This window comes from Mycobacterium pseudokansasii, assembly GCF_900566075.1.
GTDB classification, from domain to species: domain Bacteria; phylum Actinomycetota; class Actinomycetes; order Mycobacteriales; family Mycobacteriaceae; genus Mycobacterium; species Mycobacterium pseudokansasii.
In genome coordinates this window covers 2,419,922-2,477,592 of the sequence record NZ_UPHU01000001.1, presented here as the reverse complement: position 1 = coordinate 2,477,592, position 57,671 = coordinate 2,419,922, and the positions used below count along the sequence as shown (strand labels likewise).

Below are 57,671 nucleotides of genomic sequence, written 5' to 3'. Positions count from 1 at the left end.
GCAGGTGTCGATAACGGTGACGGGCTATATGGGCGCCCCGGTGCCTGTCGCAAAGGAGGTGTCCGAACCGCTTCAGCAGCACCTGACCGCGCGCGGCATCACCTTCATGGGAAAGCGGACGGTCAGCCGGCTGAATCCCGAACATAAGTTCGCCGAATTCGCCGAGGGCGAAGGACTTTCGTACGACCTTTTCATCGGTATCCCCGTGCATCGGGTGCCGGGGGTCGTCGCCGATTCCGGGCTGGCGCCGGATGGATGGATTTCAGTGGAAAAAGCGAACTTAGCTACCCGGTTTCCTGGCGTGTACGCGATCGGTGACGTGGCGGCCGCCTATACCGCCAAGGCGGGCATGTTCGCCGAGCGTGCCGCACGGTTCGTCGCCGATGACATCGTCGCCAAGCTGCGGAACGCACCGTCGCCACCGCCCTACGACGGGGCTGGCGACTGCTACGTGGAGTTCGGGCGCGGTGAGGTCGCCAAGGTGCACGCCGACTTCCTCAGCGGCCCGAATCCGGCAGGTTCCCTGGTCGGTCCGTCTGTCGAATTAGCTGAGGAAAAAGCCGAGTTCGCCCTTAGTCGCAAGAAGCGCTGGTTCGGCGCCGTGTGACGGCTGAGGGTTAGAGTTAGAAGCCCAGCGGAACCCTTATCGACGACATCATCGCCGCCGGCGCGTCGAATGTCCTTCAAGCATGCAAGGATTCGACAGGCTGACCCCCTCGATGCGCCGGACAACTGCTGGCACCTGTCACCGACCGAAAGAATTCGTCGGTGCCTCTTGGCTTAGTTTGTGTAGCGACCAAGGCGTTCGAAATCGCGTTTTCGGCAAGAACCGCTACCGGCTCACAGGAGAGGGCTGCGGTTTGCGCTCTTCTACACCAAGCTCCACGACTGGCTGACAACGCAGCCCCGCAAGCGTTGCGAGTGTGCCGGCATTCACGCCGACGGGAATGCCTTGGCAGAGAGGGCTACGAGTATTACGACGTTCGACGTCGCCACGGCTCAGACAGGTTGCTGGCGCCCGTCGAGTACCAGAAATCGCGACCATCCGACGGGGGCCGCGCAAGGGAAGCCCTCACTTATTCAGGGGAAGCCCACTTGCTAACTTCCGTGAGGATTTTTCATTCGCTCTATCTCCTCGTCCCAGACCGAGTGCCCGCCGGCATCACTCACTCGGTAGATCTGAATCATTGACGAGATCCCAACGACGAGAACCACAATCCCTACCGCTATCTGGATGATCATTCGGGGATTGTCGGATCGGTGTTCCATCACGCGCAGCACTACGAGTCCGATCGCGACCACCAGTAGAGCTACCGAGAAGTAGATCATTGTGCTGCCACGGGCGGCATGTTCGCGCAAAAGGGGACTGGGATCGGCCGTCAGTTCGTAGAGCCAAAGGCCAGCGTTTGCGGTGATGGGCGTCAATACCATCGTGACGCTCGCCAGTATCAGCGTGAGCCACAACAGCTGGCCGCGCCGGGCCTCCCGCCAAAATCCGCACACGATCTCCAGCAAGGCCGTCAACGGCACGAGCACCATTACAAAGTGCAGCAGTACAACATGAACAGGCAGGCCGTTGACGATGGTCATCGAACTCCTCGGCTGGTGGGCGGTGAGCTGCGTCGACGTCGGTTTCGGTTGTCGGCACCCCCGATCGGCCATGCTTTGCCGCGGACCTAGCGGTCTGTACTCGTAACGATAGCGTCGCCATGCCCGATTCGCTGCCAGGCGCGCGCATAATCGGACTGGGCCACGGAGCATCGATTGGCCCAGACGATCAGCGCCAAGGCCAATAACGTTGGCGTCACACAAAAGGAACCCAGATTTGTGATCAAGTCTTCGCCGGAAGAGCCGGTCACATACCGACGTCTATCCGACAGGCGGGAATCGCACCCCCGGCTCTTGCAGAACCGTACGTGACAGTCTCCCGTCATACGGCTCCCGCCGGCCGGCCTCGGGTGGGCGGGAGAAGATGCCAGTGGGCGAAGAGCCGGGGCTGGTGCTGTCGAACCGCGTCCAGCCAGGCCCAAGCCTTGGCAGCTTTCCCGCGCAGTCGTTTGAATTTCTGCATGGCCCAGCGAACGAGATGCTCGTCGATGTGCCGTGCGAGGGAGTACAGCTCGGAGCGGTAGAAGGCCCCGTAGTAGCCGATCCAGCCGCGCGCCTGAGGGTCGATCTCCTCGGCGAGGCCGGACAGATCCGTCCCACTGCGACGATTGAGGTGCCGTGCCCGGACCTTCTGGCCGATCGCCTTCCTCGCCGTGCCACTGATGGCCGGGGCGAAGCTCACGAAATAGCCTCTCCGGCCTTTGGCCAGGCGCCCCCGGAAGGTGTAGCCGAGGAAGTCGAAGCTGGTGTGCTCGGCTTCCCCCGCCCGGTTCGCGTCCTGGCAGAACACGACCTTCGTCTTCTCGGGGTGCAGCTCGAGGCCGGATGGATCCGTATACCGCGCCGGTGGCGACGTCGAGCGCGGCGAACAAGGTGATTATGCCGTGTCGGACGTAGTCGTGGGTGCGCCCGCTCGGGCATGCCCGGCATCATCGGCAGCACCGGCGCGGAGCGGTCGAGGGCCTGGATCTGGGATTTCTCGTCGGCGCACAGCACGAGCGCGTTCTGCACGCGGGTCCAGGTAGAGCCCGACCACGTCGCGAACCTTGTCCATGAACAACGGGTCGTTGCTGATGTTGACCGTCTCGACCAGGTGCGGTTGGAGCCGAAACGCCTTCCAGATCCGCCCGACGGTGGACTTACTCAGCCCGCTCTCGGCGGCCATCGACGCCCGCGACAGTGCGTCGCGTTCTTGGGTTGGCGCTCCAGCGTGGCGATAACCACCTAAGCCGCGCATGCACGACGCGCTGCGCGCCGCATTGGCGCTGGCAGCTGCTCCGAACGGATTCATCCGTCGCCGAGTTCACCGCCAAGGTGCAAGCTCTCACCGAGCACGACCACACGAGCTACACCGTCCGCCAGGCGGCCTACGACTGCGCAAACTACGTGGCAGCAACTCCTCTACAAGCCCGGCCGCGCCCGCCGCTACCACATCGGGGCGACCGCGGCACGCACGATCGCTGCCCTGCTCACCCTGCACGACAAGGTCATCGCCCCGATCCTCGCCGGGGTGGGCAGCCCCGCATGGCACGCAAACCCGCGCACTGGACACACGTCGACCGTGATTACGAACGAATCCGCGTCGACATGCAAACGCTCTTCAACGACCTCGCCATCGAAACACTTTTAACCGCTTGAGGATTCGGAACAACCCAGGCATTCCACATCACCAATAAATTGTCTGATTCTCAAGCGGCTAGACCTGCGAGCACCCGTTTAATTCGCTGCTAGCTCGACCACCGTGCCGTTGCCGTTGTCGGCGACAAATACTTTCTTTCCGGCCGCGTCCACCGCCACCCCCACGGGGTGGCCCCCGGTGAACGGCAGCACTGTCGGAGTGCTCGACCCGGGATCCATCTTCACCACCTTGCCGGTTTCGTGGTCTGCGACGTAGATGGCGCCAGCGGTGTCCACCGCGATAGCCGAGGGCACAGCCAGACCCGTAAAGGGCAGCGGGATCGGGGTGTTCGACCCGGGATTCAACTTCAGCACCCTGTCGTTGTCGGAGTCGGCGACGTAGACGGTGCCAGAGGCGTCCACCGCCACACCGTCTGGATGATTGAGGCCGGTGAACGCCAGATCAGTCTGCGTGTTCGACCTAGCGTCCAGCTTCACCACTCTGTCATTGCCCCGGTCGGCGACATATACGTTGCCGGCGGCATCCACCGCTACCCCCTGCGGGTAATTGAGGCCGGTAAACGGCAGCGCAGTCTGGGTGTTCGACCCGCCCGCCAGCTTTACCACCCTGTTGTTGAAGTCGGCGACGTACACGGTGCCGTTGGCGTCCACCGCCAGCCCCTGCGGCTGGTAAAGGCCGGTGAACGGCAGCACTGTAGGGATACCCGACCCGGGAGCCAACTTGACCACCCGGCCGTAAATACCCTGGCTGGTGACGTACACGCTGCCGGCGTCATCCAGTGCCACCCCGCCTGGGGAGAAGAAGTCAAGCCCAGTGAACGGCAGCACGGTCTGCCCGGATGCCGGCATCGATGGGTGCGACCTGCGCGTTACCAGGTATCCGGCGACACCGATGGCGACGATCACTAGCAGTGCGGCGGCGCCGACGAGGATCCGCCTGCGATTCTGGTGAGGCCCTGCTCCTGGGAGGAGCGACCGACTAAAATTCGGTTCGCTCGCGGGGCTAACGGAGACCGGGGTGCTCTGTCGGCTGCGCCAGCTGCCGGTGCTGGTGGGCGGCGCGGACCATCCGGGCTGGGCGGCGGGTGCTCTCGACATCCGTGACCATGCCCTGGCCTGGGTCACGGCGTCGGCGCCGGCGAGTCCGGTATCTGCGGCATCGGTCGTCAGGGCGGCTTTTTCGCCGTGCTGCAGAGCCATGACCACGTGGTCCTGGTCGGCTGCGGTCAGTGCATCGTGGGCGGCTCTGGCCAGTTCAACGGCGCTGCGATAGCGTTCTTCGGGGTTTTTCGCCATGCCTCTGGCGATCACCTGATCTAAAGCCACCGGAACCTTCCCGGGTCTCAGCCGGCTGGGCTGCGGGGCGCGCTCCGTCAGATGCGCGCCGACCACCCGTTCGATGCTGTCCGCGCGATACGGAGGTGACCCGGTCAAACACTCGGCCAACACACACGCCAGCGAATAGATGTCGGCGAGGTAGGTGACCTCGTCGCCGGTGAACCGCTCCGGGGCCATGTAGTTGTAGGTGCCCACCGCCGTCCCCGTATGAGTCAGTCCTGGATCGGCTGCGGCGCGGGCGATACCGAAATCGACGAGATAGGCGAAGTCGTCGGCGGTGACCAGGATGTTTTCCGGTTTGACATCGCGGTGCGTCACGCCGCTGGCGTGCGCGGCATCCAACGCGGCGGCGACCTGTCGTACGATGGCCACCGCCCGTGCCGGCGTCAGCGGGCCAGATGCCGTCAACATGCTGCGCAGAGATACGCCGTCGATCAGCCGCATGTCCAAATACAGCTGCCCGTCGATCTCGCCGTAATCATGGATCGGCACCGCATGCGGCTCGGTCAGCCGTCCCGCGGAGTCGGCCTCGCGTTGCATCCGCTCGCGAAATACCGGGTTGGCAGAGAATTGCTCCGAGATCAGCTTCAGCGCCACCACCCGGTGTTTACGGGTGTCCTCGGCCTCATAGACCTCGCCCATCCCACCACGACCCAGAAGCCGAATCAGCCGATAGGGCCCAAAAAACGACCCAACCCGCGAACTCGGCTCACCCACGCTTGCCATCGCACTCCTTCAAGTGATCATGAGATAGCGTTCACTGCCGTGGCTAGCCGCGACTGGAGCCAGCTCGGCGGCGGAATGGAGCCATGCTGCGCCAAGCCGTCTTGGCCCGGACCGATTATCGCCTGCATAAACGCTCTTACCGCAGTGCCCGTCGCGGAATTCGGATACTTGGAGCAGACGATCTCATAAGTCGGCTCCACGATCGGGTACGCACCCGGCTGCGTCGGCCTGTAGAACGATGAGGTGTCCAACACCAGGTCATTGCCCTGCCCCGTGATCTTGGCCACGGCAATCGTTTGTCCGACCGACTCTGTAGTGATCGACACCGGATCCGGACCTGCTGATGTGATGATCTGGGCCATGTTCAACTGTTTGCCCAACGCGAACGACCACGCGGTGTATGTGATCGATCCGTCGGTGGTCTGTAAAGTCGCCGTCACGCCATTGTCCCCTTCGGCGCCGACACCGACGCCCCCCTGGAACGTCTCGCCGTCGCCTTTACTCCAGGCACCGTTGGATGCGGCATCAAGGTATTGCTGGAAGTTGGCTGAGTTAGCGGATTGGTCGCTGCGGAAGATGACATGAATGGGCGTTGAGGGCAGGTTGGTGCCTACATTGAGCGACTTGACCGCCGGGTCATCCCACCTGGTGATGGTGCCGTTGAAGATCTTCGCCATCGTGGGCGCGTCCAGCTTGAGCGAACTCACGCCGCTGAGGTGGTAGGTGACCGCGATCGGTTCAAAAACCGCCGGCAGCTCCCACACCGGGGACCCACATCGTGCCGCCGCCTTGTTGGGCTCACCCGTCGACGGGTCCAACGGCACACCGGAACCCGCCAGATCTGTCTCGTTCTTGATGAACTGCTCCACCCCGGCACCGGAGCCATTTGCCTCGTAGTCCAGCGTGTAACCGGGGCACACATGGGCATAGACGTAGGCGAATTTTTGTATCGCGTTCTGTTGTGCGGTCGCGCCACCGGCGTTGAGTTCCTTCTTGCCGCCGCAGTCCACTTTCACCGACGGTCGCGAGGGAGTGTTCGTATTGCCACCGCACCCCGATATCATCAGGGCGCTAGCCACTAGCAGGCTCAATACGCCAGTTCGGGTGAATCCCACAGAACTCCTTTGAAGAGTAAAGGTGACGAATACACCTACTTTGCCACTGCCTCGCCGTACCGTGTGGTGAAAGTCGCAGGCTATCGCTGGCCAGTCGGACCGCCCTGGCCTGGTGTTCTCGTCGTACCTGATCGACATCGCGCCTTCCCAACAAAAGAACTGCGCAGGAGACCGGGGTGGCTCATAGCGTGTTGTCACGATATTGGCAACCGGGCATGTAGTGCGCAGTGCTTAGCTCATCAGCGATCGCGGGAGCAGTTCCCACACGCCACCGGCTGCGATGCCGAGCGCCAGGCTCAGGCCCGCGGCGAGGACTGCGGTGCACGCGGGCCAATTCTTGGCCGCGAAGACGTCGCCGATCGGTTCTGTTGTGGGCCGCTGGAAGGACGGGATGATCCAGCGCAGGTAGTAGAACAGGCTGGCGAGCGAGTTGCCGAATGCGACGACGGCCAGCCATGCCTGGCCACCATCCCAGGCCGCCGTCGCGGTGATGAGCTTGCCGACGAACACTGCCGTCGGCGGGGTTCCGACCAGGCCGAGCAACGCGACGAGCAGCGCAGCGCCCAGCCAGGGTCGGGTGCGCGCCAGACCGCGGTAGGAGTCCAGGTGACGCCGGTCGGGCAGGGCCGCGCTGACGGCGAACGCCGCGCTATTGGTGGCGGTGTAGCCGGCGAGATAGAACAGCAACGACGGCAACGCGAATTCGCTGCGGCCGGCCACGGCGATCGGGACGAGCAGAAACCCGACCTGGCTGACCGTGGACCAGCCCAGCAGTCGCCTCGGGTCGCGTTGCCAGTAGGCGGCGAGGTTGCCCAGGCTCATGCTGGCGACGGCGATCAGCGCGATCACCAACGGCCACGCCACCGTTGCGGGAAACACTGCGACCAGGCGGTAAACCGCGATCAGGGCTCCGACTTTGGGCACTGTCGTTACGAACATGGCGGTAGTGCCGTTGGCCGCTTGTGCCGCGTCGGGAATCCAATAATGCCCGGGCACACCGCCGGCTTCGAACATCAGGCCCGCAAGAACGCCAAGCAGGCCTGCGGCCACGGCTGCGGTCGGCGCGCTGGCGAGGCTGGAAGCAAGCTCGTCGTATCGGGTACCGCCAGTCACGCCGTAGAGGGTGGTCACACCGAGGAGCAAGATGACGCCGAACAACGCACCCATCAGGTAGGCCTTCATCGCCGCCTCGGCGCCTGTTGCGGAGTGGGCCAGCCCGATCAGGCCGTAGAGCGGAATCCCGGCCAGCAGATAGCCGGTTACCAGCACGAGCAGATCTTCGGCTCCGGCCAGCACCAGGATCCCGCTGACGGAGAACAGCAGCAGAGCATACGTCTCGCTTTCGCGGACTGAGCCGGCGATGTCGCCTCCAGCCACCGCAAGCACCAGCAGCAGCCCAACTATGACCACAATCCGGGCGATCCCGGTGGTGCTGTCGACGGCGAAGCTGCCCTCGAAAGCAGTCCGGGCCGGGGCGGTCATCAAGACGGCGGCGACCGCAAGCGCACCGCACAGCACGATGGCGGCGATGGTCCGCGTCCACCACTGCCGATAGCGGGGCAAAAACGATCCGCTGATCAGCACCACCAGCCCACCAGCGAACACCAGCATCTCAGGTGTCATCGCCACCACCCGCATTCCGCTTTCCGTGTTCACCGGCGCTACCGTCCGACCCAACCGACGAGCGCGCGAGCGGCCGGTTCGATCAACTCCAGCAACGGGCGCGGGAACACGCCGATTACCACCGACAGCGCGAGCAGTATTCCAACGGACCATGTTTCGGAAAGGCTAAGGTCCGCAAATCCCGCCGAGCGGCCACGCGTGGGGCCGGTGAACAGGCGCTGCAGCGCCACCAGAAACAGCGCCGCAACGATCAGAATGCCGGGCAGCGCGACGGCGGTGACCGGTGCCGCGGCGATGCTGCCGGTGAAGATCTGGAATTCAGCGATGAAGCCGGAGAAACCCGGCAGCCCCAGAGAGGCGAACGCGCCGATAGCGAAGAGCCAGGCCATTTTTGGAGCCGGGCCGGCAAGCCCTCCGTAGGCGTGCATGTCATAGGTTCGCGCACGCTCGTAAAACACGCCGGCGATCAGGAACAGCGCACCAGTGATCAAACCGTGGCTGACCATCTGGGTGACTGCACCGGTAACCGCGACTCCGCGAGCGACAGCGGCACCGCTGGTGACTAGTCCGGCGGTGCCGACGGCGAGCACGATGTAGCCCATATGGTTGACCGAAGTGTAGGCGACCATGCGCTTGAAATCGTTCTGGGCCAACGCAACCAGCGCGCCGTAGAGCACCGACACGACCCCGACAACGATGATCACCCACGCCCAGGCGCGCCAGGCCTGCGGCAGCATTGGCATCGCGATCCGCACGAACCCGTAGGTCCCCATCTTCAGCAGCACCCCGGCCAGCACCGCCGAGCCGACCGCGGGTGCGTCGGTGTGCGCCGGCGGCAGCCAGGTATGGAACGGGAAGGTCGGGGTCTTGACGGCCAGTCCGAGCAGAATCGCGGCAAGCACCAGTCCCCCGGCGAGGGGCCTGCCGGACAGCGGTGTGGTCGCGGCCAGCTTGACCATGTCGAAGGTGTGGGGACGAGCCGCGATGGAGAGGCCGATGAAGCCGACCAGCAGCGCGAGCGAACCCAGGAAGGTGTAGAGGAAAAACTTCAGCGCCGACCGGCCGGCGTTGCCGTGACCCCAGCCGGCTATGACGAAATACATTGCCACGATCGACAAGTCGAAGAAGACGAAGAACAGGATAAGGTCGGCGGCCACGAACAGGCCCAGGCTCACTGTTTGCAGGAACAAGAACAAGGCGGCCAGCGGTTTGGGCCTGTCACGGGCGCGCAGCCCGTAGACCGCACACGCGAAAAAGATCACCGCCGTCATGACGATCAGCGGCAGTGACAGCCCGTCGACGCCGAGGTGGTAACTGCTGTTGACTCCAGGGATCCATCGAGCTTTTTCCTCGAGCGCCAGAGTCCCGGGCGCAGGCGTCCGATACCGCGCCCATGCCACCGCGGTCAGCGCCAAATCCACTGCTGTGACCCCGACCCACGTCCATCGCGCGGGCGTATCGGCTAGGCGCGGCAGGCCCAGCAGAACCACAGCCCCGACCAGCGGCAGGAAAACGATCACACTGAGCACGCTCACCTCACCACAATCAGGAGCAGGAAACCCAACACCGTCACCACCACCGCCGCCAGGAGGTACTGGTGCACCAGACCGGTCTGCGGTGTACGGGCCAACGTACCGAGCCGGCGCATCCCGCCCGCCACCGCGTCCACGGCCCCATCGACCAGCCGAATGTCGTTGCGCGCCAAACGGCGCGCTGCGCGTAGTGACTGATTGGCGGTCACGTCGACAAGCCGGTCGAGCACGGCGTCGTCGAATTGGGCCAGGATGCGCCCGAGGCCCAATGTGGGCCGGACGACCACGACATGCGCGGCCCGCTCCAGACCGAGCCAGGCCTCGGCCCACCGCGGCTCGGGCGGCCGCCACCGGGTCACCGCCACGACGACGACGATGGCCAATGCCGCCGAGCCGACAAGCTCCAACACGGTCGGCGGCGTCGGGCCGCGGCCCAAAGCCCGGCTAAGAGCAGGCGCGATCGGCGGCACTGCCAGCACTCCCGCCACCGCCGCGCCGACGGCCAAGACGACGACCGACGCCTGTTGAAAACCGTTGGGGCCAGGGTTTTCTCGTGCTTGGTCCGGGTTGTCGGCCGCGGATCTGTTGCGCCACATCACCATCAGAATCTTTCCCGCGTAGGCGGCCGAGAGCGCCGACGCGGCCAATCCCGCCGCGTAGAGGCCAGCAGAGTAATGCAGGGCCGCGGCCAGCACGGCGTCTTTGGTGACCCATAGTGATAGCGGGGCAACTCCGGCCAGGGCGAGGGCGCCGACGCTGGCCGACCAGCCCAGGACACGCCAGCGTCGTGCGACTCCCCCAAGCTCGTCGAGCCTCTTGGTCCCCACAACCGACAGCCAGGCCCCCGCCGCGAGAAACAACCCGGCTTTGGTGAATGCGTGAGCAATCAATTGCGCGACGCCGCCGCCGATCGCCCCCAAACCCGCGGCCGCCACCACGAACCCGAGCTGGGCTGCCGTCGAGGCCGCCAGCAGCTGTTTGAGGTCGCGCTGGGCCACCGCGACGGCACCCAAGAGCACCGCGGTCCCGATGCCGACCCACATCGCCACCGCAGCGGCCCACCCCGTGACCGCGAGCAGCGGTCCGACCCGCAACAGCAGGTAGGCGCCCATCGCCACCATCGCCGCCGAGTGCAGCAGCGCACTGACCGCACTGGGACCCGCCATGGCCCGGGACAGCCAGAACGAGAACGGCAGCTGAGCGGCCTTGCCGAGGGCCGCTACCAGCACCCCGAACGCGACGACGTGCCGCCAGCCGCCGCTTGCGTCGGGAAGGTCGGCCAGCGCCAGCCCCGCACCGCCGGCCAGCGCGGCAGCTGCGGACAGGTAGAGCCCAAGGTCCGCGCTGCGGGTGGTCAAGAAGGCGGTAAGCCCGGCTACGACGCGGGATTCGTCGCGCCACCAGAATCCGATCAGCGCATAGGACGTCGCCCCCATCACTTCCCAGGCCATTAGCAGGGTCGGCAACGTCGTCGCGGTCGCGGTCACGATCACGGCCGAGGCGAACAACAGCATCAGGCCGTGGAAACGGGCCCGCCCATCGAGAATGTCTCCGGTGGCGAAGATCAGCACCAACAGGGTCACCGCGGACACCGCGGGCACGACGATGGCGGCCAGGGCGTCCACCCGCAATGCGAAGTCGGTGCCGGCCAGGAATGCCACCGCCACGTGCGGACGGACAAGGCTGGTGACGATCGACAGCAGCAACACCAGCGTCGACGTGGCCACCGCGATCGCCGCGGCCAGCCGATCAATGCCGCGGGCGAGCAGCAACGTAGCGCCGGCCACCGCCGGCGCGAGCACCAGCAACCACAGGGCAAGCTCCGCCAGTGTGCGCATCTCCGCGGTCAGCCCGACAGCTCTGCGGCCATGTCGGTCATATCGGTGCGGCGCTCGCGATGCAGCAGCGTGGCAACCGCGAATCCCATCGCCATCTCCACCGTCATCATGGCGATAATCACCAGGAGCAGCACCTGACCGGTTGGGGCTGGTGCCAGAAACCACCAAAAGCCGCTCGCCGCAAGGATGACCGCGTTGATCATCAACTCCAGGCCCATCATCACCATCACCACGACCTGCTGCGACAGCGCACCGTAGAGCCCAACGGCAAACAGCGCCGCCGCCACCAACAGCACCGTGTCGAGGGTCATCACCCAACACCTCCCGGCTGCGGGTCGCGGGCCGGTCGAGCCGTGAGATCGTCGCCGAAGCGGTCATAACGGCTGCGCTTGGCCGCCAACACAATTCCGGCCACGATGGTGGCAACCATCACCGGGCTGATTACGGCCATGGCCAGCATCTTGGGTCCCATCAACTGCTCACCCAGCGCCGCGGTGACATCGGGCGGTGGTGCACCGCGCCGAGCCGGCCAATCGACCAACAGGATCCCCGACGCCAGAAGAATGAAGATGCCGGTGGCCGCAGCCAAGGCGCGGCGTTTGTCGTGGACCATGCTCATCGGCATCAGGGCCGGATTCATGCCCATGAACATGACCATGTAGACGGCCATCACCGCCATCTCCATCACCATCATCAAGATGGTCACCACGCCGATGTAGTTCTGCTGCAGCAGCAACACGATGACACCCACCGCAACGAACGATACCGCCAGCGCATAGGTGGCGCGCGCCATCGAATTAACGCGGAAGACCGCCGCGCCGGCCAGCACGGAGATCACCGCAGCAATCCAATACACGATGTGCACAATCATGAGTCAGCTCCTCCACACTGCGATGACAGCCACGATGAGGTCTTGGACCAGGACGGCCGGCAGCAGCACCACCCAAGCGACCTCCATGAACTTCTCGGGCCGAAACGCCGGAATCTGTCGTCGCAGCCACACCAAAATCGTCAGCAGCGCAACGGTTTTGGCAAGAACCCACAGCCACCCCGGCAACCAGGGCCCGGCCCCGCCGCCGAGAAAAACCGGCACGGCGAACGCGGCCCCGGCGGCCAGCAGCGCATACCGGCCGGCCAAGAACACCAACCGGTCCACACCCGACAGCTCAGCCGTCACACCACCGACGATGTCGGCGCCCAGCGCCGGCGCAAACGGCCCCCACAACGAAAACGCCACCACCCCAAGGCTGTAGACGACAAACGCAACCGGCATCCACACCGCATACCACAATCCGCTCTGCGCGGCGGCCACGTCGCCGACCCGCAGGCTTCCAGCCGCGACAGCCGGCGCCACGACCGCAAACATCAGCAGCAATTCGTAACCTAGACCGTGGGCCAGAAATCGGTAGCCGCCGACCAGTGCATACGCGGAGTTGGCGCCCCACCCCGCCAGCCACACCAGCCCCCACACCATTACGTCCATCGCGTTGAACCACGCGACGCCGACATCAAGGTCGAACAGCGTCCACCGCCCCAATGGCACCACGGTAACCATCAGCAACGCCACGACGATCAGTCCGGCGCCGCCTATTCGCCACAGCAGCCTGTCCGCCGCGACAAGGGTGCGCCTACGCTGCCGCATCAGCCGCGCGACCTCCACCAGCGGTATGGCCGCCGAGCCCCTACGCGCACCATCGCCGCCGGTCAGCACACCGTCGAGGCAGGCGGCATAGAGAGCCAATACCGCCAGCAACCCCGCCGCCCCGACGGCCCACACGCCGGGCACCGTGACGGTCGGCTCAACCATGAGCGCCGCTCTCGCCGCTGGCCCCGCTGTCGATGCCCAGGCTGGCGATGACCAGCCGCGCGCTGGCGATGTCCAAACCACGCACCAGATGTGGCAGCATATCGCTGATACGCGTCAAGTCGGACCGAAATATGTTGGCCGACAAGGGTTCACTGAGCAGCTCGCGCGTCTGGCCGATTCGGGTGAGCAGCCGATCATAGGTGTCACCCGAAAGCGCTACGGGCAGCTGACGACGGTTCAGATCCTCAGCAGTCAACGGCCCGAGATTGCGCAATGACCAGCGCAGCAATCTGGACCGGCGAACGACACGGTCGAGCTTGTCGAGCTGCGCCTGCGCTTGGCCGGCATCCGAGCCGCCCAGCAACAGGTCCCGCGTTTGTCGTGCCGTGCCCGCCGCCCGCGACCACCCGGCCAGTGCCAACAGGTCCTCGATGTGATCGCATTGCCGGGCCGCGCATTCGCGGTCCTGAACCGGGTTCACCGCACAGCCGTGACGATGCTCGCTGTCGACCCACCATGGTTCCGCGTCGACGATGACGTCGCCCTGCAACGAGCACCGCAACACCAAACCCGCCGGCCAGTGCGCCAGCACCGGGCCCAAACGTAGATGCAGCACATCCATCTCGAGCCCGTCACGGTCTTCACCACCTTCGGCCAAAGCAATGCCGGCCGGTGCCATGTCCATGTCGCCGTGGCCCATATGGTCGTGCATGCCGCCGTGGTCCATGTCGTGGTGCATGGCGCCGTGGTCAGCCTCGTGCTGATCGGCAACCTTATTGGGCTTAGTGGGCGAGGCCGCGCGGTTACGGGCATCTTCTCGTTGCCGGCCGCAATCGAGTAACGCCGCGGCCGCGCGCCGCAATGCCGCATCGACCTCGTGCATGTCACCGACATCGATACGCGCGCGCGGACCGGGCAGCTGGTCCCAGATCAGATCGACGACGTCAGCCAACTGCGCCCCCGGCACACCGCACACCGCCAACACATCGGCGTCAGCCGGCGACACCGCGGCGCACCAGCCCCGGTGAGCAAGACCTTGCTCCACCGCTGCGCGCAGCACCCATTCTCCGGGCACCTCCACGGTCAGGACATGCACGCGGCGCAGGGCATACCGCGACAACGCCTCGGTCATGCCCATCGCAGCACACCCTCCCGCCACGCCCACGCGACCGCGACCAACAGCGCAGCCAGGAATGCGAACATCTCGATGACCGCGGTAACGCCCATCCGCGCAACTACCACCGCCCACGGGTACATAAAGAGCATCTCGACGTCGAAAGCCAGAAAGACCAGCGTCGCCAGATACCAGCGCACGTGATACCGCGACAGTGCATGTTCCTCGGGCCACCACCCCGACTGGAAGGGAAGCGATGTCAAGGCGTTCGAGCTGACGGCCACCAGCCGGTGCAGGCCGTAGAGGCCCACGATGCCTGCCACGGCGACCAGTAGCGTCCAGGCAACCCCTGCAAACATAGCCGCGCTCCTCTCCATGGCCGCCAGACTATCCGCGGATTCAACACCGAACTCGCATCGCCTAAAGGGCGCCACCAACGGTGGTCCTACGCGGCAATGATCTCTCTCTCACTCGCCAGGTGTTCGGTTTTCCGCTTGACCTTGCCGTACCCTGATGGGCCCACCACAAAACACCTGTGGATTCGCGGCCTGATCGGCGGTCAGGACGCCCTTGCCCTATCCGCCGATCGGTGAGCGTGGCATTACCGTGGGACGCATATCGAAGCGAGGGGTGGCGCCGGCAGTGCTGCCCTCGTTTCGCCCGGCCACCGTGGCCAGCGGAGCACCAAACAGGCCGCCCGGCCCATCCGCGCCCGCTGCCGAGAGGGCCCCCTGGCCGAGGCCTTGCCCAGCCGAAGCGGCCGGGCTTACAACTTCGGTCGCCGTGGCCCAGCTCTGCGGCACCGACAGCGCCCCGATCGTGCCTGCTCGGCCCACGGCCGCGGACGCCTCGCCGGCTCCCACGAGGCTGAGACCCGTCGGAGCCGCAAGGTTAGCCCCGGAACCAAGACCGGTCGCCAGGGCCGGCAGTTCACTGCTGACGGCGCTGGCCGTTGTGGGAACCAGAGACTTGAGCTGGTTGGCATTCGATAGGCCCGCACTCATAATCCACCCGACTGAACTGACAAACGACATCGCCGGATTCAGTGAACTCATCGTGGACGTGGCCGACGTCAACGGCGAGGACGCCCCCGACGCGAGGCCTTGCAGCGCTTGCGGTACGGCGGCGGTCAGCTGCGTCAGCACGACCTGGGTATCGCTGGCACCCGACGCGGCGGCGGCTTGGGCGACGGCGGCGGCCTGGCCGACTTGCCCAGCGGGGTTTGCCGTCTGCGGAGGCGGGCTAAACGGCACCAGGGCCGTCGCGGCCGCCGAGCCGCCGGCGTAGCCATACATGGCGGCCGCATCCTGTGCCCACATCTCGTCGTAGAGGGCCTCGGTGGCCGCGATCGCGGGGGTGTTCTGCCCGAAGATGTTGGTCGCGATCAGCGCCATCAGCAGGCTGCGATTGGCAGCGATCAGCGGCGGTGGCACCGTCATCGCAAAGGCGGCCTCGAAGGCGGCCGCGGCAGCCCGAGCCTGGTTGGCGGTCTGCTCAGCCAGGCTGGCGGTGGTTGTCATCCAGACCACATAGGGTGCCACCGCGGCCGCCATCGACGCCGACGCTGGACCCAGCCACGGTCCGCTGGTCAGCCCCGAGACCACCGACGAGTAGGAGGCCGACGCCGAATACAACTGTTCGGCCAGCCCATCCCAGGTTGCTGCGGCAACCAACATCGGCGCCGAGCCCGGGCCTGCATACATCCTCGTCGAGTTGACCTCGGGCGGCAGCATCGCGAAATCCATCGCCATCACCTCCCATTTACTTAGCCGGCCGCGGCCGCGTTGGCGGCCTCGGTGGCCGCATACGAACCGGCGCTGATACTGAGGGTGGCTACGAAGCTGTCGTGAATCGCCGCGGCTTGACCGCTGACGACCTGATACAACTGGGCGTGCGCGGCAAATTGTGCCGCCGTCAACGCCGATACCTCGTCGGCGGCGGCGGGGGCCAGCCCGGTCGTAGCGGCAGCCCCAACCGCATTCGCTGCGCTCACCGCAGAACCGATCCCCCGCAAATCGCTCGCCGCGGCCGCCAATGCCTCCGGCTGCGTGGTCACAAACGACATGACCTGCTCCTAACTACTCCTCACCAGACTTCTTTTAGCGGAAGACAATTCAGCCCCCGCACGAGAAGATACGGGCGGCCGGGGGCGGCCGGGGTCGAGATGGTTCAGGGCCAGAGCGGCGATAATGCCGACGAGTATCAGTGCTGCCCAAAGGAGTTCACCGGCGCCCATGCGGTGCGTCGCATCGAATAACGCTCCGGTCGCTAGGTTGCCGATGAGGATTCCGACCCCGACGATGGTGTTGTAGAACCCGTAGTGGGTGGCGACCAGCCGGTCGCTGGCCAACGTGACGACGGTGTCCATCTCGAACGGGAACACCGCGGCCGAACCGACCGCAAGTAGGGCCGCCGAGACCAGCAGCGCCCCCACTGCAGCCGGCGTTCCCAGACGCTGGCCGTCCGGCACCATGATCAGTGGCACAAACGACACCGCGAGAATGGTCAGCCCGACCGCCAGACTGCGTCGGGGACCCCACCTCGCGGCGAACCACCGGGTGATGCGCAGTTGTCCGGCGACCGCGACCACGCCTGTCACCACAAACACCGCTGCCACAAGCCAGCTTTGCAAGCGCGGTGTCAGCATCGACGCCTGCAAAGGTAGCGCCAGATAGACCTGGAAGGTCAGCACATAGGAGCCGATCATCGCCGCCGCGAACAACAGGAACGACCGATTTCCGAGGACAACCCGCCAGTTGTCCAGAATCGACGCCTTGTCGGTGACCGGGACCGCCGCGTGCTGTGGTAACGCAATCAATTGCGCCACGGTCAGCATCGCGAACACGAGCGCGGCGCCTGCTGCGGTTACCCGAAAGTCGATGGCAGCCAAGGCAAGTCCCACCACAGGCCCTAACAAGATCCCGGCCTGATAAAAGATGTTGAACATGGCAAACGCCTCGACGCGACGTGGACCGGCGTCGGCGGCCAGGTAGGCGCGCACCGCCGGGTTGAACAACGCGCCGGCGAACCCGGTGGCCGCCGCGGCAATCATCATGGCCGGCAAGGACTGGGCCAGCGCCAGCAGCGTGAATCCGCCCGTGCGCAGCAGGCAGCCGGCCACGATCAAGGGCTTATAGCCCAGGCGGTCGGCCAGCGTGCCGCCCACGATGAACATGCCCTGCTGGGAGAAGTTGCGCACCCCCAGCACCAGCCCGACCGCCCAGGTCGCCAGCCCGAGCGGGCCAGCCAGGTAGCCCGCCAGATATGGCATCAGCATGTAAAAGCCCATGTTGATACCGAACTGGTTGACCATCAGCACCTGGCTGGGCCCGTCGAAACCGCGGAAGCGCGCGACGAAATCCGTCATCGCAGCACCAACGCCGGGTTGACGACGGTGGTGCACCGCGTCCAGGACTCCACCACCTTCTCGCCGGGGTGGGCGATGACGGCCGGTTCCAGCGTGGGTTGCCAGTCCAGTAGGCGGTGCTGGCGGCAGTAGTCGTCGTTGTAGATGGTGTCGAAGTAACGCTGGGGCCCGTCAGGAAATATCGCGGCGATGGTGGTATGGCGCGGGAAGTTGCGGGCAGCCCAGCCGGCGACCAGCGCCACCGCCCCCACGCTCCATCCGCCGCTGGTGAAGTGGGTGGCTGCCAGGGTGCGGCACGCCCACACGGCCTCGGCGGGAGCTACCCAATGCACCTCATCGAACGCGTCGTAGTCGATGTTGCCCGGGTAGATGCTCGAGCCCAGCCCGCGCATCAACCTGCTGGCGGCGGGCTGACCGAAGATCGTAGACCCGATGGTGTCGACCCCGATCAGTTTCAGCTGCGGGTTGAACTGGCGCAACACTCGAGCCACCCCCGCCGAATGCCCACCGGTGCCCACCGAGCACACCAGCACATCGATGTCGCCGAGCTGGTCGCGCAGCTCCAACGCCAGCGATTGGTAACCGGCAACGTTGTCAGGGTTGTTGTACTGATCGGGATTCCACGCATCGGGCTCGGCGGCCAACAACTGCGCGACCCGGTCTTTGCGGGCCTGCTGCCACCCGCCGACCGGGTGCGGTTCGGTGACCAGGTCCACGTCGGCGCCGTAGGCGGCCAGCAGCTGCCGCACGATCGGTTCCATGCCGGTATCGGTGACAACCGTGACCGGATGCTTATACGCCTGGCCCGCTAGCGCCAGCCCCAATCCCAGGCTGCCGCTGGTGGACTCCACGATCCGGCCCCCTGGCGGCAATGCACCGCGGGCCCGAGCCATCTCGACCATATGCATGGCGGGACGGTCTTTCATGCTGCCGCCGGGGTTGTGGCCTTCCAGCTTGGCCCAGAAACCCCGATCGGTAGGGCCAAACGGTGCTGAAACCCGTAGCAGCGGAGTGTGACCCACCAAGGCGCCTGGCCGCCGATACCTACCGGCGGACCTGCATGGTCCACCGTCGCGCGGTTGAAAAGTCTTGAGGGCAAGAAGGTGGTGGAAGTCGTTCTCAATGGATACAACGTCAGTCATGTGATCGTCGCTTTCATGTGCGCCGCGAACGCGGCAATTGACATGGGTCAGCGGTCACCGGCCGTCGGCACAGGGCACAACGACCTGACGCTGACCAGTCAGCGACGAGACAAGCAAAAACGCGTCAGAAGTTCTTGACCGGCGAAACCCACACCGGCCGACGTGGGCGGCCCCCGCCCTGCCAGCACCACACGGGGGATCAGCCAACCCGCAGCCGCCACCAGTGCCGCCATCACACCGAGTGCCACCAAGGTGCTCGCCGACCGCGGCAACACGGCTGTCATGAATTGCTCATGGTGTGCCGTCGACGAGCCCTTGCCGACGTGCGGATGATCGACGTTGACGGCATATTCAGCACCCACCGTGCTGATCAATGCATGCGGTGGATGAGATGCGGGCGGCTCTGAATGCAACAACCCGCCATGTGCGCTGTTATGCGCGCCGATGATAACCACCCACAGCGCCATCCACACCGCAGCGGCCGCGGCAACCGCGTACTTCGGCCGCGACAGTCCCGCCGCGCCGACTAGGCTCATGACGCCCCCGATAGACGCCGGTGCGGGCGCAGGCCGCGCGGGCGGTGGCGGACTTCTGCGGGATGCGTCCAACGCTTGCTCAGCCCATCGGAGCGAGAAAAGTCGCAGCTCACCGCGCTCGCTACCCAGAGCTGATGTGCTATGTGTCGGACCCGCACAGTGAAAGTATATACCCTATCCCCGTATGAGTAAACGGGCAGGTTTGTGGTCATCGATCCAACCCCTCCGCCACATGGGCCCATGCGGATCTATCACCGGACTCACCCACGTCGGGCCGGCGTGCAGCGATGTAGTGCAGCCGGGACACCTCCCCGGAACTGGTGATGGAGAACCCGGCGTCGGTAACCAAATCACCGAGCTGACCGATAACCTCCCGTTCTTTGGCGTGAGCGCTGAACACCGAAACGATTCGATGCAAAGCCCCACCGGCGGAAGGACGAAGATCGGCGACAAACAGCCGCCCGCCTGGTCGCAGCACCCTAAACATCTCAAACACCGCATCGGCACGCCGCTCAACAGGAAAGTGATGAAACGACAAACTAGACACCACCAAATCGAACGACTGGTCGGGCAAGGGCAAATCTTCGGCGCCGGCGGCCACAAACGTGCAATTGGCCGGCGCGTGGCGCCTGGCATAATCCAGCATCGACTGCGACGGGTCGATCCCCACCACCGACCCTCCCGACCCCACCGCCCCAGCGATCCGCCGAGCGAAATATCCTGTGCCACAACCGACGTCGAGCACACGCTCACCGGCCGCAGCGCCCGATAATCCCACAAGCCGATCCCAGACGCGGGCACGCCGGCCCCGGAACCAGAATTCGGCCACCAGTTCATAGGTGTACGGGTAGCTGAGCACCCACCCCATGCTGCGTCTGTGCTGATGACCAGTCGGCATCCTGCCGGTCAGTCCCATCGCAAGCCCCCTAGCTCTCAGTATCTTCTCCAATACCGCCCCGACCGCTTGCGCCAACATACCCCCTACAGGTAAAGACTAAACTTTACCCAGCGGGGGTATGCCCCTCAGCACCTCCGCCGCAATGCCGAATATGGCTAGCGCACGAAGCAACGGGTTCTCAAGAAGGGCACTACCAACCCACGAACTGAATGGAGCACCGATGGCCCGAGCAAGCCTTGACCGGAACCGGCTGAGCAGACGAGAGTTCATGGCCGCCAGCGTCGCTGGCGGATTGGCGCTGACCGCCTGCGCCCGGCGTGCGGCCCCACCTCGTAGTAGTAACACAGCGTTGGCGGCCGCAATCGCTGGCGTCGAGGCGGCCCGGCCCCGCAGCGGGCGCACCGTGGCCGCGTCGTTGACACCACAGCCCACCACCGTCGATCTGGGTGGCATCACCGCCCGCACGCAGGCTTATGGCAATACCATCCCGGCCCCACCCATCCGCGCCAACGTCGGCGACGAGCTCGCGGTGACAGTCGCCAACCGGCTCAATGGCCCTACTTCGGTCCATTGGCACGGCGTCGCCCTGCGCAACGACATGGACGGCGTCGAACCCGCCACCCCCAACATCGAGCCCGGCCGCGAGTTCACCTACCGCTTTTCCGTACCCTATTCGGGCACCTATTGGGCACATCCCCACGTCGGCCTGGACGCCGACTACGGCCTGTACCTGCCGGTCATCATCGATGACCCTCGTGAGCCGGCGCGTTACGACGCGGAATGGATCGTGGTGCTCGACGACTGGACCGATGGCATCGGCAAGACGCCGAGCCAGCTTTACGAGGACCTGACCCGCCAGCCCAGACCCGGCATGACCAGCACGCCCGGCATGGGCGACATGCCCGGCATGCAGATGGGCGGCGTCGGAACCAGCGACCTGCTCGGCGGCGACGCCGGCGACATCTCCTACCCGTACTACCTGGTGAATGGGCGCATTCCCGCCGCTCCCACCACGTTTGACGCCAAACCGGGACAACGAATCCGGATTCGGTTCATCAACGCCGGCTCCGACACGGCGTTTCGCGTCGCGCTGGCCGGGCATGCGATGACGGTGACGCATACCGACGGCTATCCGATCGTTCCCACTGAGGTCGACGCCCTGCTGATCGGCATGGCCGAACGCTACGACGTCATCGTCACCGCAGCCGACGGAATCTTTCCTCTGGTAGCACTCGCTGAAGGCAAAAACGCGCTGGCACGCGCACTTCTTTCTACCGGCACCGGCAGCGCACCCGAGCCCAGTTTTCAGCCGGCCGAACTCAACAAACGCGTCGGCACCGTCGAAACATTCACCGCCGCAGCCGAAGTCGACTTGGGTCCGGTCAAGGCCGACGTCAATCTCCCAGTCGTGCTCAACGGCGACATGAAAAAATACGACTGGATGATCAACGGTCAGCCGTACAGCAAAACCAACCCGCTGGGCATACGCCAAGGCCAATGGGCCATGCTGACATTCGACAACACCACGATGATGTGGCATCCAATGCACCTGCACGGACACACTTTTCAGGTGATCAAAACCGACGGCACCCCAGGCCCGCGCAAAGACACCCTGGCCGTCTTGCCTCACCAGAAATTGACCGCCATCCTGGCCGCAGACAACCCCGGAATCTGGGTGCTGCACTGCCACAACACCTACCACCAAGAAGCGGGCATGATGACCACACTCAACTACACGACCTAAACCTAAACCTGAAGCGCCAGAACGTGACAATATCCGGGCAGCTCTACACCCGAGAGTTCGTGAGCCTCCATCCGGCGCCCAGCACTGATCCCATCCCGTCCACCTTGATGTGAATCGCGGTGGTCGGTGTAGAAATTCCGCTCGCCGAATAGTGCGCTTCTGCAGCAATGACCGCCACAACGCTGGTGAGCGCGCCGACTACCAGTCGACTGCGCCGGCCCCGATTCGTAGCCCGACCACATCGTCGTTCCCAAAATACGTGGCACACACTTCGCTCGCTGGATGTTGGCCGCGGTGGAACAGCTGCACATAGAACCAGACCGCTGCGGCCAATGTGGCCACCGAATCGAACAATGTCCTCGCGACATCCGGCGGGTACCGCACTGAGCGCTGGCCCAAAGACGTGCGGCCGTCTATCCGGCAACGGGCTGGCGCCCGCCCCACCGAGCGCATTCTGACCCAACTATTTCGGTCTCGAGTGGATCTACCCGACGATTACTGATGTCAAGTGGCTCGCGACTCGCCTGTGCCCGACCGGGAACAATGACGAATGCGCACACGTTGGTGGTTTCCGAGAATAGTGTCACGAGGCAGCCAATTAGGCTAAGACTCGATTCCAGGAACAGATGCCGGGAGGGCTAGGTGACAGCACCACCATATGGGTACGTTGCACACAAGGACAGCTACGCCAAGCGGCTGCGCCGAATTGAAGGGCAAGTCCGCGGCATCGCCAAGATGATCGACGAGGACAAGTACTGCACCGACATCCTCACCCAGATCAGCGCTGTCAGCAGTGCCTTAAGGTCAGTGGCGTTAAACCTGCTCGACGAACACCTTGGCTACTGCGTGAGCGGCGCGATCGCCGAGGGCGGTGACGAGGCCAAGGAACGGCTCGCCGAAGCCTCCGCCGCAATCGCGCGACTCGTGCGCTCGTAGCGGTGGCCGCAATGGCAGCAGCCTTGTTCAACTGTCTGGTTTACCCCCCCGGGTAATAGTCATGCGTCCGCGAACCAACAGGGGCTGGCCAAGGGGAACGTAGGGCGATCCGAAAATAGGGCCCTTTTGCCCTACCCCCGTAGGGTACTCTGTGGCATTATCCCGGACATGCCGCAAGAATCGGAACCCGGAACCGAACCGACCACCGTTACTGGGCCGCCTACAAACGACGATCGGTCTGATCGACCTCATCGGCTGGATCAGCTATTGCTTGCGTTGGGCATCATCGCGGGTGTCGTGTTCGTCATTGCCTCGGTCTTCTTCTCGGGACTCTTCGTGGGCTGGTCCACACGCAGTCACTATGGCGAGCAACGGATTTCCAGCGACGGCGCTAACAACATCTGCCCGATGATGAGACACGGCGACGAAATGATGGGTCCCGAAGGAATGTGTCCGGGGCAACCGATGGGTCCGCAACCTGCTATGACGACGGCGCCGACCATGCCGCACCCGTAGCACTGCGCATCGTCAGGCCGAGCCGCAAGCGGCGCCGACCGAGTAAGCCTTCGACGCACCCACTTCATACCTCAACTCGGCATCGATGATCGCAAAACCGTAGAAAGGGATCAGAAATGATAACCAAACCCCGACACAAGATCGCGCTTGCAATCGCCACCCTGGGAGCTGCCGCTGGCATAGGCGTCGTGCTGACTCCGCTGCTTCCTCAGGTCGATGCAAACCTCGACAAAGATGTGTTATCTGAAATGGGCATGATACCCGAGATGCCTATCCCCCCGGTTATCCACTATGGTGCGATCGCGTATTCGCCGACCGGCGCCTCGGGCAAATCCTGGGGGCACCCAACCAAGCAACGAGCGCAGCAAGCCGCGTTGGAAAAGTGCGGCCTCGAAAGCTGCGAAGTGCTCACCACCTTCAATCTCTGCGGTGCGGTCGCCTATAATGGCGCCAATTACCATGGAGGAAGCGGTTATTCGCGCCGCATGGCAGAAGAAGACGCCATGAACAATCTTGGCGGCGGGTGGATCGTCAACTGGGTGTGCCACTAGGCGTCCTTATCAGATGAAGGTCGGTCAGCCGATTGTCACTACAGCCGGTGGTACATCGGTGCGTCTCGTCAGCGAACACCGGATCGAAGTGGTGACCAGGTCCATTGAAAAGATCCGAAAGAACCGTTGCGCGAATACCGTTCGAGGAGCCGATTCCTGCCGCGATACGCAAAGCTCCCGGCTGGCCCGGTTGCTCACTGACAACGCTATGGTCGCAGGCACGAGCCATCGACGTCATCGTTTAGGTCAGCCACTGTCACCGGAAAGACCGACAAGAAGGCGCCATTGCATGTGTTGCGCCATGCGTGACTGTTCGAGCGCACCCGCATTCACACACACGATTGACCGTGTAGTAAGCCTGCTCCGCCTGAACCACCCGATAGGTCTCAACCGGTTCTGTCCGGAGGTGAAATGAGTCGGCGCCTGGGCCGCAGTGGCCGCGTAGATATCCGTGCCCCATTCGTCGACAAACAGTCGATGACTAACGTCGCATACCGACCATGAACGCTCCTCGGGTTGTCCTCGGAGGTGACATAGTGGGTCGCGCAACAGCGGATCCTGATCGGGTGGAGTCGCGGTGGGCCGGCGTTGCGCTGTTGCGCCCCGGTGTCTTCGCGTTCCGCGGCACCATTGGTCCGACCGGTAGGCATGCCCATCACGCGGTGCAGGTGCTGCTCGCCGATACCGAGTTGACGGTGGTCGATGATGGAGGAGTCGAGCACCGGGCAGCGCGAATGGTGCTGCCCGCCAACACCGGTCATCGCATCGTGGCAGGCGCCGCGATGGGGGTGGTTGTCTTCCTGGGTCCGGAGAGTCCGGCCGGGACGGCAGCCGATCGGCTCGGGCGGAAGGCGTGGGAGCAGCCTACGGTGGCTGCCGATGCGGATCTGGCCACCGAATTCAGTGTTTTGACCGACCGCGTGATCGCGGCGCTCGGACCGATCGGCTCATCGGCGCCGCGCCATCCGGCCGTGGTCGCTGCTGCGGCACACGCCCAGGCGATGCTGGGCGACGGACCGGTGCGGACTCGGGATCTGGCAGCTCGGGTGGGTTTGTCTGCGGGTCGGCTGACTCACTTGTTCACTGCGCAGACCGGGTTGCCGATGCGTCGCTATGTGTTGTGGCTGCGGCTGATCACCGCGCTGCGGGCCGTGGCCGCCGGTAATGACTTGACCGCCGCGGCCCATTCCGCCGGCTTCGCCGACAGCGCGCATCTGAGCCGCACCTGCCGCGCGATGTTCGGGCTTGCGCCGTCGACGTTGCACCGCAGCGTCGAAGTGAGTATCGACGATCGATAGCCGAAACGTTCAAGCGCCCCGGGGTGTTGGTCGGTCACCGTTGACCCATGACCACAACCACGCCTGCCAACTTCACCCCACTGAACACCGCGGCGCAGACGGTAGTGCGCTACGGCTACCCGCCGTTCATGCTGATCGGTCTCAACGGCGCTGCGATCGCGCTAGCGGACATTGGGTCGCCGAAGTGGTCGCTGCTGCTGGTGCTGGCGGCCGCGATCGGCACATCGTTTGTCGCCGAGCGGCTGCTTCCCTACCACCAGCAGTGGAACCAGGACCGCGACGACAGTTACCGCGACCGCCTCCATGCCTTCGTCAACGAGACGCTGATCCTGCTCAGTGTCGCTGCGATCCCGTTACTGGCTGCGGTCGTACCGGCGCCCGGGATTTGGCCGTCAGGCTTGCCATTCGTGGTGCAGGTCCTCATCGCGATTTTGGCAGCCGACCTGGGCATCACCCTCGTGCATCTGGCCAGCCATAAGATTGGCTACCTGTGGCGATTCCATGCGGTGCATCACAGTGTCACCCGGTTCTACGGCCTCAATGGGCTGATGAAACATCCGCTGCACCAGACCGTCGAGATGACCGCCGGGGTGGCACCGTTGATCCTCGTTGGTCTGCCGGTCGATGTCGCCGCCGCCCTGGCCACCGCAACCACTATCCAGCTGCTGCTGCAACATTCCAACGCCGATTACCGCGTCGGTCCAGCCAAATACATCCTGGCCCTCAACGAAGGACACCGCTTCCACCACCTCAAATGGGCCGGTATCGGCGACGTCAACTTCGGCCTGTTCACGTTGATCTGGGACCACATGCTGCGGACTTTCTCCTTCGATCCTGATCGCCGATTCGACAGCACTCAACTCGGCATGGCCGCCAAACCCAACTACCCGACTGGCTACCGTGCCCAGTTGACCTATCCGTTCACTCGGCACGGCGGCTGCCAGTTCGAAACCTCCCATGACCCTGCTCCCGACACCGGCCGCTGAAGATGCCCACCTAACCACCCGCCCCCGAAGGTGGATGGCCGGCCCGCGCGCGGCGATGTCGTTGGCGGCCAACGGGTTTCGCGACATTGGCTACTCGCGCCGTACGTTGAGGACCAAAGTCACCAACGGGTCGGCTCACGCGCGGCTGGGCTGGCGACGGCCTACAAGCTCATTGAGGCCGGGCACACCCGCTGGCGCGACGTCGACACCCCGAAATCGTTGCTTTGGTCCGGGCAGGCGCAGTGTTCCACCATGTGCTAGGCCTGGCTCAAGCTGTGCACCGGCAACGGCGCGATCGCCGCACGCCCTCCCAGCGCCGTGAGTTCGACGACCACGGCCACCCCGGTCACGTTCGCGCCGGTGCGTCCCAGCAATCGCGTTGCCGCGCTGAGGGTTCCGCCCGTGGCCAGCACGTCGTCGATGATCACGACGTTGCGGGCACGCAACTCCAGGCTGTCGGCGGGAATCTCCATGCTGGCCGCGCCGTATTCCCGGTCGTACTCCTCGGTCAGCACCGGCGGCGGCAGCTTGCCGCTCTTGCGGATCGACAGCACGCCGGTACCCAGCCGCGCGGCGAGGGCCGCCGCGACCAAAGAACCACGCGATTCGATGCCGGCGACCAAATCCGCACCGGAGGCCACGTCAGCCAGCGCGTCGATCACCGCGGCCATCGCCTCGCGGTCCGCGAACAGCGCGGTGAGGTCTTTGAACTGGATTCCGGGCGTCGGGAAATCCGCGACATCGCGGGTCAGCGACGCAATCACGTCGGCGACGGGGGCGCTCCCCCTGACAGTCATCACTGCATCAACGCCCATCGGTCCATATTCCAGCCCGCACCCCAGCGGGTCGGATTTCTGCTCACGGCATACATCTTTTTCGACATCAACAACGTGCGCTGCTGCCTGCACAACGGCAACGTTGGAATCTCATTCCAGAGTACCGGTGCCGCCTCGGCGAGCAACCTGACACGCTCGGCGGGGTCGGCGGAAACCGCCAGCGCCCCGATGATGTTGTCGATCTGGGGATTGGCGTAGCCCGACAGGTTGTTTCCGTTGCCGCTGTGCAGGTCATAGGCGTCCATCGCCGACGATCCGGTGGACCCGCTGCCGGTTGCCCCACCCGTGCTGGCCAGCAGCACATCGATTTTCCCGTCCCGCAGGGCCTGTGGACCCGACGTGTCCAACGTCACATCAGCAACGGCGATCCCGGCCGGCGCGCAGGACTTGGCGATCGCCCCGACGACGGCCGCCAACCGCGCATTAGGCCCGCGGTAACCGATCCGCACCGACAGTGGCAAGCCCCCCAGCGCGTCGCGGGCGGCGGCGGGATCACCCTTGATGAACTGACTAGCCTCGGCCGCGCCGTCGGCCTCGGCGACGGCATCCTCGGTGGCCGGGGACAGACGCGAGTTGGCGATCGCAACCCCGGCATCCCGGGCGATCGCCTCGCGCGGCGTACACAGGGCGACGGCGCGGCGCGCGCGGACGTCGGCCAGCGGCCCCCGCGGCGCGAAGATCAGCTGTTCTATCCCGTCGGACGGCGAATCGATGCGCTGATAGTTGTCCGGAGTGGCCAGTGCCCCTGACGATCCGGCCGCCACGTCCACCACGTCGACGTTGCGGCTGTTGACCCGATCCTGGATATCGGCTCCCTGCGGCCAGACGGTGACCCGCTTGGTGATCGCCTTGGCGCCCCACCAACGGTCATTGGTGACAAGCACCACCGCGCCACCATCGAGGACGGATTCGATCTTGTACGGGCCTGATGACGGGAAGTGCTTCGAAATCTCGTCGGGTTTGAGGCCACGCTTGAGGTCCCACGTCGTATTCCACAGTCGCGCAATCTGTTCCACCACCGGCACCTTGTTGGTGAGCAGCGCCGCGGTGACATCGACGTTGAGCTGCTCGGCGATCACGTGCGACGGCATCAGCGATGTCGCGCCGAACAGCTGGGCGTAGTCGACGACCCCGCGATCCGGGATGAACGACACCCGGGCCTTCTTTTGTCCCGGCGTGCACTCGATATTGGCGATGTCGATATAGCCGGCCTGCGTGGCAGCGTCGAAGCCGGGAAAGCGCCCGGATTGGGCGGCCCAGCTCAGTACCAGGTCGTCGCAGGTCACCGGCTTACCGTCGGAATAGACGGCGTTGTCGGCGATCTGATAGTCGAGCACCAGCGGCGAGCCGCCCACCACCGAGATGGTGCCGAAGTCGTGGTCGGCGACCACCTGACCGTCGGGCCCGTGATAGCCGAAGCCGGTGAGCACCCGGGCAAACGCCTGCGCCCCGGCCGAGCCGGCGCCGATGACGGTGTTGGTGTTGTAAGTCGGCAGCGCCCCGTCGACGACGTAATCGATCTGACCGGCGGCACTCCCCGAACAGGCGGTCAGTGTGGCGGCCACCGCCACCGTCGCAGCGGTGCCGGCTACCATCCCGACGGCGTTGCCGCGCAAAGGTTTCCGCAATCCGGACCACTGGCCGAAATTGCCTCCGCCGCGGCGGCGCCAGGTGGCCATGACTCCTACCGCCGACCGGCGTTTCGCTTGCCGGTCGGACGTTGCTTGGTGGCGGTGGGCCGCACCGGCCGGGCGCCCGGTGCCGGCTTGGTCGATGCCGCCGGCTTGCTGTCCGCCTTCTGTGGATGGTCGGATGTCTGTGGCGACGCCTCGGCAGCGGTGGATTCCGTCAGTTCTGCGGCGGCGTCCTCGCCTTGCTCGGCAGCCGCCGGCGAGGCGGCACCGCGGCGTTTGAGCACCCGGCGCGTATGGGTGCGTACCAGGTCGGTGCGTTCCCGCAAGGTGACCAGCAGCGGCGTTGCGAAGAAGATCGACGAGTAGGTCCCGACGACGATGCCGATCAGCTGTACCAGTGCCAGGTCCTTCAGCGTGCCTACACCGAGCAGCCACACCGCCACCACCATGAGCGCCACCACCGGCAACACCGAGATCAGGCTGGTGTTGATCGAGCGCATGAAGGTCTGGTTGACCGCCAGGTTGGCCTGCTCGGCGAAGGTGCGCCGGGTGGTGTGCTGGAAGCCGTTGGTGTTTTCTTCGACCTTGTCGAACACGATGACGGTGTCATAGATCGAGAACCCGAGAATCGTCAGCAGCCCGATGACGGTCGCCGGGGTGACTTCGAAGCCCACCAGCGCATAGACGCCGGCGGTGACGGTCAGGTCGAAGACCATGGCCGCAATGGCGGAGATGGTCATGTACCGCTCGTAGCGCACGGTGATGTAGATGGCGACCAGCACCAGGAACACCACCAGCGCAATCACCGCCTTCTTGGTGATCTGGTCGCCCCAGGTCTCCGATACCGCCGCATCGCTGATGGCCTTCTTGCTGGGTTTGCCGTCGGCGCCTTGGGGGTGGAAGGCGTCGAACAGGGCGTCGCGCAGCTTTTCCGTCTGGGCGTTGGACAATGTCTTGGAGCGGATCTGTACCGTCGCCGAGGCTCCCTTGCCGACGGTCACCACCGATTCGGGATCGCTGCCCAAGGTCTTGTGGAACACCTCTTCGACCTCGGTCACTTTCACGTCGCCGCGGGGGAACGACACCGTCGTGCCGCCCTTGAAATCGATCCCGAAAGTGAACCCGCGCACGATGATGCTCAGGATCGCGATCGCGACAATCGCACCGCTGACGCCATACCAGAGCTTGCGGCGTCCCACCACCTCGAACGCACCCGTGCCGGTGTAGAGCCGGGACAAAAAGCTGTGCTGCACCCCGCCGGTGGCCCGGCCGGGGTCGGAGCCGCTGAGCTCTACCGCACCTTGGGCCGCGTCGCCGGTGTCGGTTTCGGTTTTGGTCTTGGTCTTGGTCTTGGACGTCATGGCGTTATCCCCGTCCCGTCTTGGCGGCACCCGCTTGAGCCCGGCGCTCGCGCGCGACCTGCTGCACCGCTCCCAGTCCGTTGTATGCCGGCTTGGCCAGCGTCGAAGACTTGGAGGCCAGGTACACCAGCGGCCAGGTCATCAGGAACACCACCACCAGGTCCAGGATCGTGGTGAGACCCAAGGTGAATGCGAATCCCTTCACCTGTCCGATCGCCAAGAAGTACAGCACGGCGGCGGCCAGGAAGGTGACCGCGTTGCCCGACACGATCGTCTTGCGGGCCCGGGCCCAACCGCGCGGCACCGCCGATCGGAACGAACGGCCTTCGCGGATCTCGTCCTTGATGCGTTCGAAGAACACCACGAACGAGTCGGCGGTGGTACCGATACCGATGATCAGGCCCGCGATACCCGCCAGGTCAAGGGTGTAGTTGATATAGCGGCCGAGCAGCACCAGGATCGCGAAAACCATTGCGCCGGAAGCGACCAGCGATAGCGCCGTCAGCAGGCCCAGCACCCGGTAGTACAGCAGCGAATAGACCAGCACCAGTGCCAGACCGATCCCGCCGGCGATCAGGCCTGCTCGCAGCGACGTCAAACCCAGTGTCGCCGAAACGGTTTGGGCCTCCGAGGATTCGAAGGACAGCGGCAGCGACCCGTATTTCAGGACGTTGGCGAGCTGGCGCGCGGTTGCCGCGGTGAACGGCGGGTCTCCCCCGCTGATCTGGGTCCGGCCGCCGGGTATCGGCTCGAGAATCTGCGGCGCGCTGACGACCTGCGAGTCCAGGGTGAAGGCGGTCTGTTTGCCCAGGTGGGCCGCGGTGTAGCGGGCCCACTCGTCAGCCGCTCCACTCTTGAATTGCAGATCGACGACGTAGCCGACACCTCGCTGGTCCATCCCGAAGGTGGCGTCTTGAATTTGGTCGCCACTGATGATCGACGGCTCCAGCAGGTAAGCGGTCTTGTGGTCGGTCGAGCACGTCACCAGCGGCAGCTTGGGGTCGTCGTTGCCGGCCAGGATGTCCTCTTTGTCGCAGCGAGTGGCCTCGAATTGCAGGGCGACCATCTGGATGTAGGGGCTGGTGCTCTGCCGCCACTTCTTCTCCTGCGCGATGCGCTCGGCCAGGTCCTTGCGCGGATCCGGGGATGCCGGCTGCTCACCGGGCGGCAGGTCGGCGGGCGGCGCCCCGCCGGCGGTCGGCGGAGCGGGGCTGCCGCTCGGACCGGGGGCGGGAGTAGGTGACGGCGGCGGCTCCTGAGGGTAAGGCCGCGGTTGCGCCGGGGCCCCCGCTGGCGGCGCGGCCGGGGCCCCCGCTGGCGGCGCGGCCGGCGCTCCGGGCTGGCCGGGTGGCGGGGTTCCCGCGGGCTGCTGGGGCTTGGGCTCTTCCTGAGCGGGCTGCGCCGGCATCGAGTTGAGTACCGGGCGGATGTAGAGCCGGGCGGTCTGGCCGAGGTTGCGGGCCTCGTTGCCGTCGTTTCCCGGCACCGTGATGACCAGGTTGTCGCCGTCGACGACGACCTCGGAGCCCGACACGCCAAGACCGTTGACCCGCGCGCTGATGATCTGCTGAGCCTGGTTCAACGCCTCCCGACTCGGCGCCGTGCCGTCGGGTGTACGCGCGGTCAACGTGACCCGGGTGCCGCCCTGTAGGTCGATACCCAGTTTCGGGGCGGCCTTCTTGTCGCCGGTGAGGAACACCAGCAGGTAAAGGCCGATGAGTAGCACCAGGAACACGGACAGGTAGCGGGCAGGATGCACCGGCGCCGAAGACGATGCCACGTTCCGTATGTCTCCTTGAAAGTCGGTTCTTACCCCCAACAGAGCCTACGTGGCGCGACGGGGCACGTCGCGCATGCGGGCTTGTGGGTCTGGTCAGCAGTCCGGTCGGGAATCCGGCCGGAAATCCTCAGGACTCCTTGGACGCGGGGCTCTCGTCGCCGGCCGGCACCTGCTCGTCGTCGTCCGGGTGGGCCGGTTCCTCGTCCCGGTCCTCGTGGGTGTCGTCGCCCAGGTCCTCATCGGTGTCCGGCAGGATCCGGTCGCGGATTGCCAGCTTCATCCACGTGGTCACCACGCCAGGAGCGATCTCGAGGTCGACGGTGTCGTCGGTGATGCCCACGACGGTGGCTTCCAGCCCGGACGTGGTGTGGACCCGATCCCCCGGCTCCAGCGACTCGTGCAGGTCGATGGTGGCGTGCATGGCGCGCCGCTGGCGCCGCGAAGCGAAATACATGAAGCCGCCCATGATGAGCAGGAACGGCAGGAATAAGACCAAACTCTCCATCAACACGCCTGTCTTTCGTATGCGGTGTCCCTCGACATTTCGAGGGCGGGCGCCGAACTCGACTTGGAAGCTCGCGCGCCTCGTAACCGACCAGTCTGCCATTCCCGCAGGTCGCGAACCGACCGGCACCTGGTCACGCCTGGCAGGGCCGCACCGCGACAGCGAACCGATAGGCTTTACCCGCGACGTGACAGCCGCGCCGCGGGGAGAGGAGGATGCGTGGCCAGCCTCGAGCAGACACGCCACCTGGTCACCGAAATCCCGGGTCCCGCATCGCTGGAACTGAACAAACGGCGGGTCGCGGCGGTGTCCAGTGGCGTCGGGGTCATGCTGCCGGTGTTCGTCGTCCGCGCCGGCGGCGGAATACTCGAGGATGCCGACGGGAACCGGCTGATCGACCTGGGTTCCGGGATCGCCGTGACGACCATCGGCAACTCCCACCCCAAGGTCGTGGACGCGGTGCGCGCGCAGGTTGCCGAATTCACCCATACCTGTTTCATGGTGGCGCCCTACGAGCAGTACGTGGCGGTCGCCGAACAGCTCAACCGGATCACCCCGGGCTCGGGCGAGAAGCGTTCGGCGTTGTTCAACTCCGGCGCCGAGGCAGTCGAGAACGCCATCAAGATCGCCCGCGCCTACACCCGCAAACCCGCGGTGGTCGCGTTCGACCACGCCTACCACGGCCGCACCAACATGACGATGGCGCTGACCGCCAAGTCCATGCCCTACAAGAGCGGCTTCGGCCCGTTCGCCCCGGAGATCTACCGGGCACCGCTGTCCTACCCCTACCGCGACGGACTGCTCGACAAGGAGCTGGCCACCGACGGTGAACTGGCCGCCGCCAGGACCATCAGCGTCATCGACAAGCAGGTGGGCGCGGCCAACCTGGCCGCCGTCATCATCGAGCCCATCCAGGGCGAAGGCGGTTTCATCGTTCCCGCCGACGGGTTCCTGCCGGCGCTGCTGGACTGGTGCCGCGCCAACGACGTGGTTTTCATCGCCGACGAGGTGCAAACCGGGTTTGCCCGCACCGGCGCGATGTTCGCCTGCGAGCACGAGGGCCCCGACGGCCTGGAGCCGGACCTGATCGTCACCGCCAAGGGCATCGCCGACGGATTGCCGCTGTCCGCGGTGACCGGCCGGGCCGAGATCATGGATGCTCCGCATGCCAGCGGTGTGGGTGGCACGTTCGGCGGCAACCCGGTCGCGTGCGCGGCGGCGCTGGCCACCATCGAGACCATTGAACGCGAGGGCCTGGTGGAACGGGCCCGGCAGATCGAGCAGCTGGTCATGGACCGGTTGTTGCGGCTGCAGGTGGCCGACGACCGAGTGGGCGACGTGCGTGGCCGCGGCGCCATGATCGCGGTCGAACTGGTGAAGTCCGGAACTGCCGAGCCCGATGCCGAGCTGACCGAGAAACTGGCCGCCGCAGCCCACCGCGCCGGGGTGGTCCTGTTGACGTGCGGCATGTTCGGCAACATCGTCCGGTTGCTGCCGCCGCTGACCATCACCGACGAGCTATTGGCCGAAGGTCTCGACATCATGTGCGGGATCCTGAGCGACCTCTGACCAGAAGTCGAGCAGGACCCGCGCGATCAGTGCGGCATCCAGCAGCAGCGGCGCCACCCGGGCGCTGCCGGACAGCACACCGGCGCGGGCGTTACGCATGCTGGCGCAGGCAGCCTCGGCCTGGTGCAACGGCCAGCCCTCGTCGTCGTCGCGGGCGGCCAGCATCAGGGTGGGGACCGTCACCTCGGGCAGCTACCCGCTCAGATCGGGCCGCTTCAGCATCATCGAGCACATCGCGTGCAACATGCCCGTGCTGTCGACGCACCGGAATGCGTCGATAACCGTGCAAGCCTGATCCGGTTGCGCGGCAACGGCTTCCGGCCCCAGCAGGGCGTCGGAGAGCGCCGCGGACAGAAACCGCGTCGGACCCGACCACCGATACAGCGCCACCAACGGCCAGGCCTTGGTCCAGCGGAGCCGGGTGCTCAACGCCGGCACCGGGGTGCCGATGGTGGTCAATGTGCGAATCCGCCGGGGTTGGGGCAGTCTCGCGGCGACTTCGGAGCTGGTGAACGTTCTGTGCGCGTTGGGATGCCTGACCAGGCGGTCCGACCCGGACGACGGGCGGGCCAAGCTGATCGAACTCACCGACCGCGGACAACGATTGCTCGCCGATGCGGGTGAGCGGGTTGCCGATATCGAGGCGCGATGGTCGAAACTTGTCGGCACCGGCGACTTCGCGCATATGTGTGACACCATGCAACGGCTGCTCGACACCCTCGATCCCAGCGAATCACGCCGATAACCCCCGTCAACCAACGTGCGCCATCTCACAGTGCGGTTCGAGCGGGCCCGTTGTGGAATACCGTTAGTTTCGCTAACGTTCTTGTTGCTCAGCGCAACGTGGCGCGAACAATCTTTCCTCAGTCACCGCAAGGAACTGTCATGTCGACTACTACCAACGAGCGCCTCGAACGCCGCATCGAACACCTGATCGACGACGACGCACAGTTCGCCGCCGCCAAGCCGGACCCGGCAATCGCCGCCGCCCTGGAAAAGCCCGGCCTGAGCCTGCCGGAGATCATCCACACCGCGCTGCAGGGCTACGCCGACCGGCCGGCGCTCGGGCAGCGCGCCGTCGAGTTCGTCACGGACTCCCCGACCGGGCGCACCTCGGTGCGGCTGGTGCCGCGCTTCGAGACCATCACCTACCGTCAGCTCGGCGACCGGGTCGGTGCGCTGGCGCGTGCCTGGACCCACGGCTCGGTGCGCGCCGGCGACCGGGTCTGCGTGCTGGGCTTCAACAGCCTCGACTACACCACCATCGACATGGCACTGGCGATGATCGGGGCGGTGTCGGTGCCGCTGCAGACCAGTGCCGCGGTCACCCAGCTGCAGCCGATCGTGGCCGAGACCGAGCCCACCATGATGGCGGCCAGCGTCAATCAGCTGTCGGATGCCGTCGACGTGCTGTTGAACGGCCACCTTCCGGCCAAGCTGGTGGTGTTCGACTACCACCCCGAGGTGGACGACCACCGCGAGGCGCTCGATACGGCCCGGCAGCGGTTGGCGGACACCGCGGTGGTTGTCGAAACCCTCGACGGTGTCCTGGACCGCGGCACCGCACTGCCGGCGGGGCCGGTCGTCCAGCCGCCAGCAGCATCGGGCGACAACGACTCGCTGGCGCTGCTGATCTATACCTCCGGCAGCACCGGCGCCCCCAAAGGTGCGATGTATCGGCAGAGCAACGTCGGCAAGATGTGGCGCCGGTCGAGCAAGAACTGGTTCGGGCCCACGGCAGCGTCGATCACCCTGAATTTCATGCCGATGAGCCACATCATGGGGCGCGGAGTCCTCTACGGCACGCTCGGCAACGGCGGTACCGCGTACTTCGCGGCCAAGAGCGACCTCTCGACGCTGCTGGAAGACTTGCGGCTGGTGCGGCCCACCGAGTTGAACTTCGTGCCGCGGATCTGGGAGACGTTGTACGGCGAATACCGGCGTGCGGTGGACCAGCGGTCGGCTGATGCCGGCGATCCAGCCGCCCGCGAGGCCGCCGCGGCACAGGTCACGGCCGAGCAGCGTCAGCACCTGCTGGGTGGCCGCTACATCTTCGCGATGACCGGCTCGGCACCCATTTCCGCGGAACTGCGGAACTGGGTGGAAACCCTGCTGGAAATCCCGTTGCTGGACGGCTACGGCTCCACCGAGGCCGGGATGGTCTTGTTCGACGGCGAAGTTCAGCGCCCGCCGGTGATCGACTACAAGCTGGTCGACGTTCCCGACCTGGGCTACTTCAGCACCGACCAGCCGTATCCGCGCGGAGAGCTGCTGCTCAAGACCGAGAACATGTTCCCCGGCTATTACAAGCGCCCGGAGATTACGGCCAACGTGTTCGACGCCGACGGCTACTACCGGACCGGAGACGTCGTCGCCGAGGTCGGCCCGGACCGCCTGGTGTACGTGGACCGCCGCAACAACGTGCTGAAACTCGCCCAGGGCGAGTTCGTGACCGTCGCCAAGCTGGAGGCGGTGTTCGGCAACAGCCCGCAGGTGCGCCAGATCTACGTCTACGGCAACAGCGCGCATCCCTACCTGTTGGCCGTCGTAGTCCCCACGGAAGAAGCGTTGGCAGGCTTGGCGGGCACTGACATAGCGGCCTTGAAGCCGCTGATCGCCGACTCGCTTCAGGCCGTGGCGAAGGAGGCAGGCCTGCAGTCCTACGAGGTGCCGCGCGACTTCCTCATCGAGACAACACCATTCACGCTGGAGAATGGTCTTCTCACCGGTATCCGCAAGCTGGCGTGGCCGAAGCTGAAGCAGCACTACGGCGAGCGGCTCGAACAGCTTTACACCGAGCTGGCCGCGAGCCAGGCCAACGAGTTGAGCGAGCTGCGGCGCAGCGGGGCCGATGCGCCGGTGCTGGAAACGGTGAGCCGCGCTGCGGGCGCCCTGCTGGGCGCGGCAGCCACGGATCTGTCACCCGATGTGCATTTCACCGACCTGGGCGGAGATTCGTTGTCGGCGTTGACATTTGGCAACCTGTTGCGGGAGATCTTCGACGTCGACGTGCCGGTGGGTGTGATCGTCAGCCCGGCGAGCGACCTGGCAGCGATCGCCGACTACATCGAGGGCGAGCGGCAGGGCAGCAAGCGGCCCACGTTCGCCTCGATTCACGGCCGGGACGCCCTGGAGGTGCACGCCAGTGACCTCACCCTGGATAAGTTCATCGACGCATCGACCCTGGCAGCCGCGCCGGCGCTGCCGCGCGCGAGCGCCGAGGTGCGCACCGTCCTGTTGACCGGCGCGACCGGCTTCCTGGGCCGCTACCTGGCGCTGGACTGGCTGCAGCGCATGGACCTAGTCGACGGCAAGGTGATCGCCCTGGTGCGGGCGAAGTCGGATGACGATGCCCGGGCCCGCCTGGACAAGACGTTCGACAGCGGAGATCCCGAGCTACTGGCGCACTACCGGCGGCTGGCGGCCGACCACTTGGAGGTCGTCGCCGGCGACAAGGGCGAGGCCAACCTCGGCCTGGATCAGCTGACCTGGCAGCGGCTGGCCGACACCGTCGACCTGGTCGTCGACCCGGCCGCGCTGGTCAACCACGTGCTGCCCTACAGCGAGCTGTTCGGCCCCAACGCGCTGGGTACCGCCGAATTGATTCGGATCGCACTGACCAGCAAGCTCAAGCCCTACACCTACGTCTCGACTATCGGCGTCGGCGACCAGATCGAGCGGTCGAAGTTCACCGAGGACGCCGACATCCGGCGAATCAGCGCGACCCGCCAGATCAACGACAGCTATGCCAACGGCTACGGCAACAGCAAGTGGGCCGGCGAGGTGCTCCTGCGCGAGGCCCACGATCTGTGCGGGCTGCCGGTCGCGGTGTTCCGCTGCGACATGATCCTGGCCGACACCACGTGGGCGGGTCAGCTCAACGTGCCCGACATGTTCACCCGGATGATGCTGAGCCTGGTGGCCACCGGCATCGCGCCCGGTTCGTTCTACGAGCTGGACGCCGAGGGCAACCGGCAGCGCGCCCACTACGACGGCTTGCCGGTGGAGTTCATCGCCGAGGCGATCGCGACGTTGGGAGCATCGAACGGGGCGTCAAACGGGGAACGTTTCCAGACCTACCACGTGATGAACCCCTACGACGACGGCATCGGGATGGACCAGTTCGTCGACTGGCTCGTCGACGCCGGATGTTCCATCCACCGCGTCGACGACTACGGCGACTGGCTGAGCCGGTTCGAGACCGCCCTGCGCGGCCTGCCCGAAAAGCAACGTCACGCGTCACTACTGCCGTTGCTGCACAACTACCAGAAGCCGGCGCCGCCGCTGCGCGGGTCGATGGCTCCGACCGACCGATTCCGGTCGGCCGTGCAGGACGCGAAAGTGGGCCCGGACAAGGATATTCCGCATATCTCGCCGCAGATCATCGCGAAGTACCTCAGTGACCTGCGCGTGCTCGGACTGCTCTGAGTACGCGGCTCGAGTGACCCGTACCGGCCTTACACGCTGGCTTACACGCTGGCTTACACGCTGGCACGGTGTCGGCGCAGGAACCGGCTGCGGTGCTCGGTGCTTCCGGCTTCGCTGCTGGCCGCCGGCATTTTTTGTGCCCGCGGCATGGTGAGGGCATCGGCATACGTTGCGTCCGAATACGGTTCCGGCGACACCCCGGCCGCGGCTACGTCCGCCGCAGCGACCGGTTCCTCGGCCGGCGCCGTGACCGGCGCCGGCCGGACATCACGGGCCAGCCGCACCGCCAGGCGAGACAGGACCGCGCCGGCCAGGAAGACGATCAGCACCCCCAGTCCGGAGAAGTACGCGAGCTCCAACACGGCGCGCTTGCGATCCGTCGCGGCGACCGGATCCCCCACCGAGCCGATCCGCAACAGCGGGGCGAACTGGGTGCCGACCACGAACCATGCACCGGCGAGGGCGGCCAACCAGCCACCGAGCATCGCGATCGCGCGATTGCCGGAAATGATCAGCAGCAGACCCCCGACCGCCGCGGCGACACCCGGCAACACCTCGAGCCAACCCCGGGCGGCGGTCCACGCCTGACCCGGCGTGTAGGCGAAATCGAATCTGGGACCGATGAACGGAACCAGCGCACCCCAGGCGCCCAGAATCACTAGGAGTAATCCGGTCACCACTCCGCGGGAGCGCGGCATCCGCAGCGTTGCGGGACGGTCTTCTGTGTGCTTCATGGCAGCCCTCCTCGTTAGGTACCGGCTTGGGTACCCCGACGGTCTGGCGATGTAACGCCCGGCCGCGCGATGACTACTCGATTTGTAGAAACCGCTGACAACGGTTGCCGAAGTGTCGACAATTACCTCCGGCATTGCTTACAGCTGTGGCTTATGTCACGTGACCGGGTTCGGGAGGGGTTCGATGTCGTTTGTGTTCGCAGTTCCGGAGTTTCTGACGACGGCAGCGCAGGATGCGGCCGCAATCGGCACGTCGCTGAGTACGGCAAACGCCGCGGCAGCATCGTCCACGACAGGAGTGCTGGCGGCCGGTGCCGACGAGGTGTCGCAGGCCATTACGGCACTGTTCAACGGCTACGCCGCGCAGTACCAGTCGATGAGCGCCAAGGCCGCGCAGCTTCATCAGAGTTTTGTCCAAACGCTGAACGCGGCCAGTGGGGCGTATGCGGGCGCCGAGGCGGCTAATGTCACGCCGTTGCAGACGTTGGAGCAGAGCCTGTTGGGCGCCATCAACGCGCCCGCCCAGACGTTGTTCGGGCGGCCGTTCATCGGCAATGGCGCGGACGGGACGGCGACAAGTCCCAACGGCGGTGCCGGTGGCATCTTGTACGGCAACGGCGGCAACGGCTTCTCCCAAACGACGGCCGGGCAGCCTGGCGGCGCGGGTGGCTCCGCGGGCCTGATCGGCAACGGCGGCAACGGTGGGGCCGGTGGGGCCGGTGCCGCCGGCGGAGTCGGCGGCACCGGCGGTTGGCTGATCGGCAATGGCGGCGCCGGCGGCGCCGGCGGCGCCACGAGCGTTGTCGGCGGGACGGGTGGTGCCGGCGGCGCGGGCGGCAACGCGCCGTTGCTCGGCTGGGGCGGCCACGGCGGCGCCGGCGGCGCTGCTGCCTCGGGTACCGGCGGAGTCGGCGGGGCCGGCGGCGCCGCCGGCTCACTCTTGTCGCTCGGCACTGCGGGCGGTGACGGCGGGGCCGGCGGGACCGGCCTGACCGGCGGCGCCGGGGGCGGCGGCGGCCAGGGACAGGGACTGCTGTTCGGCCTCGGCGGTGACGGCGGAGCCGGCGGAGCGGGTGACACCGCCGGCGGCGACGGCGGTGCCGGCGGCGTCGGCGGGGGTCGCCTGTTCGGCCTGGGCGGCAACGGTGGCGCCGGCGGCGCCGCCACCGGCGCCACCGGTGTCGGTGGTGACGGTGGCGCCGGCGGCGCCGGCGGCGCCAACTTCGGCTACGGGCAGGGCGGTGCCGGCGGCCTCGGTGGCTACGGCATCTCGAAGGGCGGCGCAGGCGGCGCGGGCGGCGTGGCAGGCACACTCGCCGGCGTGGGCGTCGGCGGTTTCGGTGGCGTCGGTGGTGCCGGCAACGTCGGCGGCGGCGGCGGGCAAGGCGGCGAAGCGGCCGCGCTTGTCGGCGCGGGCATCGGCGGCGGCGGCGGACAGGGTGGATTCGGCGTGATTACCGGCGGCGCCGGCGGCCAGGCCGGCCAGGGCGTGGCGCTCACCGGCCTGGGCGTCGGCGGTGTCGGCGGATTTGGCGGCGACAGTGTCACCGGCACCGGCGGCAACGGCGGTGCCGGCGGCGACGCCGGCGGCTTCCTCGCCCTCAACTTCGCCGGCAACGGCGGCAACGCCGGCCAGGGTGCAGGGCCTGCCAACGGCGGCAATGGCGGTCGCGTCGGGATCGTCAACAATGGTGCCTTCACGCCGACGCTGTACGGCTTCGGCGGTAACGGTGGCAACGGCGTCAACGGTGGCACCGGCGGCACCGGCGGCACCGGCGGCATCCTTGGCGGCGCCAACGGAACCAACGGATCGCCCTAGCCCCCTCAAGAAATCGCTCAGTCGAACAGCCCCGGTTGGCCCAGCCCGGTGACGCCCGCCGGCGGGGTCATGCCCAGGTGCGTCCAGGCGAGCGCGGTGGCCACCCGGCCGCGCGGCGTACGGGCGATCATGCCGGCGCGCACCAGGAACGGCTCGCACACCTCCTCCACCGTGGCCGCCTCCTCGCCGACCGCGACCGCCAGCGTCGAGACCCCGACCGGGCCGCCGCCGAAGCTGCGGGTCAGGGCGGACAGCACCGCGCGGTCCAGTCGGTCCAGGCCCAGCTCGTCGACGTCGTAGACCGCCAGCGCCGACTTGGCGACATCGCGAGTGATGACGCCGTCGGCGCGGACCTCGGCGAAGTCACGGACGCGGCGCAGTAGCCGGTTGGCGATCCGCGGCGTTCCCCGGGAGCGGCGGGCGATCTCCGCTCCGGCCTCGGTACCCAGTTCGATGCCCAGAATGCCGGCCGAGCGGGCCAGCACCCGCTCCAGCTCGGCCGGCTCGTAGAAGTCCATGTGTGCGGTGAAGCCGAACCGGTCGCGCAGCGGGCCGGTCAGCGCCCCGGATCTGGTGGTGGCACCGACCAGGGTGAACGGCGCGATCTCCAGCGGGATCGATGTGGCGCCGGGACCCTTGCCGACCACCACGTCGACCCGGAAGTCCTCCATCGCCAGATACAGCATCTCCTCGGCGGGCCGGGCGATGCGGTGGATCTCGTCGATGAACAGCACGTCATGCTCGACCAGGTTGGACAGCATCGCGGCCAGGTCGCCCGCACGTTCCAAGGCCGGGCCCGACGTCACCCGAAGCGACGACCCGAGCTCGCCGGCGATGATCATCGCCAGTGACGTCTTACCCAGACCCGGGGGGCCGGACAGCAGGATGTGATCCGGTGTGCCGCCGCGGTTTCGGGCTCCCTCGATGACCAGCTGGAGCTGTTCGCGCACCCGGGGCTGGCCGATGAACTCGCACAACGAGCGGGGCCGCAGGCTGCCGTCGATATCGCCCTCGCCCACGGCCAGGGCCGGCGATACGTCGCGGTCGGACGGTTCGTCGCTCATCGGGCCTTACCCAGCAGCGCCAGGGCGGCCCGCAATGCACCCGACGTCGTGGCCTCGGCGTCTCCGGCCAGCACCTTGTCGGTGGCCTCCTCGGCCTGCTTGGCGGCAAAGCCCAGCCCGACGAGGGCCTCCACCACCGGCGTGCGGACCGCATGACCGTTGAGCGCGGGAGCGGCCGTCCCCGCCGGACCCACTTTGTCGCGCAACTCCAGCACCATCCGTTCGGCGCCGCGTTTGCCGATGCCGGGCACCCGCGTCAACGCCGCGACGTCGCCGTCGGCCAGCGCCCGGCGCAGCGCCGCGGCGTCGTGTACGGCCAGCGTCGCCATCGCCAGGCGCGGCCCGACACCGGAGACCGACAACAACGTCAGGAACAGGTCGCGGTTTTCCCGGTCGGCGAATCCGTACAGCGTCATCGAATCCTCGCGCACGATCATCGCCGTGACCAGCCGCGCCTCGGTCCCCTGCCGCAAGGTCGCCAGCGTCGACGGCGTCGCGTTGACCCGGTAACCGACACCGGACGCCTCGATCACCACGTGATCGAGGGCCACCTCCAGCACCTCACCGCGGACCGAGGCGATCATCGCGCGGCCTTCAGTTTGGCCAGATAGGCGTGACGCTGCTGGGCCGCCAGCGCCTCGGCGCGCGCGATCCGGGCGATCATCGGCGCCCGCCAGCAATGGCAGATCGCCAACGCCAACGCGTCGGCCGCATCGGCCGGCGTCGGTTTGGCTTGCAGCGCAAGGATTCTGGTGACCATCGCGGTGACCTGAGCCTTGTCGGCGCCACCGTTGCCGGTGACCGCGGCCTTGACCTCGCTGGGAGTGTGGAAGTGTACGTCGATGTCGCGTTTGGCCGCCGCCAGGGCGATCACCCCCCCGGCCTGCGCGGTACCCATGACCGTCGTCACGTTCTGCTGGGAGAACACCCGCTCGATGGCCAGAACGTCGGGACGGTGGGTGTCCAGCCAGTGCTCGACGGCGTCATTGATGGCCAGCAGCCGCTTCGCCAGCGCGGTATCCGAGGGGGTGCGCACCACGTCGACATCGAGCGCGACGAGGTCCCGGCCCCGGCCGCTTTCCACCAGCGACAGACCGCACCGCGTCAACCCGGGATCGACTCCCATTACCCGCACCGCATTGCCCTTTCGCAGCCCTTTCACGGCCCTTTCACACCGAACAGCTGTTCGATAGCCTAGCGGGTGGGTGTGACAAGGCCGGGCAGGACACGCGGTTTGAACCGCGCGTCCGGAGGCAGCCCCTGACGCATGCCTCTTATCCGGACCCGGCCCGGCGCGAAGCTGTTACGTTAGGGCGCACGTCGGCTCGCCGTAGGGAAGGGTTGAGGTGGGATCACTGATGGTGGTGCTCGCGGTGGCATTGTTCATCGCGTCGCTTCTCGTTCTCGTCGTCGCTCTCAAGCGTCCCAAGACCCCGAAACCACCGGGCAACCGACAAGATCCCCTGTCTTTCAACGCGATGCCGCAGTTCGGCCCGCGTCAACTCGGCCCCGGCGCCATCGTCAGCTATGGCGGTGTCGACTATGTGGTTCGCGGATCGGTCACCTACCGTGAGGGACCGTTCGTCTGGTGGGAGCACCTGCTGGAGGGCGGCGACGAGCCGATGTGGTTCAGCGTCGAAGACGACGACGGGCGGCTCGAGCTGGCGATGTGGGTGAAACGCACCGACCTTGCCGTGCAGCCCGACGGCGACCAGGTGCTCGACGGCGTGACGTTTCAAGAGTCGGAGCGGGGCCATGCCGGCTACACCACCGAGGGGACGACGGGCCTGCCCGCGGGCGGCGAGATGGACTACGTCGACTACGTCGGTGCCGGTCAGGGGGGCGACGAGACCGCCTTGTTGTCATTCGAGCGCTGGGCACCCGACATGCCCTGGGAGATATCCACCGGCAAAGCGGTGCTGCCCGGCGAGCTGACCGTCTACCCCGCTCCCCCGGCGTCCGCATAGGACCATCGGTGCCGCTTCATCAGCTCGCGGTCGCTCCGGCTGACGTATCGGGGGCCCGGCTGCGGCTGGCCATCAACGCGCCGCCGCCCCGGCCCCTGGCCAGCCATCGGTTGGACCACCCCGACGGCGGCACCCTGCTGCTCGGCGTGCTGGGGGCATCGCATGTCATCACCGTGAACCACGGTGGCACCACCTTTTCCGAGCAGATCTCGTGTTCGGCCCGCAACCGGGGCGCGAGTCTGCCGGCGCGCACCGAGGCTCCCGGCTACCGGCTGGAATCCCGTAGCGACACCTACGACGAGTCCGCGTTCCGCCGCCTCGCACACGAGCTGCGCCAGCGGTGCGCGTGCGACGACGGGTGGCTGGGCGGCATGTTCCCCGGCGATGACGCCGCGCTGACCGCGCTGGCGGCCGAACCCGACGGCACCGGCTGGCGCTGGCGGACCTGGCACCTCTACCCGACCGGCTCCGGCGGGTCGGTGGTGTACACCGCGAGCCGGTGGCAACCGTGAGCCGCAACCGCCTGTTTCTGATTGCCGCGGGGCTGGCCGTCGCCGCCACGGTGTCGTTGGTTTCGGGAGTAGTGCTGCTGAACAAGAACATCAGCTCGTATATCGCGTCGCACTATCGCGAAGAATCCCGCGACGCCAACGGAACGCGTTACCTCTGCACGGGATCAGCACATCAGGTGGCCGACACACTGGCCCGCTATCAGGCCCCCGCGGCACGCGCGGCCAGCGGCGACAACGAATACCTGCGCTACCGAAACAACATCGTGGTCGTCGGCCCCGACGGCTCCTACCCGTGCAGCATCCGCGTCGAACCCCTGAGTGCGGGCTACAGCCACGGCTCATTCATCTTCCTCGGTCCGGGATTCACTCCCGGGTCTCCGTCGGGCGGCTCGGGGGGCAGCCCGGGCGGGCCGGGCGGCAGCAAGTAGGACGAGTACCCAAAGGAGAAAGCCATGCAGCAGGCGTTACATCAGGCATTGCATCAGGTGGGAGTCGATTTCGGCACCGTCAACTTCACCCCGATCCTGCATGGCGTGGTGGCGACCATCTTGTACTTCCTGGTGGGTGCGGCCGTCCTGGTCGCGGGTTTCCTGATGGTCGATGTGCTGACTCCGGGCAACCTGCGCCGCCTGGTGTTCATCGATCGGCGGCCCAACGCCGTCGTCCTGGCCTCGGCGATGTATGCGGCGCTGGCCATCGTCATCATTACCGCCATTCACACCAGTTCCAGCCAGCTGGGCCAGGGGCTGGTCGACGTCGCCGTCTACGGGGGCGTCGGGGTGGCGCTGCAGGGGGCGGCACTGCTCATTCTCGAGATTGCCGTGCCCGGTCGCTTCCGCGAGCACGTCGAGGAACCGACGCTACATCCGGCGGCATTCGCCACGGCGGTGATGATGCTGGCCGTCGGGGGTGTGATCGCCGCCGCGCTGTCATGACGTCGACACAGCAGGCGCCGGTTGCGGCCTCGCCGCGCTGGCGCGCGGTGCTGCTGGCCGCCGTCGCCGCCTGCGCGGCCTGCGGCATCGTCTACGAGCTCGCACTGCTCACCCTGTCGGCCAGCCTGGACGGCGGCGGCATCGTCGCCACGTCACTGATCGTCGCCGGCTACATCGCCGCGCTGGGCGCCGGCGCGCTGCTGGTCAAGCCGCTGCTGGTGCGCGCGGCCATCACCTTCATCACCGTGGAGGTACTGCTGGGCATTGTCGGAGGCTTGTCGGCGGCGGCCTTGTACGTGACGTTCGCGTTCATCGGCGGATCGCTGTGGGTGCTGGCGCTGGGCACCGCGCTGATCGGCGGTCTGGTCGGCGCCGAGGTGCCGCTGCTGATGACACTGCTGCAGAGCGGCCGGGTGGCCGAAGCGACCGATACCGGCCGGACGCTGGCCAACCTGACCGCGGCCGATTATCTGGGCGCGTTGCTCGGCGGGCTCGGTTGGCCGTTTGTGCTGCTGCCGCATCTGGGGATGATCCGCGGCGCGGCCGCCACCGGCATCGTCAACCTCGTGGCCGCGGCCGTCGTGTCGATCTTCCTGCTGCGGCGGGTCGTCGGCGCTCGCCAGCTGGCGACGGCGCTGGGCGCGCTGGCCGCGGCCCTTGGGCTGCTGGTGACGCTGTTGGTGGGTGCGCGCGGGATCGAGACGACCAGCCGGCAGCGGCTCTACGCCGACCCGATCATCGCCTACCGGCACACGGCATATCAGGAGATCGTGGTGACGCGGCGCGGTGACGACCTGCGGCTCTACCTCGACGGCGGATTGCAGTTCTCCACCGTGGACGAGTACCGCTACACCGAAAGCCTGGTCTATCCCGCGCTCGGCTCAGGTGCCCGTTCGGTTCTGGTGCTAGGTGGGGGCGACGGCCTGGCCGCCCGTGAGCTACTGCGTCAACCCGGTGTGCGGCAGATCGTTCAGGTGGAGCTTGACCCCGCGGTCATCGAATTGGCGCGCACCACCATGCGCGGGGCCAATGGAGGTTCGCTGGACGACCCGCGGGTGCACGTGGTGATCGATGATGCGATGAGCTGGCTGCGCGGCTCGGACCGGGGTCCCTTCGACGCGGTCATCACCGACCTGCCCGACCCGGACACGCCCGCGCTGGGCCGTCTGTACTCGGCCGAGTTCTACACGCTGGCCGCGCGTGCACTGGCCCCCGGCGGCCTGATGGTGGTGCAGGCGGGCAGCCCGTTCTCGACGCGGACCGCGTTCTGGCGGACGGTCTCGTCGGTGCAGGCCGCGGGGCATGCGGTGACGCCGTACCACGTTTATGTCCCCACGTTCGGTGACTGGGGCTTCGTCCTGGCGCGCCGCGGGTCCACCGCCCCCACGCCGACGATGCCGAGCGATGCGCCCCCGCTGCGGTTCCTCAACCAGCAGGTGCTCGATGCGGCCACGGTGTTCCCGGGCGACGTGGCGCCACGCCCGCTCGAGCCGTCAACCCTGGACAATCCGCGCATCGTCGAGGACATGCGTCACGGATACGACTAACCGGTGGCGCCAGCCGGTGTTAGCCGTCGTTGCCGGAGCCGCCGTCGGTTCCGCGGGCCACCTCGTGATCCCCAAGCCGAATCGCGACGGCCTTGGCTTGCGCGGCAACGTAATAGGTAAAGATCACCGAGTCGATGGGCGCATTGAGAAGTGCGTGCGGCCGGGACGTACGAGCGGCGGCGAGGAGAGTTCAAGCTGGTGACCTGACGTGGCGGCGCGCTTGATCGCCATGCTCATTCCTCGTCGAGAGCGAGAGCCGCCAACACCTCGTCGGACACGTCGACATTGGTCCACACGTTCTGCACGTCATCGCTATCCTCCAGCGCGTCGACGAGCTTGAACACCTTGCGGGCGCCGTCAACATCCACCGGCACACTGACCGACGGCTGGAAACCGGCTTCCGCCGACTCGTAGTCAATCCCCGCGTCCTGCAACGCGGTGCGCACCGCGACCAGATCACCTGGTTCGGCGACCACTTCGAAACTGTCGCCCAGGTCGTTGACCTCCTCGGCACCGGCATCCAGCACCGCGGTCAGCACGTCATCTTCGGTTAGGCCGTTCTTGTCCAGGGTGACCACGCCCTTGCGAGAGAACAGATAGGACACCGACCCCGGATCGGCCATGGTGCCGCCGTTGCGCGTCATGGCCACCCGCACCTCGCTGGCGGCACGGTTGCGATTGTCGGTCAGGCACTCGATCAACACCGCCACGCCGTTGGGCGCGTAACCCTCGTACATGATGGTCTGCCAGTCGGCGCCACCGGCTTCCTCGCCGGCACCGCGCTTGCGGGCCCGCTCGATGTTCTCATTGGGCACCGAGCTCTTCTTGGCCTTCTGGATGGCGTCGTACAGGGTCGGGTTGCCCGCCGGGTCACCGCCGCCGACACGGGCTGCGACCTCGATGTTCTTGATCAGCCGGGCGAACATCTTGCCGCGACGGGCGTCGACGACGGCCTTCTTGTGCTTGGTGGTAGCCCACTTGGAATGGCCGCTCATCGCTGTGGTGTACCTCTTCTTTTTGGGTTCTGTTGCTTGAAAGTTCGCCCAACGAGTCTACGTGGACCGCAGGTGGTGGTCGTCTGGCCGGCTCCCGTCCACCGAGCCTGTAATTCTGCAGGGGAAGTTCGAGTACGAGCCTGCAGAATTACAGGCTCGATGATGCTGCGCCCATGAAGGCGCCCGGAGACCTCAGCGCCGACCCCGGACGATGTCGACGAACAGCTGATGGATACGACGATCGCCGGTGATCTCGGGGTGGAACGCCGTCGCCAACACCACGCCCTGCCGCACCGCGACGATATGGCCCGCGGCCCGGGCCAGCACCTGCACACCCTCGCCGGCCCGCTCGACCCATGGCGCCCTGATGAACACCGCACGCACCGGGTCGCCCAGGCCGGCGAACGCGACATCGCCCTCAAACGAATCGACTTGTCGCCCAAAGGCGTTGCGCCGCACGGTCATATCGATCCCACGCAGCGGCACGGCCTCGCGGCCGCGGGCGCCGGCGTCCAGAATTTCGCTGGCAAGCAGGATCATGCCGGCACACGCGCCGTACGCGGGAAGGCCCTCGGCCAGCCGCGCCCGCAGCGGCTCCAGCAAGTCGAAATCGCGCAGCAGATGGCTGATGGTTGTGGACTCGCCGCCCGGCAGCACCAGCGCATCCACCGCGTCCAGCTCGTCGCGGCGGCGCACCGGCATCGCCTCGGCTCCGGCTTCACGCAGTGCCGCGAGATGCTCCCGGGTGTCCCCCTGCAATGCCAGGACACCGACCTTCGGCGGACTCACGGCTGGTATCCGTGGCGATAACGAGTCAGCCCCTCCTGCATGACGGCCGCCACCAGCTCACCGCGCTGGGTAAAGATCTTCCCGTGGGTGAGGGCGCGACCGCCGCCGGCCGACGGCGAGGACTGGTCGTACAGCAGCCATTCGTCGGCGCGGAAAGACCGCATGAACCACATCGCGTGATCCAGCGATGCCACCTGCAGATGCTCTCGCTCCTTGAGGTGGGTGACCTGCGCCGAACCGAGGAGGGTGAGGTCGCTCATATAGGCGAGCGCGCAGATGTGCAGCACCGGATCGTCGGGCAGCGGATCGTGGTGGCGAAACCACACCTGTTGCTGGGAAGCCTTGCCGGGCAAACACTGCAACTGCTCCCGCGGCACAATCCGCACGTCCCACTCCTCGAACTGCCGGAAACCGGCGTCGTCGAATACCCGCACCGAGCGCAATCCGGGCAGATCGTCAGGTGGCGGGGCGGCCGGCATCTGGTCCTGGTGGCTGATGCCTTGCTGATGGGTCTGAAAGGACGCCCCCATGCTGAAGATGATTTCCCCATGCTGAATGGCAGTGACCCGCCTGGTGGCGAACGATCCGCCATCGCGCGTGCGCTCGACCAGAAAAACGGTGCGTTCCTTGGCATCTCCGGGCCGAAGAAAGTATCCGTGTAACGAGTGGACTCGATACGACGGGTCGACGGTGCGCACGGCCGACACCAGCGACTGCCCCGCGACATGGCCGCCGAACGTGCGCTGCAGAAAGCCTGACTCCGGGCTGAAGACGCTGCCCCGATAGATGTTGACCTCAAGTTGCTCGAGGTCGAGGATCTCTTCGATCGCCACGGAAGGTTCTTACCAGCCGCGCTCGGCGAGCCGGTGCGGCTGGGCGATCTGTTCGACGTTGATGCCGACCATCGGCTCGCCCAGCCCCCGCGACACCTTGGCCAGCATGTCGGGGTCGTCGTAGAAGGTGGTGGCTTTGACGATCGCGGCGGCCCGGTGTTCGGGGGCGCCGGACTTGAAGATGCCCGAGCCGACGAAGACGCCTTCGGCGCCGAGCTGCATCATCATCGCCGCATCGGCCGGGGTGGCGATCCCGCCGGCGGTGAACAGCGTCACCGGCAGCTTGCCGGAGCGGGCCACCTCGGCGACAAGGTCGTAGGGCGCCTGCAACTCCTTTGCCGCCACATACAATTCATCCTCCGACAGCGACGTCAGCCGGCGGATCTCGCCGCTGATGGCCCGCATGTGGGTGGTGGCATTGGAGACATCGCCGGTGCCGGCCTCGCCTTTGGAGCGGATCATGGCCGCGCCCTCGCTGATCCGGCGCAGCGCTTCACCGAGGTTGGTCGCCCCGCACACGAACGGCACGGTGAACTTCCACTTGTCGATGTGATGGGTGTAGTCGGCCGGAGTCAGCACCTCGGACTCGTCGATGTAGTCCACGCCCAGGCTCTGCAGGATCTGCGCCTCCACGAAATGACCGATGCGCACCTTGGCCATCACCGGGATGGTGACCGCGGAGATGATGCCCTCGATCATTTCGGGGTCGCTCATCCGCGACACCCCGCCGTGGGCGCGGATGTCGGCGGGCACCCGTTCCAGCGCCATCACCGCGACCGCGCCGGCACCCTCGGCGATGCGGGCCTGCTCCGCGGTGACGACGTCCATAATCACGCCGCCCTTGAGCATCTCGGCCATACCACGCTTGACCCGCGCCGTACCGGCCTGGCCGTTGACCGACCCGGATGACGCGGCCCCGTTCGAGGTGTCCACTACCTTCTTCTCTCCTTCGATGCGGGCACCAGTCTAGTGGTCAGCAAAAACCGCGTTTTTCGGCTCCGTGCGGCGGTGCGGGCGCTAGTCAGGCCGCGTTCAGACGGTGAACCAATCGGCCGGCAACCCTTTGCGCCCCAACGTCGTTAGGGGCCGACCAAATTTGCCGAAGCCCAGGCGAGCGCCCCCACCCTGTCATACAGTCATTGACGTCCTTTCGGGCAGGACCTCAATTCCATTGGGTTTTCACTCGCCCGTGCGCGGCGGCCGTCGGCGTACGAAAGTCCGCGGCCATCGGCGCCACATCGCACGGCAGCTGAGAGCGCCTGCTGCGAAGGAAACGCGTGTCATGAACTTCACCGTGCTACCGCCGGAGATCAACTCGGCGCGGATGTACGCCGGCGCCGGTCCGGCGCCGATGTTGGCGGCGGCGGCCGCCTGGGACGGGCTGGCCGCCGACCTACAGGCGTCGGCGACCTCGTTCGAGTCGGTCGCCTCGGGTCTGGCGGCATCCTGGCAGGGCGCTGCATCGGCCGCGATGACGGCCGCGGCCGCACCATATCTGGCCTGGCTGAGCGCGGCCGCGCAGCACGCCGAGCAGACGGCCGGACAGGCCCGGATGGCCGCGAGCACCTTCGAGGCCGCGCTGACGGCCACGGTGCACCCGGCGATGGTCAGCGTCAACCGGACTCAGCTGGTGTCGCTGATCGCGTCGAACCTGCTGGGCCAGAACGCCCTGGCGATCGCGGCCACCGAGGCCGAATACGAGCAGATGTGGGCCCAGAATGTGGCCGCCATGTCCGGTTACCACTCCAATGCGTCGGCACTGGCCAGCCGGCTGATTCCATGGCAGCAGCTGACGAGCGGTCTGTCGACAACCGGCGCAGGGCCGGTGGCGATGGGGCCGGGCACGGCGCTCGTCATGGGCACCGCCTTCCTGCAGCCGACGTCGAGCTATGTAAGCCGCATCGACCAGTTGTTCATCGCCCCGATCCACCCCGGCTTCCTCGCCCAAGGCCTGTACACCCCTGAGCAGTACTGGCCGCTCACCGGTCTGACGAGTCTGACCGTCGGCCAGTCGATGGTGCAGAGCGCGAAAGTGCTCAACGACGCGATCATGGCGCAGAACGGCAGCCCCACCCTGGTATTCGGCTACTCGCAGAGCGCCTCGGTTGCCACCCTGGAAATGCAGCACCTACTGACCCTGCCCGCCGACCAACGGCCCACAGCTGACCAGCTGTCATTTGTGCTGGCCGCCAACCCCAACCGCCCCAACGGCGGATTCCTCGAGCGCTTCCACGGTCTGTACATCCCGATTCTGGATCTGCCGTTCTTCGGCGCCACCCCGGCCAACGCCTACCCGACCACCGATTACGCAATCCAATACGACTTCCAGGCCGACTTCCCGCAGTACCCGCTCAACCTGCTCGCCGACGCCAACGCCGTCGCCGGCCAGTTCTACATCCACTCCAGCTACCCAAACCTCACGCCCGCCCAGATCGCTACCGGTGTGGCGCAGCCCGTGTCGCCGGCGGACACCATGACCAAATACATCCTGATCCCCACCCACGATCTGCCGCTACTTAACCCGCTGCGCGCGATCCCCATCCTGGGAAACCCGCTGGCCGACCTGGTGCAGCCGGATCTGCGAGTGCTCGTGGAGCTGGGCTACGACCGCACCGCGTATCAGGATGTGCCGACCCCCGCGGGGTTGTTCCCGCACTTGGACCCGCTGACCGTTGCCGGCCAACTGGTCGACGGAGCCGGCCAGGGCGTGCACGACGCACTGGTAGACCTGGGATTGCCGCCGCCGGCATTTCCGCCACTCTCCTGACCTAGCGCAACCCACCGAATAGGTTGCGGAACAAAGTTTTCGGTGCGTCACTCACCGGAAGCATCCGGTATCCGGTAACGGTTCCGAACAGAGACACACGCGCCTGACGCTCGGTTCGTTGCCGCCGCGGGCAAAAACCCGCGAGGGCTTGGTGGTGCTCGTAGACTGCTTGGCTATCGCAGGGGTGCGACGGCTGAGAACCAGCTCAGGAAGGCCAATAGCGATGAATTTCACTATCTTGCCCCCCGAAATCAATTCGGCACGTATGTATTTCGGTGCCGGCTTGGGCCCGATGGTCGCGGCGGCCTCAGCATGGGATGGGCTGGCCGCCCAGTTGGGCTCGGCGGCGGCCTCGTTTGAGTCGTTGACCTCGGGGTTGGCGGGCGGACCCTGGCAGGGTCCGGCGTCGGCGGCGATGCTGGGCGCGGCAGCGCCCTATGCCGCGTGGTTGCAGGCGACGGCTGGTGACGCCGAGCAGGCGGCCGCTCAGGCCCGGTCAGCGGTGCGCGCGTTCGAAGCGGCGCAGCCCGCCACCGTGCATCCCGCGATCATCGCAGGCAATCGGTCTCAGTTGCTTTCGCTGGTGATGTCCAACCTGTTCGGCCAAAACGCGCCGGCGATCGCGCTCGCCGAGGCCGAATACGAGCAGATGTGGGCTCAGGACGTGACCGCCATGCTGGGCTACCACCTGAGCGCCTCCGCAGCTGTCGCGCAGTTGCCGCCATGGCAGGAACTGCCGCAACGATTGGCGGACATGGCCGATAGCACCATTGCAAGCTGGCAGCTCCCGAACATCAACATCGGCACTGGAAACACCGGCAGCTTCAACATCGGCAACAACAACACCGGCAACTTCAACATCGGCAGTAATAACACCGGCAATGCCAACATCGGCAACGCAAACCTTGGCAGCTTCAACCTGGGTTTTGACAACGTGGGCAACTTCAACGCGGGTTGGAACAACTATGTCAATGCGAATGTCGGTACCCGTAACGTCGGCCTATTCAACATCGGCTTCGAGAACACCGGCGAGGCGAACGTCGGCATCTGGAACGTCGGCGTCCGCAACGTCGGCTTCGTCAACGTCGGTGAGGGATTGGTCGGTTTCGCGCAGCCCGGCGACGGCGACGTCGGGGTCACCAGCGTATTCGAGCGGCTGGGGGGCGGCGGCGTGGTGTTGACCCTGGGCGGCACCGCGTTCAGTCCGCTGCCCCGAATCTTCTACACCGCGGCCGTTTCGGACCTGTTCATCAACCCGGTCGACTCCGCCCTCGCCGGGTACGCCGCCAACTTCTTGGTGACGCCGTCCAAGCTGTGGCCGTTAACCGGCCTGGACAGCTTGAGCCTCGACAAATCGGTGGCCCGGGGCGTCGCGGATCTGGATGCGGCGATCATGACGCAATTTGCCCTGGGGCAAAAGACCGTCATCCTGGGCTACTCCCAAGGCGCCGTGGTGGTCGGCGAAGAACTGCGCCATCTCGCGACCTTGCCGGCCGACCAGCGGCCGGCCTTGAGCGATCTGTCCTTCGTGCTGATCGGTGATCCGTCCAACCCCAACGGTGGCATTCTGTCGCGCTTCCCCGGAGTGCACCTGCCGATCGCGGACTTTACGTTTTTCCCGGCGACTCCGGCCAACGTCTATCCCACCACCGTTTACTCGCTCGAATACGGCGGGATCAGCGATTTTCCGCAGTACCCGATCAATATCCTGGCAGACGTCAACGCCGTTGCCGGCGCCTTGATTCTGCACTCCCAATTCCCGGCCCTCACGCCCGAATGGGTTGCCACGGGCGTGGTTCAGCCGGTGACACCGGGCTCTCTGACCACCTACATCATGATTCCCGTCCAAGATCTGCCGATGTTGGCCCCGGTGCGCGCCATTCCCTTCGTCGGGGAGCCGCTGGCGGATTTGATCCAGCCCAACCTGAAGGTGCTGGTGAACTGGGGCTACGGCAACCTCGAACACGGTTACAGCCAGGGCCCGGCCGACGTTCCCACCCCGGCCGGGCTGTTCCCGGACATCAGCGTGTTCGACGTGGCCGCGGCGCTGCAGCGCGGCACCGCGCAGGGGATCAACGACTTTGTTGCCGATCTGGGCCTGCCGCCGATGTCATCGTGGCTGCCCCGGCTCGCCTGAGGCTCGATCCCGACCAAGCCAGACCACGCGCCGATCAGCGGATGGACTGCGGCACAACGGCATTGCGCATAGCGTCGCCCGACGCATCCGCCAGCCGATTGGCTTCGGGCAGCAGCTCGCCGAGCTGCAACGGGTACACCTGCTCGCCGGCGGCCACCAGCTCGGCGATGTCATCGGCGCTACACCAGCGCGCGCCGTGAATGTAGCGGCGCTCCAGCTCGGTTCGGCCCTCGATGGACGGCTCGAACCGCTGCGTGCGGTACACCAGGTAGAACTCTTCACTGTCGAGCAGCGAGCCGTTGAACTCGAAGACGTCGTGGCGTCGCCAGATGGGTCCGACCAAGTCGGCCGGCTCGACCTGCAGACCGGTTTCCTCGGCCAGCTCACGCGCAGCCGCCGCAGCCAGCTGCTCCCCGTTGCGCACCTCACCGCCGACGGTGAACCACCACCGAGGCGCCGCGGGTCGATCAGATTCCCTGGCCGCCGGGTCAGAGCCGCGCAGCAACAGCACCGCGCCGGTCTCGTCGAGCAGCACCACGCGTGCCGAGGTGCGTCGGATCAGGTCACCGTGGTCACCCCGGTCGCCGTGGGCCAGCGCGTGGGGACGCTCCGCGATTTCGAAATACGTTGGCAGCGGCGCTCTTCCACCGAGCCGGAAAGCACGCACCATGCGCCGCTCGCGCAGCACGAGGGTGTCGCGCACGGCGTCGTTGTGGAATCTGCGGGCCAGCACCACCCGGGCTTCGGCGTCGGCCAGCTCGGCAGCCAGCGCCGTCGGCAGCGACGCCGGGTCGACCACCGCCAGCGCGGCGGAGAGCTCGTTTTCCGCGGCCTCGCGCGCCTGCCGAGGGGCGCGCTCGGCCGCGTCGGCCAGGTCCGCCAACCGCCTGCCCTCGGGCGCATCGCCGTAAGCCTCGATCGCCACCGCGCGCGCCACCACCGCGCGCCGCGCCAGCGCACCGTCGAGCGCCTGCCAGGACAGGTCGTAGCGGACGTGCAGCCGGTCCAGCCGGTTGGCCCGCTGATAACCCCAGGCGCCGAACGCCACCAGCACCACGAACAACACGGCGACGACGGCGACGAGTAGCCACGTCATCAGCTGGCGACCTGCACCTTGACGCCAGACCCGGCGACCGTCTCGTATACCCGCATGATCTGGCTGGCCACCACCGACCAGTCGTAGCGACGCACCGCGTCAGCACCGGCAGCGACGTACCGGCGACGCAGCGCGTCGTCGTCGAGCACCCGGATCAGCGCATCGGCCAGCGCGGCGGCCTGTAAATCCGGGGGGTCGACCGGAACCAGACATCCCAACTCGCCGTCTCGCAGCACGCGCCGGAAGGCGTCCAAATCGCTGGCCACCACCGGGGTTCCGGCGGCCATCGCCTCGACCAGGACGATGCCGAAACTCTCGCCGCCGGTGTTGGGGGCGCAGTACACGTCGGCGCTGCGCATCGCCGAGGCCTTGCCGGCGTCGTCGACCTGGCCCAGGAAGCGCATGTGTTCTGCCAGCGGACCTGCGTGGCTGCGCAACTGGTCCTCGTCGCCGCGGCCGACGATCAGCAGCTGCACCTCCGGGAAACGCTGCACGACAGCGGGCAACGCGGCCAGCAGGACGGCCATGCCTTTGCGGGACTCGTCGTAGCGGCCCAGGAACAGCACCGTCTTGCCCGGCCGCGGATATCCGTCCAACGGCGATGCCGAGGCGAAGAAAGCCACGTCCACGCCGTTGGGGATCTCCACCGCGTCCGAACCCAGCGCCTCCATCTGCCAGCGCCGGGCCAGATCCGACACCGCGATCCGCCCGACGATCTTCTCGTGCATCGGCCGCAGGATGCCCTGGAACACCGTCAGGGTCAGCGACTTGGTGGTCGACGTGTGAAACGTCGCCACGATCGGGCCTTCCGCGATGTTCAGGGCCAGCATCGACAAGCTGGGCGCGTTGGGCTCGTGCAGATGCAGGACGTCGAAATCACCTTCGGACAGCCACTTCTTGACCTTGCGGTGCGTCGCCGGGCCGAACCGCAGCCGCGCCACCGACCCGTTGTAGGGAATCGGCACCGCCTTGCCGCCGGAGACCACATAGTCGGGCAGGGCGGCATGCGGCGACGCCGGCGCGAGCACGCTGACCTCGTGCCCGCGGGCGCGCATCACCTCCGCGAGCTGCAACACATGCGACTGCACGCCACCCGCCACGTCGAACGAGTACGGACAGACCATGCCGATGCGCATCAGGCTTTCCTCAATTGCCTCAATTGGGCCTCAATCAGGCCCGGAATTGGGCCCGGAATTGGGACTTAGCCGGGCCCGCCGAGCGTCGGACAGGTCAGCCAGCCACTGCGGCTGCAACATGTGCCAGTCGGCGGGGTGCTCGGCAATGTTGGCGGCGAACCGGTCGGCCAACGCCTGGATGATGGCGCCGACGTCACCGCCGGCGCAGTCCACCGCCGGATACACCCGAAAACCCCAGCCATTGGGTTCGAACCAGCAGTGCGCCGGCAACAGCGCAGCTCCGGTCTCGATGGCCAGCTTGGCCGGCCCCGCGGGCATCCGGGTGGGTTCACCGAAGAAGTCGACCTGGACGCCGGTGCGGGTCAGGTCGCGGTCGGCCATTAGGCAGACCACCCGGTTGGCCCGCAGCCGCTCGCACAGCACCTCGAAGGGCGGTTTGGCGCCGCCGGACAGCGGGAGCACTTCGAAGCCGAGGCTTTCCCGATACTCGATGAAACGCCGATACAACGACTCGGGTTTGAGTCGTTCCACGACGGTGGTGAACGTGCCATACGTCTGCGCCACCCACATGCCGGCCATGTCCCAGTTTCCGCTGTGCGGCAGCGCGACCACAACACCGCGGCCCGCGGCCAGCGCGGCATCCAGATTGTCGATGCCCTGGAACGAGTTATCGATCTGTCGAGCCACCTTGCGGTGGTTCATCGTCGGCAACCGGAACGCTTCGCGCCAGTAGCGGGCGTAGGACTCCAGCGAGGCGCGCATCAAGGTGTCCGGGACCTCGGCGGGTCGCACCCCGATCACCCGGGCCAGATTCTTGCGCAGTTGCTCGGGCCCGCCGCGGCGCGCCGCGTAATGCGCCCCGGCGTCGAACACGTTGCGCGCGGCGAACTCCGGCATCGCGCGCACGACCCGCC

General features: G+C 66.5%; 53 protein-coding genes and 2 pseudogenes (2 of these 55 running past the window's edge). 18 read left to right on the top strand and 37 right to left on the bottom strand.

What is annotated here, in order from left to right; genetic code table 11:
• A protein-coding gene (locus EET10_RS11380; RefSeq protein ID WP_321191544.1) for an NAD(P)/FAD-dependent oxidoreductase crosses the window boundary here: on the top strand, window positions 1-607 show its 3' portion. The gene continues 530 nt to the left of window position 1, outside the view; the window shows 607 of its 1,137 coding nt (coding positions 531-1,137); the start codon falls outside the window, past its left edge; the stop codon is at window positions 605-607.
• A 491-nt stretch (window positions 608-1,098) separates the two neighbouring features.
• Here EET10_RS11380 and EET10_RS11375 read toward each other — a convergent pair whose 3' ends face one another.
• From EET10_RS11375 to EET10_RS11285, 19 genes and pseudogenes are all read right to left on the bottom strand, one after another.
• On the bottom strand, window positions 1,099-1,590 hold the full coding sequence (locus EET10_RS11375; protein ID WP_036401304.1) for a DUF2231 domain-containing protein: 492 nt from the start codon (window positions 1,588-1,590) through the stop codon (window positions 1,099-1,101).
• A 340-nt stretch (window positions 1,591-1,930) separates the two neighbouring features.
• The gene (locus EET10_RS11370) at window positions 1,931-2,398 is read right to left on the bottom strand and encodes a group II intron maturase-specific domain-containing protein (protein ID WP_167480163.1); all 468 of its coding nucleotides are present in this window, start codon (window positions 2,396-2,398) and stop codon (window positions 1,931-1,933) included.
• Window positions 2,399-2,423: 25 nt separating this feature from the next.
• A pseudogene (locus tag EET10_RS11365) lies at window positions 2,424-2,832 on the bottom strand (transposase); the annotation flags it as partial.
• 492 nt (window positions 2,833-3,324) lie between these two features.
• Entirely contained in the window at window positions 3,325-5,310 is a 1,986-nt protein-coding gene (locus tag EET10_RS11360; RefSeq protein ID WP_036401307.1) for a serine/threonine-protein kinase PknD, read from the bottom strand.
• Window positions 5,311-5,327: 17 nt separating this feature from the next.
• Window positions 5,328-6,425 carry a phosphate ABC transporter substrate-binding protein PstS gene (pstS, locus tag EET10_RS11355; RefSeq protein ID WP_122502153.1) on the bottom strand — a complete coding sequence of 366 codons (1,098 nt, stop codon included), beginning with the start codon at window positions 6,423-6,425 and terminating at the stop codon, window positions 5,328-5,330.
• Between the two features lie 231 nt (window positions 6,426-6,656).
• Entirely contained in the window at window positions 6,657-8,063 is a 1,407-nt protein-coding gene (locus EET10_RS11350; protein WP_099188748.1) for an NADH-quinone oxidoreductase subunit N, read from the bottom strand.
• 23 nt (window positions 8,064-8,086) lie between these two features.
• A complete protein-coding gene (locus EET10_RS11345; RefSeq protein WP_063467606.1) occupies window positions 8,087-9,577 on the bottom strand; it encodes a complex I subunit 4 family protein in 1,491 nt (496 codons plus the stop codon).
• Window positions 9,578-9,579: 2 nt separating this feature from the next.
• A complete protein-coding gene (locus EET10_RS11340) occupies window positions 9,580-11,418 on the bottom strand; it encodes a proton-conducting transporter transmembrane domain-containing protein (RefSeq protein ID WP_099188265.1) in 1,839 nt (612 codons plus the stop codon).
• 8 nt (window positions 11,419-11,426) lie between these two features.
• Window positions 11,427-11,729, bottom strand: a complete 303-nt coding sequence (locus EET10_RS11335) for an NADH-quinone oxidoreductase subunit NuoK (RefSeq protein ID WP_036401312.1) — start codon at window positions 11,727-11,729, stop codon at window positions 11,427-11,429.
• Window positions 11,729-12,289 (bottom strand): NADH-quinone oxidoreductase subunit J, encoded by a 561-nt coding sequence (locus EET10_RS11330; RefSeq protein ID WP_036401314.1) that lies wholly within the window; start codon window positions 12,287-12,289, stop codon window positions 11,729-11,731. The genes EET10_RS11335 and EET10_RS11330 overlap by 1 nt, the downstream gene beginning before the upstream one ends.
• A gap of 3 nt (window positions 12,290-12,292) precedes the next feature.
• Window positions 12,293-13,225: a complex I subunit 1 family protein gene (locus tag EET10_RS11325; RefSeq protein WP_063467608.1), complete on the bottom strand. Its 933-nt coding sequence runs from the start codon at window positions 13,223-13,225 to the stop codon at window positions 12,293-12,295.
• Window positions 13,218-14,363 carry a hypothetical protein gene (locus tag EET10_RS30180; RefSeq protein WP_063467609.1) on the bottom strand — a complete coding sequence of 382 codons (1,146 nt, stop codon included), beginning with the start codon at window positions 14,361-14,363 and terminating at the stop codon, window positions 13,218-13,220. The genes EET10_RS11325 and EET10_RS30180 overlap by 8 nt, the downstream gene beginning before the upstream one ends.
• Entirely contained in the window at window positions 14,354-14,698 is a 345-nt protein-coding gene (locus tag EET10_RS11315) for an NADH-quinone oxidoreductase subunit A (RefSeq protein ID WP_036401318.1), read from the bottom strand. The genes EET10_RS30180 and EET10_RS11315 overlap by 10 nt, the downstream gene beginning before the upstream one ends.
• Window positions 14,699-14,914: 216 nt before the next feature.
• Window positions 14,915-16,084 (bottom strand): PPE family protein, encoded by a 1,170-nt coding sequence (locus EET10_RS11310; protein WP_099188746.1) that lies wholly within the window; start codon window positions 16,082-16,084, stop codon window positions 14,915-14,917.
• Between the two features lie 20 nt (window positions 16,085-16,104).
• Complete coding sequence (locus tag EET10_RS11305) at window positions 16,105-16,404, bottom strand: PE family protein (RefSeq protein ID WP_036401320.1); 300 nt, start codon at window positions 16,402-16,404, stop codon at window positions 16,105-16,107.
• A 9-nt stretch (window positions 16,405-16,413) separates the two neighbouring features.
• Window positions 16,414-17,706, bottom strand: a complete 1,293-nt coding sequence (locus tag EET10_RS11300) for an MFS transporter (RefSeq protein ID WP_063467610.1) — start codon at window positions 17,704-17,706, stop codon at window positions 16,414-16,416.
• The gene (locus EET10_RS11295) at window positions 17,703-18,848 is read right to left on the bottom strand and encodes a PLP-dependent cysteine synthase family protein (RefSeq protein WP_063467611.1); all 1,146 of its coding nucleotides are present in this window, start codon (window positions 18,846-18,848) and stop codon (window positions 17,703-17,705) included. Before EET10_RS11295 ends, EET10_RS11300 begins: the two co-directional genes overlap by 4 nt.
• 98 nt (window positions 18,849-18,946) lie before the next feature.
• On the bottom strand, window positions 18,947-19,384 hold the full coding sequence (gene lpqS, locus EET10_RS11290; RefSeq protein ID WP_081260653.1) for a putative copper homeostasis (lipo)protein LpqS: 438 nt from the start codon (window positions 19,382-19,384) through the stop codon (window positions 18,947-18,949).
• Between the two features lie 208 nt (window positions 19,385-19,592).
• On the bottom strand, window positions 19,593-20,252 hold the full coding sequence (locus EET10_RS11285) for a class I SAM-dependent methyltransferase (RefSeq protein ID WP_246013630.1): 660 nt from the start codon (window positions 20,250-20,252) through the stop codon (window positions 19,593-19,595).
• Window positions 20,253-20,502: 250 nt separating this feature from the next.
• Here EET10_RS11285 and EET10_RS11280 point away from each other — a divergent pair, with 250 nt between their 5' ends.
• The 6 genes and pseudogenes from EET10_RS11280 to EET10_RS11250 all read left to right on the top strand — a co-directional run.
• A complete protein-coding gene (locus EET10_RS11280; RefSeq protein WP_063467612.1) occupies window positions 20,503-22,026 on the top strand; it encodes a multicopper oxidase family protein in 1,524 nt (507 codons plus the stop codon).
• Window positions 22,027-22,668: 642 nt separating this feature from the next.
• Entirely contained in the window at window positions 22,669-22,962 is a 294-nt protein-coding gene (gene ricR / locus EET10_RS11275; protein WP_036401325.1) for a copper-sensing transcriptional repressor RicR, read from the top strand.
• Window positions 22,963-23,594: 632 nt separating this feature from the next.
• Complete coding sequence (locus EET10_RS11265) at window positions 23,595-24,029, top strand: DUF4189 domain-containing protein (protein WP_036401328.1); 435 nt, start codon at window positions 23,595-23,597, stop codon at window positions 24,027-24,029.
• A gap of 536 nt (window positions 24,030-24,565) precedes the next feature.
• Window positions 24,566-25,327, top strand: a complete 762-nt coding sequence (locus tag EET10_RS11260; protein ID WP_036401330.1) for an AraC family transcriptional regulator — start codon at window positions 24,566-24,568, stop codon at window positions 25,325-25,327.
• A gap of 47 nt (window positions 25,328-25,374) precedes the next feature.
• A complete protein-coding gene (locus EET10_RS11255) occupies window positions 25,375-26,313 on the top strand; it encodes a sterol desaturase family protein (RefSeq protein ID WP_051490401.1) in 939 nt (312 codons plus the stop codon).
• Between the two features lie 106 nt (window positions 26,314-26,419).
• Window positions 26,420-26,564 (top strand): annotated as a pseudogene (locus EET10_RS11250) (IS256 family transposase); the annotation flags it as partial.
• A 6-nt stretch (window positions 26,565-26,570) separates the two neighbouring features.
• Here the strand turns inward: EET10_RS11250 and EET10_RS11245 are convergent.
• From EET10_RS11245 to yajC, 5 genes are all read right to left on the bottom strand, one after another.
• Window positions 26,571-27,110, bottom strand: coding sequence for an adenine phosphoribosyltransferase (locus EET10_RS11245; protein WP_036401332.1), 540 nt, complete (start codon window positions 27,108-27,110; stop codon window positions 26,571-26,573).
• The gene (locus tag EET10_RS11240) at window positions 27,110-28,744 is read right to left on the bottom strand and encodes an ABC transporter substrate-binding protein (protein WP_244601913.1); all 1,635 of its coding nucleotides are present in this window, start codon (window positions 28,742-28,744) and stop codon (window positions 27,110-27,112) included. Before EET10_RS11240 ends, EET10_RS11245 begins: the two co-directional genes overlap by 1 nt.
• 89 nt (window positions 28,745-28,833) lie before the next feature.
• Window positions 28,834-30,144 carry a protein translocase subunit SecF gene (gene secF / locus EET10_RS11235; RefSeq protein WP_122502151.1) on the bottom strand — a complete coding sequence of 437 codons (1,311 nt, stop codon included), beginning with the start codon at window positions 30,142-30,144 and terminating at the stop codon, window positions 28,834-28,836.
• 4 nt (window positions 30,145-30,148) lie between these two features.
• Window positions 30,149-31,924 (bottom strand): protein translocase subunit SecD, encoded by a 1,776-nt coding sequence (gene secD / locus EET10_RS11230; RefSeq protein WP_099188263.1) that lies wholly within the window; start codon window positions 31,922-31,924, stop codon window positions 30,149-30,151.
• Between the two features lie 127 nt (window positions 31,925-32,051).
• Window positions 32,052-32,429 carry a preprotein translocase subunit YajC gene (yajC, locus tag EET10_RS11225; RefSeq protein ID WP_051490402.1) on the bottom strand — a complete coding sequence of 126 codons (378 nt, stop codon included), beginning with the start codon at window positions 32,427-32,429 and terminating at the stop codon, window positions 32,052-32,054.
• 219 nt (window positions 32,430-32,648) lie between these two features.
• Between yajC and gabT the strand changes: the two genes are divergently transcribed.
• Complete coding sequence (gene gabT, locus EET10_RS11220) at window positions 32,649-33,998, top strand: 4-aminobutyrate--2-oxoglutarate transaminase (RefSeq protein ID WP_036401342.1); 1,350 nt, start codon at window positions 32,649-32,651, stop codon at window positions 33,996-33,998.
• Here the strand turns inward: gabT and EET10_RS11215 are convergent.
• Together EET10_RS11215 and EET10_RS11210 are read right to left on the bottom strand one after the other, a co-directional pair.
• Window positions 33,948-34,181, bottom strand: a complete 234-nt coding sequence (locus EET10_RS11215; RefSeq protein ID WP_051490403.1) for a hypothetical protein — start codon at window positions 34,179-34,181, stop codon at window positions 33,948-33,950. The two genes, gabT and EET10_RS11215, sit on opposite strands and share 51 nt — an antisense overlap.
• A 9-nt stretch (window positions 34,182-34,190) precedes the next feature.
• Complete coding sequence (locus EET10_RS11210) at window positions 34,191-34,427, bottom strand: hypothetical protein (RefSeq protein WP_051490404.1); 237 nt, start codon at window positions 34,425-34,427, stop codon at window positions 34,191-34,193.
• Here EET10_RS11210 and EET10_RS11205 point away from each other — a divergent pair.
• Entirely contained in the window at window positions 34,420-34,743 is a 324-nt protein-coding gene (locus EET10_RS11205) for a MarR family winged helix-turn-helix transcriptional regulator (RefSeq protein ID WP_218028455.1), read from the top strand. The genes EET10_RS11210 and EET10_RS11205 overlap by 8 nt on opposite strands.
• Before the next feature lie 140 nt (window positions 34,744-34,883).
• Window positions 34,884-38,426 carry a carboxylic acid reductase gene (gene car, locus EET10_RS11200; protein WP_122502149.1) on the top strand — a complete coding sequence of 1,181 codons (3,543 nt, stop codon included), beginning with the start codon at window positions 34,884-34,886 and terminating at the stop codon, window positions 38,424-38,426.
• 53 nt (window positions 38,427-38,479) lie between these two features.
• Here car and EET10_RS11195 read toward each other — a convergent pair whose 3' ends face one another.
• The gene (locus EET10_RS11195) at window positions 38,480-39,160 is read right to left on the bottom strand and encodes a hypothetical protein (protein WP_081260657.1); all 681 of its coding nucleotides are present in this window, start codon (window positions 39,158-39,160) and stop codon (window positions 38,480-38,482) included.
• Between the two features lie 184 nt (window positions 39,161-39,344).
• Here EET10_RS11195 and EET10_RS11190 point away from each other — a divergent pair, with 184 nt between their 5' ends.
• Complete coding sequence (locus EET10_RS11190) at window positions 39,345-40,979, top strand: PE family protein (protein WP_099188259.1); 1,635 nt, start codon at window positions 39,345-39,347, stop codon at window positions 40,977-40,979.
• 17 nt (window positions 40,980-40,996) lie between these two features.
• Here the strand turns inward: EET10_RS11190 and ruvB are convergent, their stop codons facing one another.
• Genes ruvB through ruvC form a run of 3 tightly spaced genes read right to left on the bottom strand, consistent with a single transcriptional unit; the run spans window position 40,997 to window position 43,178 of the window.
• A complete protein-coding gene (ruvB, locus tag EET10_RS11185) occupies window positions 40,997-42,043 on the bottom strand; it encodes a Holliday junction branch migration DNA helicase RuvB (protein ID WP_036401346.1) in 1,047 nt (348 codons plus the stop codon).
• A complete protein-coding gene (gene ruvA / locus EET10_RS11180) occupies window positions 42,040-42,627 on the bottom strand; it encodes a Holliday junction branch migration protein RuvA (protein WP_036401349.1) in 588 nt (195 codons plus the stop codon). Before ruvA ends, ruvB begins: the two co-directional genes overlap by 4 nt.
• Complete coding sequence (ruvC, locus tag EET10_RS11175; RefSeq protein WP_036401521.1) at window positions 42,624-43,178, bottom strand: crossover junction endodeoxyribonuclease RuvC; 555 nt, start codon at window positions 43,176-43,178, stop codon at window positions 42,624-42,626. Before ruvC ends, ruvA begins: the two co-directional genes overlap by 4 nt.
• A 211-nt stretch (window positions 43,179-43,389) precedes the next feature.
• Between ruvC and EET10_RS11170 the strand changes: the two genes are divergently transcribed.
• The 5 genes from EET10_RS11170 to EET10_RS11150 are packed head-to-tail and all read left to right on the top strand — an operon-like array spanning window position 43,390 to window position 47,004.
• Window positions 43,390-44,010, top strand: a complete 621-nt coding sequence (locus EET10_RS11170; RefSeq protein WP_036401351.1) for a DUF4178 domain-containing protein — start codon at window positions 43,390-43,392, stop codon at window positions 44,008-44,010.
• Window positions 44,011-44,018: 8 nt separating this feature from the next.
• Window positions 44,019-44,522, top strand: a complete 504-nt coding sequence (locus EET10_RS11165; protein WP_122502148.1) for a DUF2617 family protein — start codon at window positions 44,019-44,021, stop codon at window positions 44,520-44,522.
• Window positions 44,519-44,950, top strand: coding sequence for a DUF4247 domain-containing protein (locus EET10_RS11160; protein ID WP_036401523.1), 432 nt, complete (start codon window positions 44,519-44,521; stop codon window positions 44,948-44,950). Before EET10_RS11165 ends, EET10_RS11160 begins: the two co-directional genes overlap by 4 nt.
• Window positions 44,951-44,998: 48 nt before the next feature.
• Window positions 44,999-45,457: a DUF350 domain-containing protein gene (locus tag EET10_RS11155; protein ID WP_211187927.1), complete on the top strand. Its 459-nt coding sequence runs from the start codon at window positions 44,999-45,001 to the stop codon at window positions 45,455-45,457.
• Complete coding sequence (locus tag EET10_RS11150) at window positions 45,454-47,004, top strand: polyamine aminopropyltransferase (protein WP_036401360.1); 1,551 nt, start codon at window positions 45,454-45,456, stop codon at window positions 47,002-47,004. The genes EET10_RS11155 and EET10_RS11150 overlap by 4 nt, the downstream gene beginning before the upstream one ends.
• A gap of 233 nt (window positions 47,005-47,237) precedes the next feature.
• Here EET10_RS11150 and EET10_RS11145 read toward each other — a convergent pair whose 3' ends face one another.
• From EET10_RS11145 to pdxS, 4 genes are all read right to left on the bottom strand, one after another.
• Window positions 47,238-47,999, bottom strand: a complete 762-nt coding sequence (locus EET10_RS11145; RefSeq protein WP_063467619.1) for a YebC/PmpR family DNA-binding transcriptional regulator — start codon at window positions 47,997-47,999, stop codon at window positions 47,238-47,240.
• Between the two features lie 192 nt (window positions 48,000-48,191).
• A complete protein-coding gene (gene pdxT / locus EET10_RS11140; protein ID WP_036401364.1) occupies window positions 48,192-48,788 on the bottom strand; it encodes a pyridoxal 5'-phosphate synthase glutaminase subunit PdxT in 597 nt (198 codons plus the stop codon).
• Window positions 48,785-49,621 (bottom strand): acyl-CoA thioesterase II, encoded by an 837-nt coding sequence (gene tesB / locus EET10_RS11135; protein WP_036401366.1) that lies wholly within the window; start codon window positions 49,619-49,621, stop codon window positions 48,785-48,787. Before tesB ends, pdxT begins: the two co-directional genes overlap by 4 nt.
• A gap of 9 nt (window positions 49,622-49,630) precedes the next feature.
• On the bottom strand, window positions 49,631-50,554 hold the full coding sequence (pdxS, locus tag EET10_RS11130) for a pyridoxal 5'-phosphate synthase lyase subunit PdxS (RefSeq protein ID WP_036401368.1): 924 nt from the start codon (window positions 50,552-50,554) through the stop codon (window positions 49,631-49,633).
• Between the two features lie 391 nt (window positions 50,555-50,945).
• Between pdxS and EET10_RS11125 the strand changes: the two genes are divergently transcribed.
• Together EET10_RS11125 and EET10_RS11120 are read left to right on the top strand one after the other, a co-directional pair.
• Window positions 50,946-52,388 (top strand): PPE family protein, encoded by a 1,443-nt coding sequence (locus EET10_RS11125; RefSeq protein WP_425461707.1) that lies wholly within the window; start codon window positions 50,946-50,948, stop codon window positions 52,386-52,388.
• Window positions 52,389-52,611: 223 nt separating this feature from the next.
• Window positions 52,612-54,525 (top strand): PE-PPE domain-containing protein, encoded by a 1,914-nt coding sequence (locus EET10_RS11120; RefSeq protein ID WP_099188253.1) that lies wholly within the window; start codon window positions 52,612-52,614, stop codon window positions 54,523-54,525.
• Window positions 54,526-54,559: 34 nt separating this feature from the next.
• Here the strand turns inward: EET10_RS11120 and EET10_RS11115 are convergent, their stop codons facing one another.
• The 3 genes in view from EET10_RS11115 to EET10_RS11105 are tightly spaced (at most 30 nt apart) and all read right to left on the bottom strand, a layout consistent with a single transcriptional unit that may run on beyond the window.
• On the bottom strand, window positions 54,560-55,621 hold the full coding sequence (locus tag EET10_RS11115) for an NUDIX hydrolase (protein WP_099188251.1): 1,062 nt from the start codon (window positions 55,619-55,621) through the stop codon (window positions 54,560-54,562).
• A complete protein-coding gene (locus EET10_RS11110; protein ID WP_036401373.1) occupies window positions 55,621-56,757 on the bottom strand; it encodes a glycosyltransferase family 4 protein in 1,137 nt (378 codons plus the stop codon). Before EET10_RS11110 ends, EET10_RS11115 begins: the two co-directional genes overlap by 1 nt.
• Window positions 56,758-56,787: 30 nt before the next feature.
• Window positions 56,788-57,671, bottom strand: the 3' portion of a protein-coding gene (locus tag EET10_RS11105) for a phosphatidylinositol mannoside acyltransferase (protein ID WP_122502147.1). The gene runs 91 nt beyond the window's last position; only the last 884 of its 975 coding nucleotides appear in the window; its start codon lies off the right edge, out of view; it ends in the stop codon at window positions 56,788-56,790.

Bases quoted from the DNA above. Each gene is read 5' to 3' on its own strand.
- EET10_RS11375 (WP_036401304.1), bottom strand. From the start codon at position 1,590: ATGACCATCGTCAACGGCCTGCCTGTTCATGTTGTACTGCTGCACTTT.
- EET10_RS11335 (WP_036401312.1), bottom strand. From the start codon at position 11,729: ATGACCCTCGACACGGTGCTGTTGGTGGCGGCGGCGCTGTTTGCCGTT.
- EET10_RS11285 (WP_246013630.1), bottom strand. From the start codon at position 20,252: ATGGGGTGGGTGCTCAGCTACCCGTACACCTATGAACTGGTGGCCGAA.
- ruvB (WP_036401346.1), bottom strand. From the start codon at position 42,043: ATGAGCGACGAACCGTCCGACCGCGACGTATCGCCGGCCCTGGCCGTG.
- EET10_RS11195 (WP_081260657.1), bottom strand. From the start codon at position 39,160: ATGAAGCACACAGAAGACCGTCCCGCAACGCTGCGGATGCCGCGCTCC.
- EET10_RS11330 (WP_036401314.1), bottom strand. From the start codon at position 12,289: ATGATTGTGCACATCGTGTATTGGATTGCTGCGGTGATCTCCGTGCTG.
- EET10_RS11125 (WP_425461707.1), top strand. From the start codon at position 50,946: ATGTACGCCGGCGCCGGTCCGGCGCCGATGTTGGCGGCGGCGGCCGCC.
- EET10_RS11190 (WP_099188259.1), top strand. From the start codon at position 39,345: ATGTCGTTTGTGTTCGCAGTTCCGGAGTTTCTGACGACGGCAGCGCAG.
- EET10_RS11295 (WP_063467611.1), bottom strand. From the start codon at position 18,848: ATGACTGACGTTGTATCCATTGAGAACGACTTCCACCACCTTCTTGCC.
- EET10_RS11120 (WP_099188253.1), top strand. From the start codon at position 52,612: ATGAATTTCACTATCTTGCCCCCCGAAATCAATTCGGCACGTATGTAT.
- EET10_RS11240 (WP_244601913.1), bottom strand. From the start codon at position 28,744: ATGGTAGCCGGCACCGCTGCGACGGTGGCGGTGGCCGCCACACTGACC.
- EET10_RS11265 (WP_036401328.1), top strand. From the start codon at position 23,595: ATGATAACCAAACCCCGACACAAGATCGCGCTTGCAATCGCCACCCTG.
- EET10_RS11110 (WP_036401373.1), bottom strand. From the start codon at position 56,757: ATGCGCATCGGCATGGTCTGTCCGTACTCGTTCGACGTGGCGGGTGGC.
- EET10_RS11300 (WP_063467610.1), bottom strand. From the start codon at position 17,706: ATGACGGATTTCGTCGCGCGCTTCCGCGGTTTCGACGGGCCCAGCCAG.
- EET10_RS11150 (WP_036401360.1), top strand. From the start codon at position 45,454: ATGACGTCGACACAGCAGGCGCCGGTTGCGGCCTCGCCGCGCTGGCGC.
- EET10_RS11360 (WP_036401307.1), bottom strand. From the start codon at position 5,310: ATGGCAAGCGTGGGTGAGCCGAGTTCGCGGGTTGGGTCGTTTTTTGGG.
- EET10_RS11115 (WP_099188251.1), bottom strand. From the start codon at position 55,621: ATGACGTGGCTACTCGTCGCCGTCGTCGCCGTGTTGTTCGTGGTGCTG.
- EET10_RS11305 (WP_036401320.1), bottom strand. From the start codon at position 16,404: ATGTCGTTTGTGACCACGCAGCCGGAGGCATTGGCGGCCGCGGCGAGC.
- ruvA (WP_036401349.1), bottom strand. From the start codon at position 42,627: ATGATCGCCTCGGTCCGCGGTGAGGTGCTGGAGGTGGCCCTCGATCAC.
- car (WP_122502149.1), top strand. From the start codon at position 34,884: ATGTCGACTACTACCAACGAGCGCCTCGAACGCCGCATCGAACACCTG.
- EET10_RS11145 (WP_063467619.1), bottom strand. From the start codon at position 47,999: ATGAGCGGCCATTCCAAGTGGGCTACCACCAAGCACAAGAAGGCCGTC.
- EET10_RS11310 (WP_099188746.1), bottom strand. From the start codon at position 16,084: ATGGATTTCGCGATGCTGCCGCCCGAGGTCAACTCGACGAGGATGTAT.
- EET10_RS11340 (WP_099188265.1), bottom strand. From the start codon at position 11,418: ATGCGCACACTGGCGGAGCTTGCCCTGTGGTTGCTGGTGCTCGCGCCG.
- EET10_RS11315 (WP_036401318.1), bottom strand. From the start codon at position 14,698: ATGTTTGCAGGGGTTGCCTGGACGCTACTGGTCGCCGTGGCAGGCATC.
- EET10_RS30180 (WP_063467609.1), bottom strand. From the start codon at position 14,363: ATGGGCATGACCGAGGCGTTGTCGCGGTATGCCCTGCGCCGCGTGCAT.
- secF (WP_122502151.1), bottom strand. From the start codon at position 30,144: ATGACGTCCAAGACCAAGACCAAGACCAAAACCGAAACCGACACCGGC.
- yajC (WP_051490402.1), bottom strand. From the start codon at position 32,429: ATGGAGAGTTTGGTCTTATTCCTGCCGTTCCTGCTCATCATGGGCGGC.
- EET10_RS11245 (WP_036401332.1), bottom strand. From the start codon at position 27,110: ATGACTGTCAGGGGGAGCGCCCCCGTCGCCGACGTGATTGCGTCGCTG.
- EET10_RS11255 (WP_051490401.1), top strand. From the start codon at position 25,375: ATGACCACAACCACGCCTGCCAACTTCACCCCACTGAACACCGCGGCG.
- EET10_RS11325 (WP_063467608.1), bottom strand. From the start codon at position 13,225: ATGGTTGAGCCGACCGTCACGGTGCCCGGCGTGTGGGCCGTCGGGGCG.
- EET10_RS11280 (WP_063467612.1), top strand. From the start codon at position 20,503: ATGGCCCGAGCAAGCCTTGACCGGAACCGGCTGAGCAGACGAGAGTTC.
- lpqS (WP_081260653.1), bottom strand. From the start codon at position 19,384: ATGAGCCTAGTCGGCGCGGCGGGACTGTCGCGGCCGAAGTACGCGGTT.
- EET10_RS11350 (WP_099188748.1), bottom strand. From the start codon at position 8,063: ATGCGGGTGGTGGCGATGACACCTGAGATGCTGGTGTTCGCTGGTGGG.